The following is a 57,671-nucleotide window of genomic DNA, read 5'->3' on the forward strand; positions in this document are numbered from 1 at the left end:
GGTGCGGCCCAACTATGACGCTATCCTCATCGGCAATGAATCGGCGAATTATATTCAACCTGACGGGGGGAATGACCAATTGCGAGGATTGGGGGGGAGCGATGATTTGCGTGGTGAACTGGGGAATGACGTCTATGTCTATGGCCCCGCCGATAATGATCCCCTGGCTGTGGATAGCATTCTCGATGCAGCGGGCCGAGGTCAGGACCGTTTTGATTTTACGGCCTTTACCCAGGGAGTACACGCCGACCTGGCGACCAACACCATCCGTACCGCCGACCGGATGCGGATCATCGCCCAGGGCAAAGTGGAAAATGCCAAATCTGTTTGTGAAATAGAGGATCTGACCGGCAGCCGTTGGCAGGATTTTTTGCTGGGAAACAACTTGGCAAATGTTCTTCGGGGTGGCGGCGGGGATGATGTGTTCTGGGGGGGGACGGCGGGTAATGACAGCCTGCAAGGCGAAATAGGCGATGACTTGTATTACGTGACCGAGCGGGGGGCAAATTTGGGACAAGTGCGGTTAATTGAACAATCCGGACAAGGGCAGGATACGTTGGATTTTACCTATTTTGCGGCGCTCGGGATGCCTATTCGGAGTATGGGAAATCAGGTCTTTAGCCGCCAAACATCGCAATTGCTGGCCACACTGGAAGGGAACAGCGGGTATTTTGAGCAGTGGCACGGCGCCCTGTAGATGGTTGATCATGCTTGGAGACAATTCCGGCAAAAAAACTTTCCGTGACACCGTTCCCCCGGTGGCAGCCGGAATGCCGCGCCTACTGCGAAGTTTCTAGCCGTATGTTACACTAATCCTAGTGTCTAATAAGCGCGGTGTTTAATAGGCCAGGCTGTGGAATGGGTCACAGTCAACAGACATGGGCCAATCCCCCCGCCGGGGATGGTCCGGAACCACCAGATTTCATTGCGAGTAACTATGTTGGGCTACTTGGCGGTACCGCTATCGATCTTAACAACCGCACTTTCCTGGGGAATGTACGGTGTGGTGCTCAAATGGGGATCGGAGGAAATGGCCGGCAGCCGCCTGCGGTCGTTTATCTGCGTCGGACTGGCGTATTTTTTAATTGCGGTATTAGTGCCGGCGGTGATCTTGCGGATGCAAGGAGAAAAAGGAAGCTGGACGACCAGCGGCTTTTTGTGGAGCTTTATTGCCGGCGTGCTGGGGGCGTTGGGGGCGTTGGGGATTTTGTTGGCCCTGACGTTCAAGGGTAGCCCCATCTACGTGATGCCGTTGGTCTTTGGCGGCGCTCCCGTGATCAACACGTTTACCTCGATGTTTTTTGCCCGCAATTTCAAGGTCAATCCATTCTTTCTGGCGGGGATGATCCTGGTCATCGCGGGCGCGGCCCTGGTGCTGGTCTTTCAACCAAAGATCACCGGCGCTGTCAAAGGCCCCTTGCTGTTGGAAATGTGGGATTGGATCAAAATTATTGCTTCGATCACCCTGACGATTGTTTGCTGGGGCGCTTATGGGCCGACCTTGCATAAAGGTCAAATGGCCATGCAGGGAAGCCGGCTGCGCCCCTTGATTTGCGTCGGTCTGGCTTATTTTTTGGTCGCGGTGGTCATACCCTTTATGTTGATTCCCCTGGTCGACTCCACTCCCTCGGTCGCGGGGGGGTGGACCTTTGGCGGGTTCTTATGGAGCTTTGGGGCCGGGGCGGCGGGTGCTATTGGTGCTTTGGGCATTATTCTGGCATTTAATTACGGCGGTAAACCGAACTATGTCATGCCGCTGGTGTTTGGCGGCGCGCCCATCGTTAATACATTTTTTTCGCTAGCAACCGCTTCGGGCACGCTCGAGCCGGTTAATCCGATATTTTATTCGGGGTTGATCATGGCGATCATCGGCGCGGTTTGCGTGCTGGTTTTTGCTCCCAAAGGGGGAGGCCCGCACGGCCTGCCCGCGGCCGCGCCACCCCCGGAATTTTCGGCCGCGCCGGCCGCATCTCATGCGGTCAACCCGTCCGCGGCTAGCGGCGTGGTGGCAACCGCCAATCCCGCCAGCACGCTCGAATAAGCAAAGTTTCCGCCGCGTGGAGACATGCTAGCAAGCAGACGCGGCATGGGGGTGGCGGGGCGCTTCGGAATTGCCCAAATTTGCAAAACGATTTACAATTCCCAACCGCGCTGTTCGCGGGTCGCCGACCTGATTGTCGGTCAGCCGCGACGAATTGCCACTTGTTTTGCAAGGATGCATCCCATGTCCGCACCGGTACCCCGGATCTCGTCGCCACTTGCGCCGCACGAGCAATTGCTGGCGGCCCGCCACATTTTAGCGCGCGAAGCCGAAGCCCTCGAACTGCTCTCCGCGCGACTCGATACGGAATTTTGCCGCGCGGCCGACTTGCTTGCCATGTGCGAGGGTAATCTCTTGTTATGCGGGATTGGCAAGGCCGGGTTAATCGCCCAAAAATTAACCGCCACTTTTTCCTCCACGGGGACGCCCGCGCATTTTTTACATCCCGCCGAGGCGATCCACGGTGATTTAGGCCGGGTGCGCCGCTCGGATGTGGTCTTGATCCTGTCGCAAAGTGGCGAGACCGAGGAAATCACGCGGATTTTGCCCCCGCTGCGCGAACTGGGGCCTCCCCTCGTGGCCATGACCGCCCGCCGCACTAGCTCCCTGGGGAAGGCCGCGGCGATTACCCTGGAACTAGGCAAACTGCAAGAAGCCTGCCCGTTGGGGTTAGCCCCCAGCACCTCCACCACGGCGATGTTGGGCCTGGGGGACGCGCTGGCTCTGGTGGTCAGCCAAATGCGCGGATTTGACCAGCGGGACTTTGCCCGATTGCACCCCGGCGGGGCCTTGGGCCGTAAATTGGCCAAAGTCGAGGACGTCATGCGGCCGCTGGGTGAATGCCGCCTGAGCTCTTGCGGGTTGACGGTGCGGCAAGTCCTGGCGACGGCGCGCATGCCGCGGCGGCGCACGGGGGCCATTATGATTGTCGACCCCCACGGTGTCTTGCGCGGCATTTTTACCGATAGCGACCTGGCTCGGCTATTCGAAACGCATAACGACCGGCAACTGGATCTACCCATTCGGCAAGTTATGACCAAGCACCCCCGCCAAGTGACGCTGGGGATGCCGCTAAGCTCTGCCCTGGAAATCTTGGCCGAACGTAAAATCAGCGAACTCCCCGTGGTGGATGCCGAACAGCGCCCCGTGGGTCTGATTGACATTACCGATGTGCTGGGCATGTTTGAAGAACGCGGGCCGCTGCGCGCGGCGGTTGTGACCGGCAGCGCCGAGGCCGCGGGCGCTTCGACGATCACGAGCCCGATTCCCATTTCAGCGCCGTCGGACATTGGTCAAGGGAACGGCTTGCACACGGAGGAATGGATTATTTCGCAGGTGGAACCTGGCATGCCGGATATGCAGCGGCCACCAACGGGAACCTGGATTGCCGCGGGCTGGCCGGAGGACCAAAATGCGAGCGCCGGCATGATTTACCCTGTCGGTCAAGCTTTGGCAGATATCCCAGCCGGAGCATCCCCGCCAACCGTAACCTCCAACGCGATTCCCCGGCCTAATTCTTCCGCCTTTTTTGGTCCCGCGCGCACTCCCCCCCGGACGCACGCGTAGTTTTTTTGAGGGGGTGTTCCCGTTTGAGGAAGTCCGCATGTCCCTTGCCACGCGATGTCAGCGAGTCGAGTTGTTCTTATCGGATGTGGATGGCGTCCTGACCGATGGGGGCGTGATTTTTGACAACCAAGGATTGGAAATCAAGCGGTTTCATATTCGCGACGGCTTGGGGATCAAGCTTTGGCAGCAGGCGGGGTATCGGTTTGGCATTATCACCGGCCGTGCATCCCAAATCGTGCGCGTGCGGGCGACAGAATTGGGGATTGATCTGTTACGCCAGGGGGTCGAGGACAAATGGGCGATGGCGCGGCAGATGATTCAAGAATTGCAAATTCGACCGGAACAAGTGGCGTACATGGGGGATGATTTGCCCGATTTGCCCGTCATGCGGCAGGTGGGATTGGCGATCGCTCCGGCGGACGCCGCGCGCGAGGTGCGCAACGCCGCGCACCTGATCACCGAACTGCGCGGGGGACAGGGGGCGGTGCGCGAAGCGTTGGAGGCGGTGCTGCAGGCGCAGGGGCGCTGGGAATATCTGGTTCAAAAGTATCAACCCTAGCCGGTTGGCGGCTGGGTCGATCCGCGGCACTTTTATTAGGTTGTTATGCCTCGGTGGCGACGGACATTTTGGGGATTTTTACTCACGCTGGCGGCCTTTTGGCTGTATCAAGCGCTCGCCGCCCCCTGGCTAGAGCCCCAGGCGCAATGGCATACAAACGCCTCAACGGTCAGCGACCAACAATATGAGGCCGCACAAAAAGAGGCCGAACGCCTGGAACCCTATCAGTACTTGTTTCCCGAGGGATCATGGGAGCGGCAAAAGCCAATCTTACTGGAAAGCGCGGGAACCATGTTCCTGCTCGAAAGCTATGAGAATCTGCGTGACGGACGGATAAAACTCTCTCGCTGCTCGCTGGTGTTTTTACCCGATGGAGAAGTGGATTTTATCAATCCGCAAAAGCGCATCCTCATCCTGCAAGCACCTGAGGGCGCAATCTTAGAATTTGACCAGCCGATCGACTTGCAACGGGCCAAGGTGGGAAAGTTGATCGGCGGAGTGCTGGCGGGAAACGTGATCATTCGCGGTACGCCCAGCCGTCCGGGAGGGGACGACGCCCTGATCGCCCAGACTAGCAATGTCAGCATGAACGAAGAGCAAATGTGGACGGAAGCGCCGGTGCAGGCGAGTTTGGGTCCGCATCGGCTGGCGGGTCGGGGGATGATGTTGCGGTTCTTGCCAGCGCCGGCCGCCACGGGCAAGCAGCGCGGTCCGCGAGTCGGGGGGATCGAAAGTTTCTCCCTGGCCACCGAGGTACGGATGCTTTTACAACCGGGCCAGGGAGGATTTTTACCCGGCGACCGCGAGCGGAGCACTGCCGCCGCGGGGATTCAACCCCCCTCACACCTGGCCCCCGTGGAGCCGCCGCTGGAAATACGCTGTCAGGGGGAATTTTTGTTTCACATGGTGCAGCGGCTGGCCACATTTCAGGATCAAGTAACGGTGTTGAGGTTGTTTCCCAATCAACCCGCCGATCAACTTACTGCCGAATGGCTGCAGGTGGAGTTTCAGGCCCGGCAAAAATCCCCGGCCGCCGTGGCTCCAGCCAGTGCCACGGCCTCGAATGGTACCGCCAATCCCTCCACAGCGCTTGAGCCGCGCGCCATTCATGCGCGGGGACGTCCCGTGGCCATCCGCGCGCCTTCCAGTCAACTTAACTTAGATGCCGAAGCGATCCAGTATGATTTGCTAACCGGACGGGTCGCACTCGATGGTGAACGCGAAGTCCATGTGGTCCAGGGGCAAAATGAATATCATGGCCGCGGGGTCACCTATGAGCCGGGACCGACCGGCGGGTTGGGACGCCTGGCCGCCACGGGACCGGGCGTGTTTAAGGCGATCAATCCCGATCCCGCGCGGGGCAAGTTGGAGATAGAGTTTGCCCGTTCATTAAAAATGCGACCCCACGAAAGAAATCAAGTGATTTCGATACTGGGCAACGCGCGGGTGGCCTCCAGCACATTTGGCGAATTAACAGGAGCGGAAATCCACTTTTGGCTCTGGGAACAACCCGTCAATTCCCGGGCAAAAACAACGCAACTACCCCCCGTTGGCCAGGGAGGCGGAATTTCCGCGGGGTTATTAGGTAACGCGGGGACGGTCAATGCCCTGCCTGATCGGTTGCTGGCGACGGGCCACGTCAATTTTCGCACACCACAAATCACCGGACAGACAGAACGCCTGGAGGCTTGGTTTGATACGGTCTCCCCGGTTAAAAACAGACAACCCTCCTCCACGCCTGATTCGAGCTCTCCGCCGCGAATTGTTCCCATCCAAACCAACGCGGTCCCTCCGGGACCGGTTCGGCAAACCGTGGGCTATCCGCCAGACGCCGCCAGTCCCCTGGCGGGACTGCCGCACAATCCTCCCGCCCAGCCCCCCGAATCCCGCTATGATGTGCGCGGCGAGTTGATCCGCGTGCAATTTACCGCCGCCAGCGGTCAGCAGGCGTTGGAGGACATCACCATTGATAATGGGGTGCGGTTGCAAGAATTTTCCACTGACGGGCAGGCGACGCGGGGCTTGGCGATTATCGGTGACCACCTGGAAGTCTTGCGGGCCACGGCCCCCACCGCCGAAATGACCGTCACTGGCAAACCCGCCCTGGTCAGCGCGCGGGGCCTGGAGTCGCAGGGGGATATCATCAAACTGTTGCGCGGTGAAAATCGCGTGTGGATCGATGGAGTCGGGCGGGTGAAATTGCCACCGGGGGGGGGCCGCAATATTTTAGCGCCAGGTGTCGCGGGACAGCCCGTGACACCCGCAAACAACACTCCGCCCCTGCCAACCAACGCGGAACCGATTGTGATTGATTTTGCCCGTGGGCTAAATTTTGACGGTCAAGTGATTGCAATCACGGGAGATGTGCTAGTCACGATGAAAAGCCAGCGGACAAACGCTTCCCGCTCGCTCAATCGACCAACGAATCTACCCGCAACCAGCGCGGCGGTTTCCTCACCGCAAAATCAGCCACTCATTACCGAGACCCGCACCCTCCGCACCCAGCGAGTCGCGGTCAAATTAACGGAACGAATCAATTTTCAAGAGTTGAACAGTGGCAGCGCGTTGCTATCCCGCGAAATTGTTCCGTCCGGCGGCAATCAATCGAATCAGCCGGAGTTCCCCCTGGCTGAACAACCAGCCGAAGCCGCAACCACCCAGGTGGAGACCGTGACTTGTGACCAGGGGGTTGTGGTGGAAACTCGCGAGGACGATGCCGGGGGGAATGCCCTGAGTTGGCAGCAGCTACGGGCCGAGAGCGCCATCCTCAATCAAATAACGGGAGAAATCCAAGGGACCGGTCCCGGAGAACTAATTAGCCTACGCCAGGGCCGACCTGCTTTGCCAAATGCCGCCGGCACAAGAACCTCCCCGGCCGACGCTTCCACCGGATTGCAGTATTTGCATATCGATTACCGCCGGGGTTTTCAGGGGAATTTGTTGCGCCGCTTTGTGTCATTTGACAACCAAATCTTGGCTGTCACAGGTCCTGTGGCGGGGTGGACTGAAAAACTCGACCCCAACTATCCCGAACGCCTCGGTCCGCAGGGCATGGTGCTCAATTGTGATCGCTTGATCGTGGCCGAAGCGCCGACCTCCACCGCCGCTGGGGCCGCCACCGTCGAATTACAAGCCGTGGGTAACACCATTGTTGAGGGAGCCGCTTACACCGCCCGCGCGTATCGCCTTACTTATGCCCAAGCCAAGGATCAACTGGTTTTGGAGGGAGATGGGCGGACGGACGCAGAGGTAAATTACCAAGCCCAAGCGGGGGGCAAGCTGTCCCGCGCGGCGGCGGCCCGGCTGATGTTTTGGCCCGGCACCAACCGCGTGGATATATCAGAAGCAAGAATGGTTGATCTCAGTCAATTAGGCCAATAAGCAGCAATAAAGCTTAACATTAAATCGCCCGAAACGGCAAAATCTGTCTCACACGGGGGTCCCGCAGCCATAATCCCCCCCATAACATCACGCCCAAAAGAATCGGCATAAAGTATTCGCCGGGGCCATCGCCAATGCGGACATGGGTGGCCACCGCCCCCCCTAGATAACCGGTCAAGAGGATAGCCCCCAGTCCAGCGGTCTGGGGAATGATATACAAGGCGACACAGATAAGTTCGACCACGCCGACCCCGCGCATAAGGTCCATCGTCCAGCCAGACTTTGCCAGACCCTCGGCCATTTTCTCTCCCCCCGCGAACTTAAAGTATGCGCTCATCATCAGCATCAGCACCGGGAGCGTGCTAATAACATAACCTGCCCAGGTCATCATGTGGGGATTATGGGGATACGTGTCGTCGGGGGTTGTTGTCATTTTTTTCCCTGGAAAATATTGCTTGTCTGGGAAACATTTTATGGTGTTGCCTGCCTATTGGCAATCCCGCATCAGACATATTAGTAAGGGAATGATAGTAAAATAGACATTGTCCGTGACCACGGCCTGCAGCCGCAATATTAAGAATAGCGACAAAAAATCTTCAGCTGAAACAGAATGATGGCATTAGGCTTTTATTGACGAAACACGATTACGATAAAGGCCGGGATCGATGGCTGCTAACATTTTTTCAGAATCAACATGATTGGATAAGAAATGGCGAATGCGCGCCGCCTGAAAATGGGGCTCGGCCAAGAGCGTGTTATAGCTAACGGGCAATACCGCGAGGTGCGATTGTTCTTTTTCCAACCACGTGTGGAGTTTTTGCAGATGCAAGAGGTAGGCTTTTTGGATCGCATCACGCGGGGCAACGGGCTGACCCAGGCGCACGAGCATTTTTTCTTGCGAGGCAATAATTTCCTGTAAATTGCGCTCCATCAGGATGACGCGGTATCGTTCCGTCACGGGGAGGTCGTACAACAGTTGCGAGACCAGCTTGACCGCCTGGCCCCGAATCCCCGGCACCCAAGAGCTATCGTGCTTGAGCCGCTTGACCGCTTCAAATTCGCAATAGCCATGCGGGTTGTCGCTGTCCGCGGCGCGAATTTTGTCGGTAACGATGGGCATTCCCCCCGCGGCCAGCATTTGCATCATAAGGGATGTACCGGAACGGGGCAGACCGGAAACGACCACAATATCGGTCAACATTTCACCCGATGGGGAATTGGCGGGGGGCATAAAATAAGTCGTGAGAAAAAATCGAGGATGGAGGGGACGAAAAAACTATAAATTCACGCGCAGCGGTTTGCTCAGCAGCCACGCCGCGACCAGCGAAATCACAAACCAACTGATGAGCCAAGTGCGTGTGCCGCTGATCCAGGAGAGGCGGGGAGGGTAGTCGATGCTGATCCATTGCACGGGACTATCGGGGGAGAATGGTCCTTCCGCGGGATGCAGCAAGGCTGTTTGCCAATCCATCGCGGGGCGCAACAGGCTGACGCGCGGCGTCTCGTGGGAGTGCTGGCCGACGGCAATTTGCTTGGTAACGGTTGTTCCCCCCACATTCAGCCGTAATTCGTGCTGGCCGGGTATTGATGCCTGCAAGCGAAAGCAAACCTGGTTTTGGCTGGCGACGCGCACCGGACCCAGGTTCGCGCTGATCGCGGAATGCGGCTCCAGGCTGACGGTGGCGTCGGGGGGGACATCGGGCCGCATTTGCATGGTAAGTATTACTTCCTCTCCCGCGAGCAGCGGCCGCGCCTGGTACCAGAGCGACAATTGTCCCAATAGCAAAAGCGTGGGGACCAGCATGACCAGCATCGGCACGACGGCATACGCCACCGAGATCGTCGCCCCCCCCAACACCCGTAAAATGGCCAGCAGACAGACGCGCAGATCATCCTTAAAGAGCGACAAAGCCAGCAAATTGGCTTTGATCCGCGCGCGGGTCCGCTGGATTGCCGCTTGGGGCGAGGTGTACTTATACACCACCAGCATGATAACGCCCGTTACCACGGCGATTACCGCCAGTGAGAGCGCGGCGGGCCATCCCGTCAGCGGGCCTAGGACCATTTGTCCCAGCGCATTGGCCAGTTGGTTGCCGATGGTAATTAGTTGTGTCATGTGCGTGGTGGGTGATTAATTGTCGCGGCCTATTCGATATAGCCCAATCCCCGCAGTTGGTCGGTCACTAATTTTTCGGCATCATCCAGCTTTAACCGGCTGATTTCTTGTTCCAGGCAATGCGCGGCAAATTCTTGCACGCTGCTGTATCCGGCCAGGGTGGCCGCCTGGGTGGCGCGTTCAAAGAGGCCGTTATCAAGTTCGATCTTTGGCATGGGTGGGAGTAAGTGAGAATTGAGTGGTGAAGGGGGAAAATAGTGGGTAAATCTAGTCTAAAAAGCCGTTCTGCCCTGCATGGAGCTGGGTTTATCCAGGCCAAATTTTGCCAGGATGGAGGGAGCAATATCAATCAACGAGGGATTGTTAATTGTCAACGGCCGGTTGCAGCACAGCAGTCCGGGGACTTCATCGGCGTCGCAACAGTGGTCCGCGCTCCAGGCGGCGGTGTTATCCAACAGCACATCCTCGGTCAGGTCCCCCAGACAGGTTTCCCAGCTCGCGCGGTACCCCCGCGCGTAACCCACGATCAGGTCGGGCGCGAGCGCTGTGGCGGACCCATGGTAAATTTTTTCGGCGCGGTAAACCTGGCGAATCACCGGCTGATCGTCAAAGTCGCGCACGGCGAGCAGTTTTTCGCATAGTTCTTCCAGGAGAAGCGCGCGTTGTTCCCCGGGTTCGACAATGCCGTCCCGTTCACGTCCCTTAAGGTTTAGGTACAAGCCGTTGATCCCCAGGCCATAGGCGACGGTTTGAGACCAGTCAACATCATGCATGATGGATGTGCAGGTGGTCGGGCCTAGATAGCCATAATCCCGCAGCCAGGAATTCAGATTAAACTGCCGCCCAAAATTGGCAAAGCCATGATCGCTCATGACGATTAACGTCGCTCGGTCGCCGTAATTGTCATACAATTCGCCGATCACCTGATCCAGTCGCTGGTACAGTCGGCGAATGTACTGAAATTTTTGCCGCGCGGCGGCGGCGTCGCGAATGGGATGCGGATCATCGCTATCCCACCAGAACATATGCGACTGCAAATCGCTGCTGGAAAAATAAAAAAACAACAGCCCGTCGTCATAGTCTGCCACGGCCCGTTCCAATAGCGCCAACCGTTCCTCCAGGACCAGATTTGCCTGCCGCTGGTACTCATCATCGTCAAAAATGCCATTAGTGCGGGCCTTGTGGTCCTCTTGGAAGCCGGTCGTATAAAACAGGCCCAGATCGTTGGCCAAATCCCCCACAAATGACGCCGGTTCGGACAAAGTCACCGCGGGAGCCGTGGGATCGATATTAATAGGCGTGGCGTACAGTCGAAAATTGGGCGCGGCTTCTTGCAAATAAAACCGCACGATCCCGCTGACGGATTGCGCCGGTAGGGGAGCCGGGGCGCTCAGCAAAAACGGCACCCGCACCCACGCGCTCCATTCCCCGGGTTTAAGCAGGATTCGCTTTTCGCCAATTTCCAAGACAACCGCATTTGCCGCGCGATCGCGATGGATTTTTATGGGCGCGGTTACCGGCTGGGGTTTTAAGAGCATGCTGTTCGTCGGTCCGATCAACTGCACCAGCGCGGTCTCATTGTCAAATTCCACCCGCGCGCGGTTTCCTCCCCCCTCGGACACCCCCTCGGCGGGCGTGTCTTGGCTAAAATATTGGTACGTGCCATAACTCCCCTGCATGTCGGGCGTCCCCATGCCGCTAAGGCAACGATGATGCCCATAGACCGACGGGCTGGGGGGGTAATTTGACGGCAAATCATAAAACGTGCTAGGAATCCCCGCCGCGTCCAAAAAATCCCAAAATGGCGTCCCCTGCCGCCGCAGCACGGTGCTGGGGGGCTGATGCTGAAACGGCCAAAAATCCAACTGGAGTTGGTGGTCCCCGATGGTCCATCCCCCCTGCCCTGGCATGGTTTCCGCACCGGAGTAAAAGGTTTTACACTGCTCCTCGGGATGTCGATGGACAAAGTCGAATAACCCATGCGAGCCAGGCCCCGCGCCATTAATAAAGCTGGCCCAGGCGACCGGGCTTTGCGGGGGGATGCTAGTGGCGAGGGGAGAAAACCCCCCCGCTCGGGACATTTTTTGCAGGTTTGGCAGTTCCCCCGCGGACATCATTTGCCGACTCAAGCGGGGGTCCATGCCATCGATGCCGATGACGATTACTTTTTGACCGGCGCTTTTTGAGATGCGATTGATGCCGCCACCATAATACGCGGTGCCCGCCAGGGCGGTGAGTAACCCCGCCGTCGCGGTCCCGGTGAGTAATTGGCGTCGGGTTAACCCTCGTCTATTACGGTTCGGTGCGGGAGTTGGCCTGTGGCTTGGGCCATTTTCCTGCAATAGGGGTTTGTGGTTTGTCATGCGCGCACCGGCGAGTTGGGAACAGTCCCCTGGGACGGGGTGGATTGGGATTTTGTCACGGGGGAGGGCTTGCCCAAGGAGAGGATTTTGCCATCCATGTAGTCAGGCTGGGGAATGCCGAACAAATTGAGCACGGTGGGGGCGATATCTAGTAGCCGCGGATTTTCCGTCGTGATTGCCCGATTACAAAACAAGATTCCGGGGACCACGCTGGGATCGACACAATGGTCGCCGCTCCAAGCCTTGAGATTGTCATGAAAGAGACTGGTGGAGGTTTTTCCCACCGCCGCGTCCCAAGAGACCCGATACCCCCGCTCATAACCGACGATCAGGTCTGGCGCTTGTTCCTTATAGGGACCGCGATACGCCAGCGGCGACTGATAGACTTTCTTGATAGGTGGTTGGCCCGTTTGGGGATCGATCAGTTTGGCCAGCTTGGCGGCTATTTCCGCGCGCAACGCGGCGGCTGTTTCTCCCGCGGGAACGATTCCCTGGGCGAACTTTCCCGCCTCATTAATAAATATTCCCGTCAGGCCAATCGCAAACGCGCGGGTCCGCGACCAATCGACCCCACCTAGATATTGCTGGTTACGTTCCTCAGGCCGGACCACCAAATAGCCCTGTTCCTCTAGCCAGCGATTGAGGTCAATCCCCCGTCGAAACGTATTAAATCCATGATCCGACAGGACCATGAGCAAGGTTCCCGGATCGCGGCAACGCTCCATCGTCCGTCCCACAAGCGCGTCCATCCGCTGGTATAATTCGGTAATGGCCTGAGTGTGTTCGGGGGGAAATTCCGCCGGGCGCGCGGGATGATCGGGGTCTTGGTAACGCCAAAACATATGTTGCATCCTGTCGGTCCCGTCAAATACACAGACGCAAAAACCCCGGCGAACTTTATCCAACCCGTCAAAGAACATCGACTCTCGTTCTCGGTCGATATCCTGGCATTGACGGGCAAACTGGGCGTCATCCAACACTTCTTCGCTCAGTCCCCAGGTATCTTCCGCCAAGCCCAGCGTGGCGTACGGGCCTTGGTTTTTTGCCAGATAAATCGGATAGACCGCCGGATATCCCAGGGGGAGTACGGGGTTTTCGGGGTCGATGTTGATGGGCGTGGCATACAAATCAAATTCCGGGGTGGTATTTAACAGCATGAACCGGCAGATGCCCGTCACGCCCCTTCCCCAGCCCAACGAAAATCGGACTTGCACCCACGGGGTGTATTCGTTTGGTCGCAAATGATAAGTGGCACCGTTGATTTTGAGCGTGGCCGTGCCATCGCCGGGTAGAAACACCTCAAAAGGAGCGGTTAATGGTCCTCGGGTTGGCTGAGTGGGATGCGGCGGGCCGAGGAGCACATCACGGATTCGGATTTGGCCCCCTGGCAGTTCTTGACGGGTGACGACGCGCACGTCGCCGCCGGTTTTTTCCGCCACCCGCGCGGCGTTGGTTGTATAGTGCGAAAAAGTCCCCTGGGTCCCGCGTAAATCCGGAACGCACATGGCTGATAGCTGAATGCCATGCAGCTTTTCCGGCGGAAAAGTGATTGGTACGCGGATCACACAATTGAAGATGTTATATTCGCTCAGCAAACTCCAAAAAGGTTTGCTTTTGCGCAGCATCCTAATATCAGGCCGACCGCCAAATTTCCACGGGCCAATCCGCCAGGCGCGCTGCGCGGGGCGAATCTCGACCGAACTTAGCTTTGGCTGGTACGTTTGCAAATCCGGCGTCAGAAAGTCAAATATGTTATGCTTGCCCGGATTTACCCCGGTCTGAAATGTTGACCAGGCGACGGGGGAGATCGGGGGCAAGGTGGACCCCAGCGAACTAAAACTTCCCTGAGCGCGCAACTTGGCCAGATGAGGCAGCTTCCCCGCGTCCAGCAACTGGCAGGTAAGGCCATAATCCAGACCATCCAGGCCCAAGATCACCACGCGCTCCACCTGGGGCGGGAACGGGGGACTTTTTCGCCAAAAGATGCGCCACAACATGCGCACCGGCCAAACCAATAGCATCACCATTGCCGAGAAAATCGCAGCAAATACCGCCAAGAACGACCCCGCCAGGGCAAATCCCGCCCCGGGGCCTATATACGCCCAAGCGGGCTGGGGAAAAGCCAAACCGCAGGCGCAAATAATCGTGAATAAGATAAAAATTCGTCGCATGGCACAAAAACCGTGAGGCACTTTTTTTTGATTGATGAAGTCGTGGCTGGCTTTAATACAGATAGTGCAAATAACAGTGAAAAAAGTTTCCGCAGAGAATCGGCGGTCTTCTCTGCGGAATGGCCCTGCGCCTGATTGCTGGGTGCCAGGGTGGGATTGCCATTGCTGGCAAAATCGATGTGCAACAACTTGATGTGTGCTTTAGTGTGTTAATTCGATTTAGGGGATGGTTGCTCCGGTGTGGTTGTGTCGGCCGCCGGTTCTGTTTTTGGCGCTGGGGGAGATTGGGGCGGCTTTTCACGAGCCATGTCTTCCAACTTTTTGCCCGGTTGCAGGTCTTTGCCCGCAAAACCCGGAAAGGTGTCGGCATATCGAACAGCGCGAAATAGCGAACTTCCCGGACCGCTGCCAAATCCGCCGGGGCCTCCGGGTCCCCCGCGCCCCCGCGGTCCGCGTCGACCCTTGCCCGAGTTGTCGGCGGGATTAATGCCCGGGCCTGGCGGACCGTCAGGCCCCGGTTGTCCGTCTGGTCCGTCAAATCCCGGGGGACCGCCAAAGAATGGGGGTGGGCCACCGCCCCCCTCCGGAGGACCAAAACCAGGGGGGCCAAACCCCGGAGGCCCGCCTGGGCCGGGTCCGCCAGGTCCAGGCCCGCCCGGGCCAAAATTTTTCATTTCGCTCAGTTGCTCGTTTTGCTCGGCGGTCAAGATTTTGGCCAGTTGGGTATCGCTTGCGGTTTGCAATTTATCAATGGTCTGTTGTTGATCGGGCGATAGTTTGAGCTCTTCCCGTAGGTCGTCCGACAGTAGCTCTCCTGGCGCGGGGAGTCTCCGAAAGTCAAAACCGGCTGGCTCCGCCAACGATTTTTTTTGCTCATCGGTAAAGAGCTTTTCTAGTTGGGCGATGTTGGATTCATTCAGGTTTTTAATTTCTTCCCGTTGCTTATCGTCTAACTGCAATATATTGGCAAAGAAGTCGGGAAAGACGGTTCCTACTGGCGGAGGTCCAAAGCCTCCCGGTCCCCCGGGGGGACCAAAACCACCGGGACCCCCCGGTCCTCCGGGTCCGCCGCTCCCTTTAACAGGATTGACATATTTCCAGACGGTTTTGTTATCGGAGGTGACTTCAAAGACGATTCCCGACATCCCCGAACAAATCAGGGTATTTCCATTTGGGAGGCGCTGAGCGCCGGATATTAGCATTGAGAAAAATTCATTCTTAGTCGGCGCGATGTACGTCCATTCGGCTTTGCCGGGACCTTTGCCATAGGTGCCATCGGGCTTGAGTGGAGGAATAATTTCGTCCACGGTGGAGTAGCTGCCATCGCGACGGCCACCCCCATTATTAAAGATCAAAATGTGATCCTCACCAGGCAATCCCTTGGGAATCCAGTGCGCGTTGTGTTGGCCATAGAGGCGTTGTTCCACATTGCTGCCACTACGATAAGCGCGGGGGTTGCCCCAGCGATAAAGCAGGTCCCCTCCCCTGCCCCGTTTGCCCCCCGTGTGGCTGGCGGCTTCGGCGGTGGTGGTGCCGTGGTCGATAATCCAAATCTCGTGAAAAGAGTGCACGCTCACCACGATTTGGTCCAGTTCGGCGTTGTAGGCGACGGAATTAATATGGGTCCAATCGGTATTGGGGCCCATCATCCCCCCGCGTCTACCGGGACCACGCCCATCGGGAGCGCCATTGTCGGCAGAACCGGTTTGAAGGGGGATTTGTTTTCCGTCCCCGTCGACTTGTGGCGGTGCTTCCGGAGCATTTTTTTGATCGGGCGTGTCGGACTGACGATCGGCGGGTTGATTTGCGGCGGGTTGACTGTCGGCGGGTTGACTGTCGGCGGGAGTGCTGGGCCCACCCAAATAACCGATGGAGCGTAGCTTATCCGCGTCATCCTTGCGGGCGGTCATCCGGTTGAATTCCCGATCTCCGTAGTTGATGTCGATCAATTCGGGATGGGCCGCGACCCGGCCGTAACCTGGTTTGGCCTTATCAGTATCCTGGACCAAATGGTCCCAGACATTCCATTGCCACACAATTTCACCGGTGGTGGGACCGGTGGGTTTGATTTCGATGATTGAATCCGACATGAGCGCGTCCCCTAGTCCCTCGGGACGACGACCCGCGGCGATCGCCTCGGCCTTGGATTTTTTGTCCCAGACCACCAGCAGGACGTTGCCATTGGGCAAAGGGCAAATATCATGGTGTGGCAATTGCTTTTCGTTGGCCAGCTTAAAATCCCATACCAGGTTGCCTTGCCAGTCGTATTCTTGCACTTTGCCCCCCGCGCCGGGTCCACCCATGGTTTGTTCTTTTTGGGGTAAAGCGCCCGCCCGCAAGAGATGCCCGTTCTCTAGCAAATATGCGCTGAGCGCGGGGTTGCAACCGCACTCCCACTCATTAACGATGCGTCCCTCATTGTCGATGAGATACGTCTTGGTGGAGGTCATCGGCGCTAATAGCGTATAGCCGGGCTGGGCGGCGCTGGAGTTGAGCAAGAGTCCCGCCGCTTGTGGGGCGGATTTGGGTTGATCATTCGTGTTTTTTTTTATTTCCGCTGTATCCTGGGAGGGGGCGTCCGCGGTGGGTTTTTCCGGTTTATCATTTGCGGCGGTCGCGGTGGGGGTGTCGCTGGCGGGGGACGGTTCGGCGGCAAATCCAGGAATTTGTGACAGTGCTGTTAACTGTGCAATTCCCACCAAAAACACCAACGCCAGCGGAATGAATCTCACGCCCCCACTCCAGCAATGCATCCGCTGGCTCCGTGTGCCGCGCGATAAATAAATCGAATCGTGCATAAATCGAGTGTGTATTGAAAGAAAAAAGATAGGAGGGGAGAAAACTCGCCGCCTAAGGCGATCCCTAGCTGGTTCAGATGCGACGCATGGTCGAAAGAAGCGCGATCTTTTGATCAATCCGTGAATTATCTTGAAAAAAATACCGGACAGGGGATGTTCATTCCCAAACTGACGCCTACCAAGGGGGCTTTTTGCCTCTGGGGGGAACAAATGGCGGACCCATGTGTTCGATTTTTCCTCGAAATTCTGGTCCGGTAAGGGATTGCCACATTGTCAGTTGCCGCGGTTCAAGGACCGCTAAAATGCTGGCCATTAGTTTTTGATGTTGCTCCGCGTCGGGGGGGGGCGGAGGTCGCTGGTGATCGCGGGGGGCCTCGGCAAATCGCCTAAAAAAAGCTTCCTCATCGATCGTCCGGATTTCTTCCCGCTGGGCCGGACTGAGCTGAAGCGCGGCGACAACCTCGGGATCGCGAAATGCCCGTGGACCTTCGGCCTGCAGGGCAATTTGCGACAACCGCAACCGCTGGTCGGCGGTCAAAATGATGCGCAATTGAGTCTGGCCCTTCAGGACATGTTCCAGCAACCATTCGCGACGCTGGGCGTGGGATTTTTCAACTAATTCAAAAAAACCTGTTTGGATCTCGGCTTCAATTTGTTGGATGAGGGATAATATTTCCGCTTTTTGGGTGGCGGTAAGTCCCAAATCATTCTGAACGGTTTCTTGCCGGAGCAGCAATACCTGGCTCGCATCGCGCAAAATTCCCAATTCACGCAGCATTTTCTCGACGCGGGCTTTTGTCGCTTGTAGCTCCGCCTGCGCCTCCGGGTCATCGCGGCGTTGCTCGATAAACTCTTGATAGTAACCCAAGACCGAAAGCAGCAGCCGTTTGCGCAAGAGTTCCATTCCAGGCCGGTCGGAAAGTTCCTCCTCGCTGACTTGAAACAACTCGTTGACTGAACGTTGGGCCAGGGATAGGCGGGCTTCCGCCTCTTGCGCGCGTTGCTGCTCTCGCTGGAGGGCCGCCTTTGCGATGTTGCGCTCGATCAGGGTGTTATCTTTTTCATGATTGATCAGGGCCGCGGCGACCAAGGAACCTATCGCCAGCAGTAGCAGCAGCCAGCAACCCGCCAGCAACGCCGTCGGATGCCGCCGTATCCATTTTTTTGTCCAATCCAGGATGGTGGGGGGCTGGGCCAGAATAGGTTTATGATCCAGATAGCGCCTTAAATCTCCGGCAAAATCAGCCGCGCTGGAATAGCGCTCCTCCGGGTTTTTGCTGACGGACTTGAGGATGATCGTTTCCAATTCGACGGGTATGCGGGGGTCAAGCTGGCGTAAGGGACGCGGTTCGCTATTTAATATTTCCGCCAATAATAGCTGCATGTTTTGGGCGGAAAATATTGGCCGTAATGTTAACAGTTCGTAAAATGTGGCCCCCAGCGAATAGACATCCGTCCGCGGATCGAGCAAGGCCTGCCCTCCCGAGGCCTGCTCGGGACTCATGTAGCGCAACGTGCCCAAAATGTCCCCGGTGCGCGTCAATCCCATGTCGCTTTGAAACTGGGCCAAGCCAAAATCGGTAATCCACAAATTTCCCCGGGCATCCAGCAGCAAATTTGCCGGTTTGATATCGCGATGGATGATTCCCATGCCATGCGCGTAGTAGAGCGCTTCGGCGGCTTGCAGCATTAACCGTGTGACGGCGCGATGATATTCCCCCTTGGCCGTGGAATGTTGGGTTGACAACTGCTGTTGAAAGGACTGGGTGCTATCCGCGCGGTCCGGCTGGTTCGGGCGGGTTGGTGATTCAGCGGGTAGGGGCCGCGGTTTTTCCGCTTCGCCAGAGAACACAGCGGTAGAGGCGTTGGTAGCGGCTTGGGACGCACTGGGCGGACTTTGCAAGCCTGCTCGCTGCTGCATCTGCCGGATGAGAGTCCCCAGGGAGTCCCCTTCAATCAGTTGCATCGCATAAAAATGCACGCCCCGCTCGGTGCCGACCGCGTGTACCGGCACGATATTGGTATGGTGCAAGATGGCCGCCGCCTGGGCTTCATTTTTAAAACGCTGCAATTGTCTGGTGTCCAAGGTGGCGGCAAAAGGCAGCACCTTTAATGCCACCAGCCGCTGTAACGACAATTGTTCGGCTTCATACACCACACCCATCCCCCCCCGGCCAATCTCGCGCAAGAGGCGAAAATCCCCCAGTTGCCCCAATTCCGGGTCGGCGGATTCGCGCCACGGGGAACGCGGTTGGGCGGGAAGTGGATTTAAGTTGACCCGCGATCCCGACAAGTGCGGGGGATCCGCGGCAATTTGCCGCAAGGGGCTGGCGATGCGTTCGACATTTTCGTAATCGGCCAGGGCCGACGAGAGTTCCTCCCGCAGTTCCGGATACGCCGCCAACAGTTGGTCCCGGTCCGGGCTGCGTCCGGCCGCCAGATCATCCAGGTAATCCAGCAATATTTCATTGAGGCGGTCGTTGACATGCAAAGGTGAATTGGGCTGCTGATTCATTCCGGATCTCCCGTGGAGCCGCGTAAGGCTACCCGCAGTTTTTTTAGTCCCCGAAAAAGCAGCCCCACCACCGCGGGGCGGGAGCGATCTAGCAATTCGGCAACTTCGCTCACGGGCAATCCCTGCAGATGGTGCAACTCTATCACGCGGCGTTGATCCTCGGGTAGGGTGTTGATTGCCGTGGCTAGGGCCAGCAGTTCCTCGTTACGTAGGGCCTTGCCGCTGGGGGACGTCTGGTCCGCCGCCAAAAAACATTCCACCCGCGAGGAGGATTGCTCGATATCCCGCAACAAGTTCCGTTCCCGCGCTAGATCGCGAGCCTCGGTCGAAAAACGCCGCAGCGTCATTGCCAGCGTGTTTGCCAAGATTACCCGCAGCCACGCCAGCCATTCTTGTTCGGTATGGCCCCGAAACTGCCCCCGATTCTCGTGGGCTTGTAACATGGCTTGCTGCACAATGTCCGAGGCGTCCAATTTGGACTGCAAACGGGGGCTGATTTGCAATCGAACCAGCAACCGCAAATAATCACGGTATTGGGGCAAGGCCCAGTCACCCGTGGCTGTGGGCAAATTCATGGTCACACTCATCGGCCGCCGGGCCGTAAAATAGAGGATGTGCTCCCGGCCAAATTGAAGCGCGAAATATCAAAAAATCGTCCTCATGCCGCAGTTAAAATTGGCGGCGACAGTGACATAGCGATTGAGTTATCCTGGACAAACTGATTGATTGTGAAATTCCCTGAACTCGATGGATTCCCCCCATTTCTCCCCCTGGAAAGCGATCAAGTTGTATGCCCCAAAAACATCAATGTCATTCCTGGTTGCCGCTCCTGATAATGCTGATGCCGCTGGCGGGGCAGTTTTCCCAGGCTACGGGCGCAGACGTTACTCCCCTCCCCAATGCCCACGCCCACAATGATTATGAACACCGGCGGCCCCTTTTGGATGCGTTGGAGCAGGGATTTTGCAGCGTGGAGGCGGACATTTTTTTGGTCAATGGCGAATTGCTGGTGGCGCACACGTTTTTGGATCTAAAAGGAGGCCGCACCCTGCAAAAACTGTATCTTGACCCCTTGCGAGAGAGAATCCAAGCCCAGGCGGGATTGGTTTACCGCGATGGGCCGCATTTTTACCTGTTAATTGACATTAAGACCGATGCCAAAACGACTTACGCCGAATTAGCCAAGCTGCTGGCCAAGTATCCCGAGGTTTTTACAAAAACCGAAAAGGGGCAAACGACCCGGGGGCCGGTCACGGCGGTCATTAGCGGTAATTATGACCGGGAAACGATCTTGGCCAGCGAACCCCGCTTTGCCAGTGTGGATGGCCGTCCGGATGATTTGCGGGGAACGACCAAGCCCGCGGAAATTCCCTGGGTGAGTGATAGCTGGAAATCCCACTTTACCTGGGATGGAACAGGCCCCCAACCCGACGCGGAACGGCAAAAATTACGCGCATACACGGCCAAAGCCCACGAGCAAGGGAGACTTGTGCGATTCTGGGGAGCTCCTGATCGACAGGAAATCTGGCAGGCCCAATATGAGAATGGCGTGGATTTGATCAATACGGACAAGCTGCCGGAACTGCGAAAATTCCTGCTGTCGGTCGTCCCCCAGCCATAGAGCGGCAGCATGAGAAATTAGACAATAGTCCGTTCGTTGGCGGTATAAAAAAAGCCCCGGAAATGCGTACATTTCCGGGGCTTTATCGTTGGAGCTAAATTACCAATGACCCGCTTAGGCCGCGCGGCGACGCAAACCCAGCACACCCAGGCCGATGGCCGCCAGCGATCCCAACACCCAGGTGGAGGGTTCGGGGATGGCGGTGACAACAGGGTTGCTAAGCGGGTTGCCGACACCATTATTAAAGTTACTATCGATGGGCAGGTAATCCGCGGGTGTGACAACGCCGTCAAAGTCACCATCGCCCAGGGTCCAGCCACCGGATAGACCCGGTGTAATGGTCCCCAGATTGGAGTCCACAACCACGTAGTCCGCGCCATCGACTTGGCCATCCAGGTTGTAGTCGCCAGGATAGGTAAAGCGGATGATCACCTGGTTAAAGCCGGTCCCCAGATTGGCATCTCCCAGGGTCAGGTCGTAGAATGGATTGCCGACGTTGCCAAACTGGCTATTGGCGTTATCCACGGGGATGAGAATCCGCGTGCCGCCCGAATTATCCACCACGGTGCTGCCGATCATCGGCACGTTGCTTCCGGGAGCGGAACCAAAGCTGTAATAATTATCCACGTATTGGGTAATGGTGGCCAAGGGGTTGGGGTCCAGTCCCATGTCCGTGTAATAAACGACCATGTCATTGTCATTCAGGTCGATAAACGATTCATTACCCAGGACCAAGGCGGGAGTTCCAGCGGGGGTATTATTCAACACAACCAAGCCGTTGCTGGCGCCGTCCGTGGAGGCGACATTCAAGCGGGTAAAGGTTGAGGCGGAACCAGCGGTTAAGGTCAGCTTGCTTTGACGCAGGCCATCAACCGTGAGGGATTTTTCGGAGGCGATGGTGGTATTGCCCACCGCCGTGCCAAATCCAGCCCCCGTGCCGGTGACGCGCCCCACGACTTGATTGCCATTAACCACGCTTAGGGTGCTGGTGCCACTGGAAGTAACAATCTTGGCCTTGTTACCGCTGCTGCTACCCAGGGCGCTGACGTTTCCGCCCAGGGTCAGGGTGCTACCCGCGGCCAGCGTCGCGGTGACATTGGTACCGACCGTACTGGTTGTCCCGGTGGGCAGGCTAAAGTTCAGGCCAGTCCCATTGACATTGATCGCGGTATTGTTCCCCAAATTGAGCGAGGACGACAAGGTTTGCGTGCCGGTCCCGGCGGTGCTGATCACCGGTGCGGGGCCTGTCAAGCTAAGGACGTTCGCGCTAGGTCCGCTGATGGTGTAGCTGACCGAGCTATTAAAGGTCAGCGTATTGAGTGAGCGGCTCGAGTCCAAGTTAGCCGGAGATCCGCCCATCCCCAGGAAGCGGGCTTCAACAACCGGGGTAAATCCCGTGGACCAACTGCTAGCGGAGCTCCAGTTGGCTCCGCCGGCGCCGACCCATTCGGCGGTGCCGGGCGTGACATTGACCACGATGCGGGAGTTGGCCGCGTCATCCGCCAAGCTCAGGGCAAATCCGCCCAAGGAAGGCGAAGATAGGGCAAAGTTGCCCAGTCCCCCCACAAAACTGCCGTAATCAATCAGCGGATAGGTTCCCAAGCCAAAGCCAGGAAGATTGCTAAAGTTAAATGTGCTGATCCCCGCGGCGTTCAACACGCCCGAGTTCAATTGCAGCAGATCGCTGGAGGAACCCAATTCGAAACTGAGGGTGGAATTGAGCAAGCTCAAGCCTCCATCGAGGGTCAGCGTTCCCGCGCCCGTGGTTCCCGGGGCGATATTCCCGCCACTGGTTACCAGCCCCGAGATAATCCCCGTTCCCGCCAAGGTTCCGGTGGGGTTGACGCCGACCGCCCCGGTCCCCGTGCCGGAGCCAGTGGTGTTTGTCACGGAGAGTGTGCCTTCCGAGATCGTGGTTATACCTTGATAGGTGTTGGCGTTGGTCAAGGTCAGCGTGCCGGCCCCTTGCTTAATAAAGTTACCCGCGGTGTTATTGCTGGTAATCAGGGCGTCGATCGTGGCGTTATTGCCGTTGGTGTTAAACGGAATCGCGACGCTGCCGCCGGCTGTGGGGGCCAAAATGAACGAGCGAGTCGTGGGAATAGTGATATTGGGAGCGTCAAAACGGAACGCTCCGTTGCCATTCCAAGTATCATGAAAAATTGTTCCTACATTGCCCAGGGCGGCGTTGCTGGTGATGGCCAGGGTACCGCGATTCATCAGGATGTCGCCGGAGAGGGAGTTGTTGGGATTGTCCAAAATCACCACGTTGTTGTGGTTGCCGCCGGCGTTAGTGTCGAGCAGGTTATACAGTTGCCCGGCGGTACCACCGCTGAGGACGCCCGTCAGACGGACGCCGGTTTGCAGGATCGATGGAGCTCCGCCGGTTGCCGTGCGAATGACAAACTGTTGCGTGTCGCCGATCCCGGGAAGGGTGATGTCGTTGGCGACGGTCCGGACTTCGCCATTAGTCACGCGGAAGTTGATCTTGCCAGTGCCAGTGAGGACCAGCGGACCGGTTCCCAGAGGGGTGGCTCCCGGAGCATCAAGCAGCAATTCCAGGGTGCCTTCATTAAGGGTGGTTCCCCCGGCGTGGCTATTGGTGGGGTTGTTTAAGAAGACCGTGCCCGTGGTATTGATCACCAGGCCACCCGCACCGCTGAGCGGATTGGCAAGGGTCAGGTTGTTGGCTGCGGCGTTGATGGTGTTCGAACCGGTCAGGGAGATCCCCCGATTCGTATTAAAATTAAACGCCGTGTCAAGCTGCAAGTTACCGTTATTCAGCGTTAATTGATCGGCGACCAAAGCACCCGGAGCCGTTCCCAAAGGCGCCTCGGAAGAAAGCACCAGCGTGCCGCCGCCGCTAACCGTGGTCTTGCCCGAGTAAGTATTGGCGTTATTCAGGGTAACCGTGCCAGTGTTGGTGATCGCCACGCTTCCCGTGCCGCTAATGACGGAATTAACCGTGGTGGGACCGGCATTATTAATAACAAAGCTGCTATTATTGACCACGGGTCCGGTGATCGAGCCATCCGTCACCCCATCCCCAATTCGCAGGGTGCCCGCGTTGATAGTCGTGGTACCTGTGTAATTGCCCGCCACACCCAAAGTCAGGGTGCCGGTCCCGCTCTTGGTCAGCGAGCCGGTGCCATTTAGACTGCCACCGCCCGAAATGGTGTAGTTTTGGTTGTGATTAAAGGTCATCACGCCCGGAGTGATGGCAGTAGTCAGCGTGACCGGAACGGCCCCACCAACGCCCGCGTCTGTAAAGTTCACATTGTCCAAATTGAAAAAGACATTATCCACTCCGGACCAGTTGGGCGTGCTATTCACATCCCAAGCATTGTTGGCGGCATTTCCCACCCAGGTTTGGTTGGCGGCACTGCCGGAGACATTTAATTTGACCGATCCGGGAGTTGAAACGGTGTCAAAGGCCAGAGTTTGGCGGGTTTGACCGGAAGTGTTCAAGCTGAGGTTGGACGCGTCCCCCGTCAGCGTGCCCCCGTATGTAAAGAGGGTGTAGCTGCCACTAGCTAACCCGCCATTCAGGGTGGCGTTGATCGTGTTGGTGCCGCTGAGGGTCAGATTACCGTTGATGACCCCCAAGTCATTCACGCCGCCGCCGGTGGTGGTAACATTGTTGAGGTCCATTGCCACGGAAGCGCCGTTGAGGGTCAAGTTATTGGCAAAGGTCGCGGTGCGGTAATTGCCGCTCCCCCCCAGATTCAGATTGCCATTGATCGTGACCAAACCCAGGACGTCGGTTGCGGGAGCGCCCGTCCGACCAACGGTAAGTGTGCGGCCGGTGTCGATGGTGTATCCCGCGGCGGTGCCGGTGGTGTCGAACCTGCCGCCGCTGTTGACCGTGATGGGAAGCGTGGTGTTGGTCAGGGTGGCGCCATCGTTGATTTTGAACGTGCCGCCGTTATTGACAATGACGGCGGGTGTATCCAGCGATGCCCCAAATGCCAGTTCCAGGGTGCCGTTATTGACCGTGGTATTTCCCAGGAAAGTGCTCACGCCATTGAGGCTGGTGGTGCCGGAGCCAATCTGGACGATTCCACCAGCACCGCTGATTGGATTATTTACCGTTGAGGCGTCAGACCGGTTAAACGCCACCGTTGCGCCGCTAGAGATATCCACGGCGTTGGAGCCGAGCGTGCCGGTGGTGCCCCCCGCGCCAATTTGCAGCGTCCCGGCCACAACTTGGGTATCCAGATACGTGTTGGTGCCGCTGAGCACCAGGGTCCCCGTGCCGATTTTACGCAAAGTCGCGCCGGAAATGTTCCCCGCCACCGTGCCGGTAAATCCACGGCTATCGATTTTTTCATTACCGACCAGATTGATCGCGCGGGTCGCGTTCAGCGTGACGTTATCCACGTCAAATCGCAAACCGCCGTTGAAATTGCCTAAATCCATCTCGATGAGGTCTGCATTTCCCAGGGCGGCGTCGTTGACGATCCCCAGCGTGCCGCGCCACAGTTGGATCGTGCCGCTAAAGTTATTGGCGGGGTTGGTCAGCACAACGGAAAAGTTGTGGTTTCCCCCTTGGTCGGAATCGGCCAGACGATAATTCTGACCAGCGGCACCACCGCTGATTTGGCCGGAAAGGACAAGCGTGGTGCCCAATGTCGGGCTGCCATCGCCCGTGCGGATAAAGACGCTATTTGCCCCGGTGGCGGGAAAGACCATGTTATTTGCCACGGTCCAGGTTTGCCCGTCCGGGACCAGGGCGTGCAGCCGGTGCAATCCCGTAAATGTCAACGTCCCGGTTCCCAGCGAATCCGGACTGCCGATGGCAATCGTCCCGCCGCTATGGGTGATGCCGGTTGAATAGCCCCCATTTGCACCCCCCAGGGTCAATGTTCCACCGCTGATTTTGGTAATGGCCCCCGGGCCGCTGATGACGCCGTTGAGCAACCCGCTGGAGAGTTCCAGCACGCCCCCATTCAACGTAGTCGTGCCGGAATAATTGGCGGCTCCGGAAAGGGTAACCGTGTTAGTGCCTAGCTTGACCAGATTGCCGGTGCCGCTGATCGCTCCCGTCAGGGCAAAATTATCCGAGCGATTCAGATTCAAGGTGCCGTTATTTACAATCGCGCCGGCCAGCGTACCGGTTGTGCCCCCATTGCCAATGTTGACCGTGCCGGCGTTGATGTTGGTCGCGCCGGTGAATGTATTGTTATTGAGAATGGTGAGGGCGCCGGTGCCGTTTTTGATCAGTCCCGATGCACCGGTGATGGCCCCCGGCCCGCTAAAGGTGTAATCATTAGCCGTGTTATCGACCCGCACAACCGCCGGTTGAACGTTGGTGGGGATGTTGACGTTAAAATTGCCGGTGGCCGTGTCATCAAATGTCACTTCCGCGTTGTCCACATAAGTGGTGGCAAAATTGTTAGGGATGGTCCGCCAATTTTGGGTGGTATTGATATCCCAATTGGCGTTGACCGAACCACTCCACTTGACGTTGGCCACGCCGGCGATGTCCCCTTCCACTAGCAAATTATCCACCGCCCACCACCAGTCGTTACCGGCGTTGGTCATGCCAAACCGAAAGACCATTGAGCCGCTGTTGGGGTTGTTCACCGCCAACGAGACCGACTCATTAACCCGCACCAGCGAACTGCTGCCGCCGGGGGTATTTGCTGTGTTATAAGTCAAAATATTGGAGAAATTTGCCCCGCCGTCAAAGCTGACATCGACAAGCGCGGTCATGCCATCATACGGACGCCAGCTAGAATCAAACTTAAAGTCGATGGAATTCGCGGCTACGTTGCTCAGGTCGATCGGGGCGGTGGTAATAAAGACATTAAATTCCCCCGGTTCGATCGTCCCATTCGGCGAATCGTCATAGGCGTCCGGGTCAGCTACCATCACCGCGCCACTTCCCAGGGCGAATTGGTCGCGGGCCTGGTTCCCTTCGGTGGCGATCCAGGATTCCTTCCGCATAAAGGTAAAGCCGAAAAATTCGGGTAATGTAAAGTCGGGCGTGGTTGTGTTATCACGTGTCCAACCTGCTGGAAGCGTGTCCGTCCAGTCAGTCCCGTTGCCGCCGCTTTCCGTACCAGAGACAAAGGGCCCCAGCGTCAGCGAATCAAAATTTTCAGAATAAAGATTGGCAGCGTGGGCTTGATACAGATTCACGCCACTTAGCAACCCGACACAACCCGCAGCCAGGAGTTTGCCCCGTAATTTGCCGTTTGCAAGTGCTCCGGCGCTAGACCAGCCGGTTGGGATGGTTTGGGAGATCAGGTTGCTTAATCGACGGCGAAGAGTTGTACGGCGGTTGGTGTGTGACATCTAGTGAGTCCTTGTTTGGGCCTGGGGAAGTAGAAATTCTCAGTGTAAAGTCAGTAAAAATGCGGAATGGATCAGGTTCACAATGCGCGATTCATAGTTTAGAGGCAGATAATTATTATGGTGTTAAGTAACAATTAGGATTGTGTTAATATCCTTGCAGTTTCGCATGAGTATAAAGCATTTCCCACACAAGTGCAGGGATTGGTATTTAGAATTTGATGAAAATATTGTTAGGGATATGATTTGCCAGTGCAGTCGTATTTGATATGGCCAATATATGGTCTCAATGCTTTAACAAACACTTTATCCACGTGGGTGAAGTCGATTTTGCCCGATTTTATGGTAAAAACCAGCTTGTAACTTGTATTAAAATTATATTTTAATGAAATTCATCCTTGTTACATGGCTTTGTTTCGCCACAGTTGGTGGTCTCAAGGAATTATTGTTTCTTACTCCTTGAACTTGCCACTCTCCGCCCGCACCGGGTATCCTGACAATAACGTCGCTATCGAACGCGGATAAGCCATTGCCTCCACTCCGTTATCCATCACCGCCATCTGATTTGTGGTGTGAAATTTTGCATTTAATCCCCCCTACGCCTGTGCACAATTCCTTTTTGACGCAAATGGCGCGGTATTTCGCCCTGGCGTTATTGTTGGGTTTTTTCACTGGATTTTCTGGCTGTGGATTTGGCACGCCCCAGCCAGTTCAGGGGACGGTGTTGGTGGATGGTAAGCCCTTGGAAGGCATCATGGTCGGATTTTATTCCGATGATAAGGCCACCGCCCAAGACGCGCTGTGGGGAATTGGATATACTGATAAGGCTGGTAATTTTCAGGTGACGGAAACCAAAGCGGCGCTGGGGGGCAAGGGTCTTCCGGCGGGACGATACCGGGTTTATTTTCGGCGAAATGTCGATGCCAGCGGCAAACTCATGCCGGCGAATTTAAAGGTTGAAGACTCTCCCGGAGCCAAGTCCAGCATTGCCAGTAAATACACCAGCGTGCAGGAAACACCAGTGCGGGAAACTATCGGCACGCAAAACACATTTCGCTTTGAGATTCCCTCGCAATAATGTCGTCTCCGACGACTGGTCAAAGGTTGTCGTCCCTGCCTAGGACGCTAATCCATTTACGATTCATTTTTTCGGGTGTCGTATGCAGAAACTCCATCCGCGGCGCGGCTTTACCCTCGTGGAATTATTAGTCGTGATTGGAATAATTGGGATTTTAGTCGCTCTCTTGCTTCCCGCCGTGCAAATGGCGCGGGAAGCCGGTCGCCGGACCACCTGCCAAAATAATATTCGGCAGTTAGGCCAGGCGATGCATATTTTTTTGGATACCAAAAAGCATTTTCCCTGGGGGGCTGATCTGAAACTCGATCCCAACGGCAATCCCGCGAACAATTACAGCTACGGCTCGCACTGGAGCGCGCAAATTCTCCCGTATATCGAAGAGGGAAACCTGTATAAGCGACTGTTGCTCTTATCGGGGAACAAGCCGGAAGCCCCCGGCGACTGGAGCGGCTCCGGCAGTGGATTTGCCAATGCCAGCCTGGAAAGCTCTAACCCCACCGAACGCAACGTGGCGGCCCAAGAACGGGTGATTGCCTTGTTTCGCTGTCCATCCATGCCCTTGGCGACAAATTACTTTAATCTTTCCTGCTACGAGGCTGGGGGTTGGGTGGTACAGCGCCGGGTGCCAGCCTCATACTTGGCCAATTGCTCTGGGATTATCGACAACGACTACCCGCGGTTCAATGACCGCCGCTTTTGGCTAAAGACCGACGGGATCTTTTTTATTGGCAGCAACACCAAGGTCAAGGAAATCAGCGACGGCCTGTCCAAGACCGTGCTTTTAGGCGAGGCTTTGCCCGATCCGTTTGATAGCGCTCCGGGAAATACCGAGCGGCTGACCAACACTCCGCAAAAAGACCCGTTTGACCTGAGCGCCTCACAAAAAGACCATTGGGCGATTGGTGGCGACGACTGTGATGACAGCGACGACTATTCAGAGTGTTGGGGGACGACCGCGGTGCGGATTGGCCTCTCAAAAGGGCACACGCTGTGGTATCAACACGAGTTTGGTTATGGCAGCGCGCATGGGGGCGGGGATACCGCGCACATCCTGATGGCCGACACCTCTGTTCATTTACTAAATTCCGAATTGAACCCCGCTATTTTTTCCAATATGGGCTCGCGGGCGGATGGCAAGCCCGTGCCGGGGTTTGGCAAGTAAGTTCCAAGCAAGCTAATTGCCGTTTACTTTTGATTCAGCCGAATCAACGGATTTTTGCGGTTCTCGGCCGGTTGGCTGTTCCCCGCTCCCCCCAGGCTGGGATGTTTTTATTCCCCATTGTTCCCGCAGCTTTTCGGGCGAGGTGGCTAACCCCTGCCCACGCAAGATTTCATAAAATTCCGGCATTCCGCGTAACGCTGCCAAATCCGCGTCTTGGGACATCTCCGTGGGGTTGGCGTAGCCCGCCCTGACCGCCGCGGTTAACGCCGTTAGTGCTTGGCTTTTGAGTTCCGCCGCGTTCTTTTCTTGCCCGGCTGCAGAACTGGCCAAGGCCAACACACAGGCTGAATTGTACAGCGCTAATGCCGTATTTTCCGGCATGAGCGTGTTATGGGTCGTCTCGAGGGCGGCGGCGACTTGTCCCGCGCGCACTTTACTAATGGCATAGTAGCTGGCGGCTTGGACCCACTCGTCGGTATGGCGGGTGGCGTGTTTTCCCGCTTGGGCGAATGCCGCCGCGGCCTGTTTATACTGTTCTAGGGCGTTATACGCCAGACCCTGACCAACATACGCATGCCGGACCCCATTTTTTGCGTCGGTTCGCGAGGGAAACAGGGCGATTGCGGGACGCAGGTTGTCAATCGCTTGTTGATACCATGCCAAGCTTTCCATTGGTTGGCCCCCCTCCCGGGTCCGATCACCACAATGGTTGTACGCCCAACCGTGGCCGATGACATAATCCGGCTCGTTGGGCCGCGCGGCGGCCATTTGGCGGCGAATTTCCACAGCCTGGGTGAATTGCGGTTGGGCCTCGGCGGGCCGCCCGGTGTTTAAAAATAATCGGCCAAGTTCTTCCAGTTCGTCGGCTAATGCGGCATGGTAAAAGATGAGTTCCGGATCAGCGAGGGTTTCGCGGAGGCGTTGAATTCTTTGTTGATGGCGGGCGATGGCCGTGGGACCCGAACGCAATTCCGCCAGGGCGGCCTCGGCTTGGGGTTTAAAGACCAAATACAATAATTTATCGGTATAGTCGATCGGGTTGCCGGTCCGGGGATCCTCTTGATCGGCATAAACATGCCGCGCGGCCCACTCATTGGCTCTTTCTAGTTCCCGTTGGGCTGGGTCAAGTTCTCCCCGTTTTGCATGGGCAATTACCCGCACCAGGTGTTCATCGGCGGTTACTTGTTCAGGGTGTTGTGTCGCTAAGGACTGCAGATAGGCCAGCGCCCCCACATCATCACCGGCGTATAAACTGCATTGCGCGCGGAGGGAATGATAAGACTCCAACAACTGCGTTTCCGCCGGATGGATGTCGAGATCCCGCAGGTGGTTTTGTAGTTGTTCCTGGTCGATTCCGCCTGGTAGCAGCGTGGTCCAACGCAAGACCAAAAATAACGCGGGAGCTCCCGGGCGGGATTGATTGCCATCGGTAAGTTCCAGTAATTGCCGGCAGGCGGCTTGGTATTTGGGCAAATCTCCTGCCAAAGCGCGGCTGAATAAATAATACCGCCAGGCGTTTTCCACCATCCAGGGATTGAGGTCGGTTCCCTCGATTCGCGCTGCTTTTTCAAAGCGATCGCCAGCCACCGCGTACCGTCCCGCATAGAGCGCGAGTTTGCCATATTCCAGCCAGGCCGCAAGGTTATGCGGTTCTGCGGCGACCGTGGCCGCGGCCAGGTCCTCGGCCGGTTGGAGGCCAGCGGCTTTTTCCTTGGATTGCAGATGCCGCACCCTTTCCCAATCATACCCCCGTTCATGCAGCGGGATTTGGGAAAAATGAAAATCCGCCCCCAGCCAGTCCTCCGCAAAATAGGCGGCGTTACCCCGTGCCCTTTGCCAACGGGGCACGTCCAATTCCACGACGGGCTGGAACGATGGCAATGTTGCCAGCTTTTCCCAGGCGGATAAATATTCTTCGCGCGGCAGGGGAATCACCTGTCCCGCCGGGGAAATTCGCATCCCCGACAAGCCCTGGACTAGTTGGACAAGCTCCGCTGGAGTATGGGCCAGGGGTTGCAGCGGATAGCGGTGGATTTCCTCTAGTGATGCGGTGAACAACACGGATTTGCCATCAGCCGTCAGGTAGCCCGAACGGGAATATTCATGATGCAGCAAGGGCCAGGGGGGAGTTAGCGGCGCGGCGGTGGCGGTATGCCACAATGTTGCCGCGGCGTTCATAATTTGGTGCTTGGTTTGGCCCAAAAACGCGCGCCAAACCAGCAAATTACCCGCGGGTCGTTCATGGACTAAGGTCAACGCGCGGGAAGCGGTATCACTGAGTTGCCAGTTCACAATTTCCGCCCCGTGGTGGATAACGTTGCCCGTGGGGCGTCCCGTGGAATTTTCCAAGATATGCAAACTGTTTGTGAGGGTAAAATGACGCTCGCGCGTCCGGTTCCAAATAAGCGAGCCTTGGTTGGGCAGCTCCCAGGCGGGGCCTAGGGGATCGCCGGTGCGCGGATCGCGGGAACGGGCAAATTTCCGGCCTTGTTCCTCTTCGAGTGTCCAGAGGGTGTTCATCGCGGGATCATGCACTGGACGGCCCCGCAAAGCCTGCGGTAATTTCAGGTATTGTTGTTCAGCTAACAGCAAATGCAGCCAATTGCCATCGGCAAGTTGTACTTTGAGCGGCTCGCTTGATGTATCGGGCCGCGCGCCAGCGATAAAGATATTGGCCGGCGCGCCGGAAGAAACATCCCAAGCCAAAGCCGTCTGTTCATTGACCGCGACCAAATAGCGGCCCGCGTCGATAAAGCATGTTTGCAGGGAGGGACCCCCGGACACGACTTCCGGCGTGGTCCACACCCAGTCGCCGGTCTCGCTTTCTCTTAACTGTAAAATCGTTGATAGCTGGTTTCGTTCGGCTAGATAATTATCGGAGTGCACCAACAGCCATTTTCCCTCAGGTGAAAAACTGATCCGAGCTTCTCGCGGGACGGCAAACGGCTGGCCTAGCATGGTTCCAGAACGCGATTCGTGAATTTGGCAGTTGACGGTTACTCCATCCTGACTTTGGAGAAAGGCAAATTTACTAAAATCGTTGCTGACGATTAACTGCATGTGAGGTTGGGTGTGCCAACTTTCGGCAAGGACCGTGGCCTGATTGCCGGACCAATGGGTAAGCCGTGCCGGAGCCTGTGATACAGGACGGTTACCCACCGAAGGGAGTTGATGAAAAATCGTCGTTGTGAGCAAGGTTTGCCCATCGGCGGAGAGGGGCACGACGTCATTCACCAACGAACCCGGGGGGTGAACCAGCCGGGCCGCGGGAGTAAGGAATGTCGCGAGGGGCCATATGCGTACGACGCCATCCAGGGCGATGGTCAACACCTCGGAGCCATCCTGGCTCAGGTGGGCGCTCAACACGGCGGCCGGATGCGTCAAAACGGGGGTCAGCGGCTGACCGTTGGCGGCGTTCCAAACACGCGCATAATTTCCCCCGGATAACAGCGCCAAGGTGCCTCCCGCGCCCAAGCTCGCTCGTAGTTCCATATCCGTGGGCAATGACAGTTCCCGAGCCAAAGCTTGACCGCGCGCGGTGTCCGCCACATGCGCCTGGTTGTGTCCATCCAGGATAATCAGGCGTTCGCCACGGGGACTAAACTGATAGTTGCGCACTCCCTCGCGAATCGGTATCGGCGAACCAACCGGGGCGCCGGTCTCCCCATCCAGAATTAACGAAAAATCATTGCTCTGATAAGCAAAAATGCGCTCGCCTAATGGGTCGAATTCACCGATTCTGAATAATTGGGAATCACCCGGAGTGATTAACGAGTTAGTCTCCACGGGATGTAACGTGGTTGTATCGTACAACCGTGGAGGCGAAATCGACACCAGACCTTCTTGTGCGAGGGGATGTAAGGTCGCCGCGATCAGCCGCCTCCCCGCTTTGCCCAAGAGCGCTGATTGGCGATTTCCTGTCGAAAACCCAAATCTATCCCGGTTGGTGTTTTCAGAGTGGTGCGGGGGGCCTAAGGGTTGATTGGTGGAGAAATCCCAGATTTGCAGGGTGTTCGAGGAAGCATCGCTTTTCCCCTGCATCATGTTTACCAGGGCAAAGCGCCGATCAGGCGAAAATAATTGGATCCCCCCCGGTTGCTCCGGGCTTACGGGTTGGCCATCGTTGACTCGCCAGGCGCGCCAGGTTGCCCCGTCACGAATCAGAGTGCTGCCGACAAGCAGTTTCTGGTCGGTGGTCAAAAAAGCAAATCCGACGCCCGAAGATAAGCGGAGCGGCTGGTATTTTTGTGTTGCGGCGGATATTTCCCACACCAGGATTTCGCCCGCGGACGGGGACGCTTTTGTGTATTCACCGCCGTTGCGGGCCAAGTTTGAGTCGGGCAAAGGTTGTATCAAGGCCACCGCCGTTCCCTCGGCTGTAAAAAATGGGAGATCTTCGGCATGGTTGAGGATATGCCGCAACGGAGGGCTGATCGCGCGTCCGGTGGCGGTAGTCCAGATTTGGACTTCCTGGAAAGAGCCTTCTCCCCCTAAGGGGCGCATCGTCCAAAAAAATGTTCCCTGTGAATTAAAGCCGAGGCGCGTTTCGCTTTCCAAAAAAGGGTCCGCCGTGGAACGGGGGTCCGCCAGGCGAATCGGAGCGAACTGCGGCGCGCCGTTAGCCCGTTGCCAGCAGTCCACGATCAATTCCCCCTTCCCGCGGGTTACGGTAAAAATTTTGGTATGGGACGGATCAAATCCGGCTTGCACGATCTGCCCGGGTTGAGCCAGCCACGCTTGGCGCGGCCGGGGACACATGGCCGCGGTTGTTCCTAGCCGGATCCGGTGCTCCTCTTCCCGCCGGGGATCGGGCGCGTCCGCCTCCCGCGCCGCCGCAAACCAGGTCAGGGCTTCCTGGAAATTCGCTTGTTCCAGCAGCTTGGCGCCATTAGCCACGTATTGCCGGGCCAGACTACGGCGATTTGCCAGGTCCGCGGTTTTGGCTTTTTGCTCTTCGCTGGTCGCTTTTTGAAGAGCATCCTTGGTTTTTGATTGCTCGGTTGTCACCTGATTGTAGGCCGTTTGCAGGTTGCCGCGCGCCAACTCCGCCTCCAGTAGTCCCCACCCCGTTCCCGCCAGACCCAGGATAAGCGCTAACAGCAATAAACTGGCCGCCAAAACCGCCCCTTTGTGTTTCGCCAAAAACTTGCGTATCCGATATAGGGTGGTGGGGGGATGGGCCAGCACCGGCTCTCCCGCCAGGTATTTGCCAATATCCGCAGCAAAGCCCGTGGCCGATTCATACCGCCGCGAGCGGTCCTTTTCCAACGCCTTCATCACGATCCAATCGAGCTCATTCCGCAAGATTCCCGCCAGCGCCCGGGGTTCCGTCCGCCGCGTGGCGGCCAAACTGGACAATGTGGCCGAGGTGCTTACCTTGGTGCTGGGCCGGGGGGGGTCTTGCTCCCGCACGATCCGCAGCATCTCAATCAGACCCGCCTTTTGTATGTCTTCCTGCGTAAAGGGGGGGCTGCCGGTCAAGATTTCGTAGAGCAGCACGCCGAGGGAGTAAATGTCCGACCGGGTATCAATATCCAGGTTGTTAAATGTCGCTTGTTCCGGCGACATATATTGCGGCGTTCCCACCACCGTTCCAAAGCCTGTTTGCAGCGTGCGGTCGGTCAACGGCTGGCCGATCGCCTTGGCCACGCCAAAGTCGATCACCTTGGGCACGGGTTGATCGTCGTACAGCGCGATTAATACGTTACTGGGCTTGATATCGCGGTGAATGATCCCCTTTTGATGGGCGTGCTGGATGGCCTGGCACACGGGGATAAACAATTCCAGCCGTTCGCGGGGGTTCAACCGCCGTTCATCGCAATACTGCGTGATCGGTATGCCCCGGACTAGCTCCAACACAAAGTAGGGCCGCCCGTCGGGCGCGGTCCCTGCGTCCAGCACTCGGGCGATATTGGGGTGTTCCATCAGCGCGAGCGCCTGCCGCTCGGCCTCAAAGCGGGCCAGGACCAGTTTGCTATCCATCCCCGCTTTGATTAGCTTGATCGCCACCAAGCGCCGCACGGGATGATGTTGCTGCGCCATCCAGACGCTTCCCATCCCCCCTTCGCCTATCTGTTCCAGCAGTTGATAAGGCCCGATCGACATTCCCGGTTTGTCAATTCCGGGCAAATCCACCGTCGCCTGTAACTTTACCGCGGGTTGCTCCATAAATGCCGCGTTCTGCTCATGCAACTCAAGCAATTTTTCGATCCTGGTCTGCAGGGCGGAATTTTCTCCGCAAACCCGCCGCAAATACGCTGGCCGCTCTGCCGCGGGCAGTTCGATCGCCGCCGAAAAAATCGTAAGCTCATTCATCTGGATGACCCTGAATCCGCCGGGAACTTTCCTCATCCTAGCATGGCGGTTTTTTGACGGGGAACGCGCAGCAAAAAATTCTCCATTTACCCCGTTTAGCGCTATTTTTTCCACTTGACGGCAAAATCTTGCCCCGGCAATGGGGCTGGTCAGTGAAGTTGCTTAGGACTTTTGGGGCGTGTCGCGAATCTCCGCCGCCAGCCACGCGCGGGCATAAGCCCAGATTTGGTCGGCCTTGCGGGGTGAAATATCCAGTTCGCAGGCAATTTGCGGAATGGTTAGCCCTCCAAAATATCGCAATTTGACCAGATTTGCCGCGAGGGAGTGATGTCGCTGCAATTCCTCGAGGGCCGCGTGGACCTCCAGAATTTCCTGGTCGGGAAGCGGACTGTGCAACTGATCCAATTCGGTCGCTGCCCGCTGATACTCGCCTCCATGCTTTAGGGCCAATTTGCGGCGGGCGTTATCGACCAGAATTCGCCGCATGGTTTCGGCAATTGCCCCTAAAAAATGGGCTCGATTTTGCCAGGGCGCGCTTGAATTGGCCTTTGATAATCGCAGGTAGGCCTCGTGCACCAGGGCCGTGGCCTCCAGGGTTTGCCCCGGACGCTCGTGGGCCAGTTTGGATGCTGCCAACGCGCGCAATTCATCGTACAAAGACTCCAACAACCGTTGGGTTGCCTGGGGGTCCTGCGGATCAAAGTCCTCAAAAAGTTGCGTGCTTTGGGTCATGATGTCATATTAATCGGTAAACCGCCTCATGAAAACTACGTTCTCTTCGCGTGGTGTCGGGGGGGATGCAAGGGGAACTTTTTATACGAGGGAGTGAACACGATGGCCCGTATTCAACAATTTGCGATTTCGCGGCGGGGATTTCTGCGGTCAAGTAGTGCCATCGCGGCGGCCCTGGGCCTGCCCGCCTGGTACGCCCAGGAGGTGCTTTCCCGGGGGGAGGCCGCCGAAGTAAAATCGCCGAATGAAAAACTGAATATTTTGCTGGTGGGCTGCGGCGGCCAGGGTCGGGGGGATGCCAACGCCGCATTAAAGTTTGGCAATGTTGTCGCGGTATGTGATGTGGATGAACAACACGCCTCCGCCGCCGCAAAACAATTCCAGGCGACGCCGTATGGCGATTTTCGCAAGGCGATGGAACACCCCGGCGTCGATGTGGTGATTAACGGAACGCCGGACCATTGGCACACGCTGATCAACATCCACGCCATGCGCAGCGGTAAGGATGTCTACAGTGAAAAGCCGCTAACCTTGACCATTGGCGAGGGGCAAAAGCTGGTTCAGGTCGCGAATGAGACCAAACGCATTTTACAGACCGGTAGCCAACAACGCAGCGATGCGACATTTCGCCTGGCGTGCGAACTGGTGCGTAATGGCCGGATCGGCAAATTGACGCACATCCTGACCATGCTGCCATCGGGTCCGGTCCAAGGCCCGTTTAAAACCGCTCCCGTGCCAGAGGGTTTGGACTGGGATTTTTGGCAGGGACAAGCCCCGGCGACCGACTATGTGCCCGAACGGGGACATATCAAATTCCGCTTTTGGCATGATTATTCTGGTGGGACGATGACCGATTGGGGCGCGCATCATAATGACATCGCCCAATGGGCCAACGGGACCGAACGTTCGGGTCCGATGAGCGCCGCGGGAAAAATTTTGGCCGAACCGATCAAGGGTGGATTTACGACCATCGGCCGCTACGAAGTGGAATATGAATACGCTAACGGGGTAAAGCATACCTGCAAAAGCGTCGCCCGCGAAAATTTTTACGGCCAACCCACGGGCGAAACACCGATCCCCGGTGAGCGGAACGGCGTCAAGTTTACCGGCACGGATGGCTGGATCTTTGTCACGCGCGGATTTATTGAGGCGAGCGATCCGGATTTGTTAAAAACGGAACTCCCCGCCAGCGCCGAGCGGCTGTATACCAGCAACAACCACATGGGGAACTTTGTGGAATGTGTGCGAACTCGCAAACCCGCGATTTGCGAGCCGGAAATCGGCCACCGTAGCGTGTCGGTCTGCCACCTGGGCGTGATTTCCTTGCGTTTGGGCCGTAAGGTCAATTGGAACCCCGAACAGGAAACCTTTGGCGACGATGCCGAAGCCAATGCGTTTATTCACCGCGAAATGCGCAAACCTTGGAGTTATGACGCGGTATAACAAAGCCGCCGATGGCATCGGCGGGTATACCGGGGTCGGGAGTCGTGGGCGGTGCGGACTAACAATTCTGTTATGACCTGACTCGACCAGGAGTCCCGTCCCAATGCGCCATGTTTGAGGGGGACGGGAGTGCCTGGCGAGGGATGGTGAGTGGCGGTTGAAAGCTGTTAGCGCCAGCCACTCCCGACCCCGCGTTCGTAATCCGCGATTTCAAATTTTAGATTAGCATTCCCCTTTGCATTCAAGGAGATCCATCCTCATGCAATTTTGGCATTCATTTCTCATAACCGCGTTGCTCGTTCAAATTGGGATTGCGCCCTCTGACACCCGGGGCGGGGAACTAACTCCCTCCTCGGCAACGGCTCCCCCGCACCTGCACACGATCGCGCTCAACGGTCATAATTTCACCCTGCCCGCGGGGTTCACGATCGAGCAGGTCACGACAACGGACCTGGTGCCACGGCCGATTGTGGCGGACTTTGACGAACAAGGGCGACTGTATGTGGCGGATAGCTCCGGCTCGAATGACCCCGTGGAAACGCAACTAGAAAAAAAGCCACACCGCATTGTGCGGCTGGTGGACAGTGACGGCGATGGCAAGTTTGACAAGCAAACCGTCTTTGCCGACAAGCTGATGTTTCCAGCGGGCATACTGTACTATCGCGGGTCGGTGTACGTCACCGCTCCTCCGGCGATTTGGAAACTGACCGACACCAACGACGACGGCGTGGCGGACAAACGCGAGATTTGGTTCGATGCCAAGACGCTCACCGGCTGCGCCAACGACCTGCATGGGCCGTACCTGGGGCGCGACGGTTGGATTTATTGGTGTAAGGGGGCTTTCGCCGAGCAAACTTATGATTTGCCCCGGGGGCCAAATCGCCAAATCCAGCCCTGGAAAACTCGGGCGGCGCATATCTTTCGCGCGCGGCCCGACGACGGCAAAAATCAGGCGGGGGGTATCGAACCAGTCATGAACGGCGGGATGGATAATCCGGTCGATGTGGTCCAGCTTGCCAGTGGCGAGCGGATTTTTAGTTGCACGTTTTTACAGCATCCCGGCGGGGGGAACCGCGATGGCCTAATCCACGCGGTGTACGGCGGTGTGTGGGGCAAAGACCACGATGTGATTTATGAACATCCCTGGACCGGGCCGGAATTTATGCCCGTGATGACGCATTTAGGCCCCGCCGCCCCCAGTGGTCTAACTGAGTATGAAGCTAGTACTTTTGGCGCGGATTATACGGGCAACCTTTTTGCCGCGAATTTTAATTTGCACAAAGTCACCCGGCATAAGCTGATTCCCGACGGCGCGACCTACAGGACGGAGGACAGCGACTTTGTCGTCAGCGACCAATTTGACTTTCATCCCACCGATGTCTTGGCCGATGCCGACGGCAGTTTACTGATTATCGACACCGGCGGCTGGTACAAGCTCTGCTGCCCAACCTCGCAACTGCATAAGCCCGACGTTCTGGGGGCGATCTACCGCGTGCGCAAGATTAACGCGCCGCGCATCGACGACCCGCGCGGGTTAAAGATTGATTGGGAAAAGTCTACCCCACAGAAACTCGTGGAACTGCTGGCGGATTCCCGCCCCGCGGTTTGTGTCCGCGCAATCGAGGAACTTTCCCTGACCAATCTTGAGGTTATTCCGCTCCTTGCCGATACACTCAAAAACTCCCCTCCCCCGCCCGCTGGCATCAACGCTATCTGGGCCGCATGCCGCCGTGAGGACGGCCGAAAAATCCCCCTGTTAGCTCTGTGCATTCTCGATAAATCCGGCCAGGTTCACCAAGCCGCGCTCCACGCCATCAGTGTCTGGCGCGACCGCGATCCAGCGACCATCGCGCGTGTCAGTGAATTCCTCACCGATCCCAATCCCCAAGTCGCCCGGGCCGCTGCGGAATGCCTGGGCCGGGTCGGGACGGCCCAAAATTACCCCGCGATCCTGGAGGCACTGGAAAACACCAATGATCGAATCATCCGCCATTCGCTCACGTACGCGCTCATCGAGATCGGTGATGAGGAGGCTTTGCTAAAGCATTTAACGGATAAAGCCACTCCCGCGAAGTCGCGTTTGGCGGTGTGGGTGGCCCTCGACCAATTGCATAGTAATAAACCAAACTACGGAAATTTGGCGGTGGAGTTGGCAACCGCTGATCCAGCGAGTGTGCCGACGCTGTGGTGGCTGATGCGGCGACATTCCGCGGCGGCGGATGCCCTTGCTGGCCAAGTGCGCGAAATGCTTAATTCCGCACAAGAGTTCACGCCCCAGCAGGCAAATTTGCTCGCGCAAGCCGGGTGGTTGGTCGAACAGCCAGCGATACAAAACATCATTGGTCAGAAACTGGGGGACGCTAACATTTCCGAAAGCCAGCAAATCAAGGCTCTGCAGTTGGTGGAGCAAGCGCGGCTGCGCGATCTGCCGCAGGACTGGGTGCCGCTATTTGCCAAATTGTTGACGGGATCGGAAAAGATCCGCGCGGCGGCGATCCAGGCCCTGGCGGCGACATCCCTTTCCGCCGAGCAGCAATCGGAGCTAAAAAATCCGTTACTGGCGCTGGCCAACGATGCCCAGGTGCCAATACCGGTGCGGCTGGGGGCGATGAGCCTGTTTCCCCCCAACGAGGTCTCCGCCACGCCGGAGTTACTGCAAACGATCTGGCAAGCCTACGACGCCCGCGCGGGGCAACCGTTTGATTTTACCCCCCTTGCGCGGTTGAAAATGACCGCTGCGCAGTTACGGGACATCCTGCCTAGAATTGCCAGTTGCGGCCCGCTGGAGATTGAGCCGCTGGTTAGCCTGTATGCCCAGTCGCGGGACGACGCGCTGGCGGCAAAGTTGTTGGATGAACTGGAAAAATCTCCGGCGGCGGCCAACTTGCAGCCAGAAGTGTTGGCGGCGGCGTTACGCAATGTGAGTGAAGAGCTGCGCGCACGCGGGGCGGATATTTTGCGCGGCAAGGCCCAAACCACCGACGAGCAGCGCGCCCGGCTGGAAGAACTATTAGCGCGGCTGCCGAAGGGAAATATTCGCCGGGGGCAGGCGGTATTTGTGAGTTCCCGCGCGGCCTGTCAAGCGTGTCATGCCATTGGCTATGTTGGGGGTAACGTGGGACCGGACCTGAGCGCGATCGGCAAAATTCGCCAGCGGCGCGACCTGCTGGAATCGATATTGTATCCCAGCTCGAGCCTGGTCCGCAGCTACGAGCCGGTCGCCATCACCACCCGCGACGGCCGGACGCATAATGGCGTCATCCGCGGCGAAAACGACCACGAACTGCGCCTGGCAACCGGCCCCAATCAAGAGCTGCGCTTGCCGCGCGACCAAATCGAGGACCGGCAAGAGAGTAAAATCTCGGTCATGCCCGCCGGTCTGGACCAGCAACTGACCGAGCAAGAACTGGCGGACCTGGTGGAGTTTTTGTTGAGTAGGAATTGATACCCATCGCAAGTAATCATAGCGCGGTTTTTGCCTGAATTATCAAGAGTTTACGCAACTCCGTTGGATTAGGAGTTCAACGATTTTGCCCTTTATCCCAGGGTTGTTCGCTGCGCTCCAACCGCTGGGCTATGATGCATTACCGCGTTGCGGTATCCATCTACCACAACGCGGCTATGAAACTCAGCCCTGGGTTGCCGCGCAGCGGCTACCCAGGGGATACCGCAAGCCAAAAAAATCTACCGCAACGCGGTTGCGTCATCCAGAAAAACCGATCTATGCTTGGAGTCTTTACAAAATGCTAGCCATTTTATGAATAGCTAGAAACCGTAAAAAATGGGTGGCGAGAAGAGAAGAGCGGCAAATACCGTAGGCTAGTGCCCAGCGGTTGATCTGCCTAACTCGAATCTTATACTGTGACACAGCACTATGCCCTTACTGAAACAGCAGCGGCATAAACTCCGCCAGGTAATCCCGCCAGACCAGCCAGGTGTGCCCCCCGTCGGTTTCCTGGTACTGGACCTCAAAACCGTGCTTCTTAAAAAGCTCCACTGTTTCCCGCGTGGTTTGCAATAAAAAATCCTCTTTCCCCGTGGCAAACCAGAGCAGTTTGAGACCTTTTTTGCCCGTCTCGCTGGTCAAGGCCGCGTTGTGGGCCATTGCCCAATTTTTGCCCCGTTCGTTCCCTTGTCCTCCCCCGACGCCAAAAATCCCCGAACTAAACACGCCCACGTAGCCGAAATCGTCCAGATTGGCAAACGCGATATCCAGCGACTGCGCGCCCCCCATGGAAAGACCCGCGATGGCGCGGCTGTTGCGGTCCTTGAGCAGGCGATAGCGTTTTTCGGCGGCGGGACGGATTTCGGCCTGAAAATCCTCTAAAAAACCATCCAGTTGTTCATCAAACGAACTGCCGCCAAATTGGAACGGGCCGATATGGCCGTTGGGCATGATCACCACCATCGGTTTGGCCTTGCCCGCGGCGATCAGGTTATCCAGGATGATCCCAGCCCGGCCGACGCTGGACCACGATTGATCCGAATCGGTAGCTCCATGCAGCAGGTATAACACGGGATAAGAGTCGTTGCCCGCCTCGTATCCTGGCGGCGTATAGACATGCATGCGACGCGTGGTTTGCAATTTGCGCGAATGATACAGCACCTGCGCGACCGGGCCATGCGGGACATCGCGCGTGTCAAACAGTTCCTTCCCCGGCACCAGCACCAGACTGTTGGTGTTGCTATTGGACTGGCTGGTGAGGGTGTTGCGTTCGTCCAGGACCGTCATGCCATCCACGGCAAAGCTGTAACGGTAGGCTCCCGCGGGAACGGGGCCGACGGTGGTTTCCCATACGCCGTTCTCTAGCTTCTTCATGATTCCCGTCGTCATAATCTCGGGCAAGTCGCTACTCATGACCCGCACGGCGGAAGCGTTGTCAGCCCGCAGGCGAAACGTGATTTGCCGTTCGGCGGATACGACCGGCCCGGCAATCCGTTGCCGGGGGGCGCCGGGCTGTTGCCCATGTGCCAATCGCCCCTCACCCAGGCTGGACAGCATTGCCAGCATCCAAAAACCAACGGACAAAACGGGGCCAACGGTTGAAAATCGCATGGGCTAATTCGCTTACTTGTAAAAATTGTGGGTGTAAAGTCCGGCGTGGGATTAGTCGCGCGGTGGGGGATAGGAAAATTCTTTCCCCTTCTATTCCGCGGTGTCAGTATAGAATCCCCCCAAGATACTAACAAATACGCAGTGGATAGGATGATAAAAAATCAATTCCCGTATTCGGCACTTGCCGGAAGAACTTTACATCCGCTAAGTTATTAAAATGTTGACGACCGGGGATTGACGGTAAATTTCAGGGAAATTCGACAGTCGTAGGGGGATTATCTTTGATGGCTCAGGCCCAGGTGGGAACGTTTAGCATGCAAACGGCACTCGGCGGTGATGCCGCCGCGGCGACAGATCGCGTTGCTCCCGATTTTTTGCCGTTTCGCCAGCAAATTCAGGCGATTGGGCGGCAGTTTCACTCCCGGGGGTGGTCGCTGGCCACCAGCAGCAACTATAGCGCGGTGGTCGGCCGCGATCCGCTGCGGCTCTTGATCACCGCCAGCGGCAAGCATAAGGGAGAATTGACGCTCGAGGATTTTGTCCTGGTTAATGCGGTGGGCCAAAATGTGGCAGGAACCGCCCGTCCCTCCGCCGAGACGCTGTTACACTGCGTCCTGGCGGAAAAACTGCCCAACGTGGGGGCGGTTTTGCATACTCATTCCGTCTGGGGGACGCTGCTTTCGGATCGGCATTTTCCCGCGGGCCGGCTGGACATTTGCGGATATGAAATGCAAAAGGGATTAGAGGGGGTCACCACGCACGAGCAGCCCATCAGCATTCGCATTTTTGAAAATTCTCAGGATATCCCGGCTTTGGCGGCGCAGTTGGCCGTGGAATTGGCCGCGGGAGAGCCAAGTTTACAATACGGGTTTTTGCTGCGGCGGCATGGGCTGTATACTTGGGGAAAGGATCTGTCCGCCGCCCGCAGACATGTTGAGACACTGGAATTTTTATTTGAAGTCACCGCCCGCGCAGCGGGGATGACGTGTTAATTCAGCTTGGTTGACAGGATGGGTATTATCGGCAGTACTGTGAATTCACCCTACTTCCGGTTTACAGCCGAATGTTTTTGGTACAACGATTTGAATCGGGCCTTTGGCCCTACCAATATTAATTACATAAATTAACCTAGGGCGACGCTGCGATTGCCCTAGGCTGGGATAGGTTGGGCCGTTGGCCCACAAGCAGCACACCGTTGGCATTCAAGTCGATAAGTCAATCGAACAAGACCGTTCCTTGAATTGCACTATCCTCCATTCCTCCAAACTCCATTACTTCATCCTCCACCCATGGCCGCCATCACCATTCCCGCCGAGAACCGTCAGCTTACCGATCCCGCCGAGATGAACGCGTTTTTAGGCCAGTTTGGCATTTGCTATGAACGCTGGCCGCTAGAGGACCGCGTCAGCCCCGACGCCGCCAGCGAAGAGATTCTCGCAGCGTACGAACCAGAGATCCGACAACTGATGGAGCGCGGCGGGTATGTGACCGCCGATGTGGTCAATATCACGCCCGAGACGCCAAATCTGCAGGTTCTGTTGGACAAATTTAACAAGGAACATATCCATACCGAGGACGAAGTTCGGTTTATTCTCAAGGGAAAGGGACTGTTTCATATTCATCCGGCAAATGGGCCGGTGTTTGCCATTACCATTGCCGCGGGGGATATGATTAACGTGCCGCGGGGGACGCAACACTGGTTTGATCTGTGCGAAGAAAAAACGATCCGGGCTATTCGCCTGTTCCAGGATCAAACCGGTTGGACGCCGCACTATATCGAATCCGGCGTCCATGCCAGCTATGCCCCGCTCTGCTGGGGGCCAAATTACCTGCCCCCAGCGGGCATCCGGATGGACGCGATCAGAACAGACACTGTGCGCGTGTAGTGCCAACCCGATGGCGGGAGCAAGAATTCCTTTTGCCCCCTGACGGTGATTTCCTTAGCCGCTAAGTCAATTAGCCGAAGTGTCAGATCGCCACTGCGATACAAAGGACGCGGAGGAATTCCTTGAGAAGAGTAGTAAAGTTGCGCAGCTAACGCCGCAAATGAGATTTGAAATTTCCAGATTTGAAATTTGAAATCCAAAGATCTGAGATTTGAAAATTTGAGATTACCCAATCCGTGAAAATCCGTGCTCATTCGTGGCTAACTCCCTTGTTAGGCCACGGATTTTTTTTAAGCCACAGATTTTCACCGATAAACACGGATGGATTCTATGAGTGATGTCGCTTAAAACCGCGGTGGCATAATAATTCCCCCGTGGCATACTTCCGTGGGATTTTTTATAATCTCGGCATGCTCCCACTCACCCCCCGCTTTGCCGAATCCCTCTCCTATGCCGCGCAATTGCACGCGTCGCAGTATCGCAAGGGGACGCGTATCCCCTACGTTTCGCATTTGCTAGCCGTGACCGCCATTGTCCTGGAATATGGCGGGGACGAGGATCAGGCCATTGCCGCGATCCTGCACGATGCCGTTGAGGATCAGGGTGGGGCCAACACCGCCGCAGAAATCGGCCAAAAGTATGGGCCAGAGGTGCTTTCGCTGGTGCTGGCTTGCACGGACACTGATCAATCGCCCAAGCCCCCCTGGCAAGCGCGAAAGCAACACTACATCGACCATCTGGCCCAGGCTCCGGAGCGGGCGTTTCTGATCAGCGGGGCTGATAAATTGCACAATTTGCGTTCGATCCTGCGGGATTACTTGCGCGATGGCGAACAAATCTGGGCCCGGTTTGGCGGCGGAAAGGAAGGCTCGCTGTGGTATTATCGCGAGTTGACGCGGCTTTTTGTCAATCGCCTTCCCGAGACACTCTATGCCGAGTTGCAACAGACGCTGCATGATCTGGAAGAAGCGATCCGCATCGTCGAGACCACGGATTTTCCCAATCCCCAGCGACAACCCGCGCAACAGCAAAATACCGCACAGCGCTTACCCCTGGCCCAACAACAGGCCCAACAACAGTGAGGGATCTCTTCTCCGCGCTCATGTGTCGTTTTGATGACAGTCGCTCGCTTGCTGTTGCGGGTTTGTTATCTTGATAAGTAACAATGCCGTCCCTTTGACGGCGTCTTATTTCTGCTCGAATTATCATGCGGGTACAACTGTTAGGCACCGCGGGCTATCACCCCAACGAAACGCGACAAACATCCTGCCTGTTTTTGCCAGAGGTGGGGGTGGTGTTGGACGCGGGGACGGGCTTATTTCGGCTGCGGGAAAAGCTATCCACTGAGTCGCTGGATATCTTTTTGACACACGTCCATTTGGATCACGTGGTCGGCTTGACGTATTTGTTTGACGTGCTGGTGGAACGGCCTCTGGCCCGGGTAACGGTGCATGCCGCAGTGGAAAAGCTGGCGGCGATACAGTCGCACCTGCTGAGCGAGCATTTATTTCCCGTCGCGTTGCCGTGCGACTACGCCCCGCTCACGGGGCCGGTTACCTTAAAAGGGGATGGCATATTACGCGCGTTTCCGCTAATTCATCCGGGGGGCAGCTTGGGGTTTCGGCTGGATTGGCCGGGGCATAGTTTGGCGTATATCACCGACACCACGGCCGACCCGGCCGCGGATTATGTACGTGAAATTGACGGGGTCGATTTGCTATTACACGAATGCAACTTCGCGGATGGCTTTGAACAGCAGGCGCGGTTGACGGGCCATAGCACGCTTTCGTCAGTGGCACGGGTGGCGGCGGCGGCAAATGTCAGCCGTTGCGTGCTCGTGCATCTCAATCCGCTGGATCATCCAGCGGGAAGGCTGGATCTGGACGCGGCTCGGCGAATTTTTCCCGCGTTATCCATTGGCACTGATGGGCAGGAAGTGGAATTTTAGGGGGTGTGATTGGTGTTGGTATAGCTCTTTTGATGATTACGGGTCAAAGCCGTCTGATTCTTTGCCAGCCAAAGGTGTTGAACGCCTGTGGCCCAGGAATTATGAACTAACGAAAAATCTTTATACTCTGTAGAAGTTATCCGTATCCATCTGTGAAAATCAGTGGCTAAAAAATTCAATCTAACCACGGATGAACACGGATTTTCGTGATAAGGGCTTTGCCCGTAGCCCAAGGGACTGTATGGCCATGGGGGTCGGTAGTCTGACGCGGTGAGAGCGTGTTTGGCTAAGAAGTTTGTACGCGGAAGACTCTGGACCCCCTACGCTTTGTCATAAACATTCGCATTCTTGCTAGCAGACTAATCGGCACCGGTCTTGTGGCAAAATTGGTTACTGGCTACGCTTGCACGCCCGATTTTTGCGGCCCTACTGAGTTTCTGCGCACTTTACCAATCCGCGAATACCTTGCGCGACCGGTACACTCGCCTTGCCCAGGATGATTCATGCAAGCCCCACTTTGGCAGTTAATTCCGCGATTTGCCGACATGTTTGCGAACTTCTGCCCGCGACATTTTTGGACGTGGCTGGCGATTAGTCTCATCAGTGGGTGGCTGCCAATTTCTTCCCTGGCAGCGGAGGACCTGCCGCTGTGGATCTGGTCCCCCGCGCAGGACAACGAAATCCCGGCGGGAACGTGCTATTTTCGCAAGACTTTTGAGCTGGCTCAACCCGAAAGCGCGGATATTCAAATTACGGCGGATAATGCCTATGAACTGTTTGTCAACGGCCGCTCCGTGGGCAAAGGGGACAAATGGCAACTGCTGGATACGTATGACATTTCCAAATATTTGATCAAAGGGCGCAACTGCGTGGCGGTCAAAGTGGAGAACACCGACACGCCCTCGGCCGGACTGGTCGCGCAAGTGCTCGTGAAGGAAGTGGGTGGAACCTTTGTCGCGTATGCTAGCGATAAAACCTGGAAAACCTCGTTAAAGGAACAGGCCCAGTGGCAAAAAATTTTTACCGAGGATCGCGAATGGCTCCCCGCGCGCGAGCTAGGCCAGTTTGGCAAGACCAAGCCTTGGTTTGACGAGGTGCAACTGGCGGGTGGGGGCTTGGCCAGCCGCTTTCGCACACAACCGGACTTTGCTGTCGAACAAATCCTGGCGGCGGAGCAGACCGGCTCGGTCATCACGCTGGCGTTTAACGAATTTGGCGAAATCCTCGTTAGCCGCGAAGGGGGAGGCCTGTTGATCGTGCGGGATAATGACCAGGATGGACGCCCGGAAACCGCAAAGAGCTACTGCGATCAAGTGCAAAATTGCCAGGGGATCTTGCCGCTCAATGGCCAAGTTTATGTGATCGGCGGCGGGAGCGACGGGCCGGGCCTGTACCGTTTGACGGACGCCGACACCGATGGTCAGGCCGAAAAAGCCGACCTCTTACTCAAGTTCAAAGGGGAAATGGGGGAGCATGGGCCGCACGCCCTGACGCTGGGGCCGGATGGGCTGATTTATATCATGGTGGGGAATCATAGCTCGGCGGAAAAAGCGGTCGAACCAGGCAGCCCCTACCGACACTTCTATGAAGGGGACTTGCTACCCAAGTATGAGGACCCGCGCGGACATGGCGTGGGGATCAAGGCTCCTGGCGGTCATGTGCTGCGGACCGACACCGAGGCAAGTTTTTTAGAGATGTACGCCGGCGGTTTTCGCAATGCTTATGATCTCGCTTTTTTGCGCAATGGCGATCTGTTGACCTATGATAGCGACATGGAATGGGACACTGGCACTCCCTGGTATCGGCCCACGCGGGTGCTGCAGGTTGTCCCTGGCGGCGAATATGGCTGGCGGAGCGGTTGGTCGGTCTGGCCCGAATACCAGTATGACTCCTTGCCCGCCGTGGCGGAGACCGGTCGCGGGTCCCCCACGGGGATGACCGTGTATGAACACCACATGTATCCCCGCCGCTATCATAACGCGGTCTTTTTAGGGGATTGGGCGCGGGGGCGGATTGTCTGCCTGCGGCTCAAACCACACAACGGCAGTTATACAATTGAGGGAGAAACCTTTGTCGAAGGGCGCCCGCTAAACATCACCGACGTGGCTGTGGGACCGGACGGCTGGCTGTACTTTAGCACGGGGGGCCGCGCGACCGATGGGGGCGTCTATCGCGTGGTGTGGCAAGGTAAGGTCCCCCCCTCTGTTACCGACCTGGGAACCGGTCTGACCGCGGCCCTGCGCCAACCGCAACTCTCCAGTGCCTATGCCCGCCAGCAATGTGCGCTCATCCAACAACAGTTGGGCGAGGAATGGAACGCCAAACTGCCGGCGCTGGCGGGGAACGCCGCGGCTAAAGTGGATGATCGGCTGCGCGCGCTCGAGCTTATGCAACTGCTGGGGCCGTTTCCCACGCCCGATTTGCTAGCCAAATTAACGGATGATTCCAGTGAGCGGATACGGGCAAAAACCGCCTTTTTACTGGGGATTCACGCCGATGAAACGCTCTTGCCGCGCTTGTTAAAGCTGTTGCGCGATAGCGATCCCGTGGTGCAGCGCACCGCCTGCGAGGCGCTCCTGCGCAGCGAAGCCCGTGTGCCCGCCAAGGAACTGATTCCCCTGCTCAATTCATCCGTGCCGCAAGTTGCCTGGCAGGCGACGCGCCTGCTAGAGTCCCTGCCGCCGGAGCAATGGCGGGGAGCGATCATGGAACACGCCACGCCGCGCGTTTACCTGCAGGGGGCTTTGGCCCTGGTTCGTGGGCATGCCAACCCGGCAAATTGCCAGGCGATCCTAGAAAAGAACTTAACGCTATTGCAAGGCTACCTGAGCGACGCGGACTTTTTAGCCTTGCTGCGGTTGACAGAGTTGGCCTTGATTCATGGAAAATTATCCGGCGAAACTCTCCCCGGTTTGCGCATTAAACTGGCGGATGAGTATCCGACCAAGGACGCGCGCATGAACCGGGAACTGGTGCGGTTGCTGGCGTTTCTGCGCGAACCGCGGGCCACAGAACTCTTTTTAGATCAGCTTCGCGGAGCTGCCCCCGCCGAGGAGAAACTGCATTTGGCCCTACATGCCCGTTTTCTCACCGAATGGACCACCAGCCAAAAACTAGAACTGCTGGCTTATTTGGAATACGCCCGCACCCTCGAAGGGGGGCATAGTTATGCAGGATATATCGAAAATGTGTCGCGGGATTTCTTTTTGAATCTGACGGCCGCCGAAAGGACGATGCTTTTGCGGGATGGAACCAAGTGGCCCGCCAGCGCGCTGTCGGTCCTGGCAAAACTTCCCCCCCAGCCAACTCCGGAGACCATCGAGCAAATCATCGCCTTGGATCGCCGCCTCCCAAGCGTGACGGGTGAAGCAGCCAAAAAACTGGCCGTCGGCATCGTAGCGGTCCTGGGCCGTAGCGGTGACGCCGTTTCGCAAGAATACTTGCGGGAAGTTTACCAGCGGGACCCCGGCCGTCGCGGCTACATCGCCATGGCCCTGGCCCAACAACCCGCCGGCAAAAATTGGCCCATTTTGGTGCAATCCTTGACGGTCGTGGATGGTATCTTCGCCCAAGAGGTCTTGGCTAAACTGGCCACGGTCAGCCAACGGCCCGATCAGCCCGAGGCCCTGCGGCAAGTAATCCTCCGTGGACTAAAGCTGGGCGAGGCGGGGGGCCGTCCGGCGATTCTCCTTTTAGAAAAATGGACCGGCGAAAAACTTGGTTCAACCAGCGATAAAGTCCTGCCCACGCTAGCGTTATGGCAAGCCTGGTTTAGCAAAAAATACCCCTTGGAGCCACCCCCCACGCTTCCCGTGGTGGACGCGCATGCCCGGTGGACGGCGGAGGAACTGCTCGTGTTTCTCAATAGCGCCGAAGCGGCTGCGGCCGATCCCGCGATCGGCGCTCAGGTGTTCGTCACCGCCAAATGCGCGGCGTGTCATCGGTTTGGAACAGTGGGTGAGGGGATCGGCCCGGATTTGAGTGCGGTGAGCCGCCGCTTTCATAATAAGGAGATCTTGGAATCGATCTTGCATCCATCGCAAGTCATTTCGGACCAATATGCCAGTAAAACGCTGGAATTGACCGATGGGCGGACGGTGGCGGGACTGGTTGCTCCGCAGCCGGATGGTAGTGTCGTGGTGCTCACCAGCCAAGGTGAAAAAGTGACACTAGAAAAAACGCAAATTGCCGAGACCCTACCCAGCCGCGCTTCCGCCATGCCGGAAGGGCTGCTGAATGAATTGTCACTAGAGGAGATTGCGGCGCTCTTTGCCTATTTGCACCAGCCACAGGACCAACTGAGCAGCCGCCGGGGGGTGGCACCGGTAAAGTAGTTGGCGGATGCAAGAGACTGTGTAGCAGAATTCGCCAGAATTCCGACAAACCATGCAGCGGAATTCGCCAGAATTCCGGCCAAGTATCCTAGTAGCGGAATTCACCAGAATTCCGACATATATCCTTTCCAACTAAAATATCTTCGGCTTAGCGTTCTTGCAAAAGCTGTTACTTGGCAACGTTGGAAGTTGGTTGCGGTATCTCCACAATATCCCCGGCCCCTTGCTTAAAGAATAACACCTCGACACGTCGATCATCGGGCGTTTCTTCCTCACCGTACGTGGGATACGCAGCCAAATAGCCATGCTGGCGGGCGTACTCCTGCAGGGCGGGGAGCCGTACGAAAAAATTCTTACGGCGAATCTCGGGATAGTCAGTGGTGTCGATCCGGCGAATTTCGCCCGCGGATAATTTGAGAAATACCGCGCCAAATAGTGTCTGTTGATTCTTGTCCAGTCCTAAATGGTGGTTGGGGATGGCATAGCACGGTTCAGGTTGGCTAAGGCCCCACTTGAGCGCGCGGCGCAAGAACTCGCCGCTATCGTTAATTTCAGCGGTATCAAGTATCGGCGGAAGTTCTCCCAAAGGAATTTCACGAGCCACAGCCGCATCCGCGCGAAAGGCCAAGGCGGTAATGGATTGATCAGTGTCATCGAAGGCCAAATTATAGAGTGGTATGGCAATGGAATATCCTTGCGTTGGAGCCCAATCTGAAACATGTCGACAAAGGTTGGGGTAGTCGAGTTTGGGAAAATCCGTGCGCAACACTGGAGAAAGTTTGTTTAAGTACGGATCAGAAGGAGGCGGAGCCAGGGGAGTGCTGGATTCGCTGGCATGATCCGGTGATCCGATTATCTGTATCGAAGGATTAAGGTCAAACTCCGCAAATTTTTCATTTAATCTTTTAAGGTTTAGTAGGCGGATCGCATTTTCACCATTGAGTAAGATCGCCAATCCCTGGTTATGATTAAAAAAGTCAAGTTGAATTACACTTTTATTAACTGGCAATTTCCAAAGCAGCTCCAGACGATCCCCCGCCACACCAAAAAAGTGGATGAATTTGTCAATCGTTCCCACCGCGATCAGTTGGCCATTACTGGTGCAAGCCACGGATGTAATTTTATCACTGCTAATATCAAGATCGTGGAGAATCCGGCCATCGATCCCATCCACTAATAAAACATGCCCCTTTTGGGTTCCTGCCACCAAACGCCGGTAATCCGGCAACCAACAGAGGGGTTCGATCGTGTCCGCTGCAACAGCGATCGTCCGCTGATGTTGCAGGTTTTCTTTGTTAAATATATGGATCCTCGAGCCGTGGCTGGCCGCAAGTCGGCTTCCCCCAATGCACATTTCATAAATTTCGCCCAAGAACTTGGGCGTGGTTCCGGCAATTGCGGTGGACCATTCACAAATGACCCGGGGACCGTCGGCGGAAATTCTTTGAATCACGTCGGGACGATTGCCATTCTTCCCATCGCGCATCCAGGCCACATAACAACTACCGTCGCTGTCAGCCACAAAAGTGTTAAAATGATTGACGAGAAAATCCAGTGTCCAGGCATGATTTTGATTTGGAAAACGCGAGATGATGCCTTCGCCATACCAGATATCCTCCTGCTTTTGTGGCTGAAATACTCGAACTTTTGTCGCATGAAAACTTGCAGTGCAGAAAATTTCACGTGTTTTTCGCCCGGTTTGCCAATTCCAAGAGCTTAAGACGGAATTTCCGTTGGTTTCACGCGGCGTTCGCAAGGTAATCAATTCTTGGCTGTCCGCCGCAACCGCAAACCGGCAAAGGAATTCCGGTTGATGCGCGAGCGCGTTCCAAGTCAGGTTGTTTTCTATCTGATAGATTTTAGTTTGCCGCTCTTGCGCCAGGGCCAAGCGATTTCCCACCGGGTCAATCGCCGTTTGCAAATGGGCATCGCCGGATAAAAGTATTTGATTGACCATATCTTGGGCGGCCACGTCCCAAATTTTGCACCGCTGGTCACTTGACGAGGAAATGATGAAATTTGAGGAATTCAAATATTTCAGCGATTCAAAGATATGTTCATGTGGTTTTGATCCAGTCGTTAGGTTTCGATCAACGAATGTCCCCAACAGGCCGCGTGTATGCGAGTCATAAACAGGCAGACTCCCGCCGTATCCTAACCCAATAGAGTAAATTTCGCCATTTGGGGGAATCGCGGGATAACTAACGATACGATTTTGTGGAATATAGAGGGTTTCGACCGCCAAGGTGTCGGGATCAACCATATACGCCCCCCGTTCGGTCCCCGCGATCAATTTGCCCCACCCCGGATGCCAGGCCAGCGGCAAGGTTTTGCCTATTAATTCATGACGGGTCAGGGCCGACTGGGTATTGATATCCCAAATGGCCAGTTCCCCGGGTTCGGCACCGCTCAGCAGTCGATCCGAGGACGTTAAAAAAAGCGAGTTTACATTTTGACTATGCGCTAACCAACTTATCCTGGTCGCAGGATATACTGACAAATCCCATACATGAATCTGGCCGCTGCGTGCACCGGCAAATAACCGGTTTTTGACGGAATCAAATAACAGTGACCGAACGCCATCCGGCTTGCCGGAACGAGTTTGAAAATCAAAATCAATCGGAAAAGTGACGTCCCGCTTGGTCGGCGGTTGACTCGTCAGATCCCAAATTTGCACAGTAATTGCCAACCCCACATCCGTATGATTGGGCCCGATGGCCAGTTGATTGCCGTCAGCGCTAAACGCCAAGCTATACGCCACCACCCCCTGGCCCACGGTCGCAATCTCGCGCATATCCGGTCGCAGGGACATTTCCGCAATTATGCTGCGCAGTTCCGTCGCCTTGCGATTGGGTACGTCCAGGTTGGCCGCCGCGTGCAGTTCCTGTTCGACGGGCTGGCTCCAGCCAAAGCTGCGCTCCTGCATTTGTTCCCGCGCCCGGCTAAGGTGAGTGTAATACTCTCCCGCTTTACGGGCCGCCGTTGCGTCATCCAGCCGATCTCGATACCACAGCCAACCCACAGTCGCGACATTGAGCACCAAGAAGGTAATCATGAGCGAAGCGGCCAGGACGGAATTTGCCAGACACCACCGCACCGCTTTTTCCGTCCAAGAGACCGGCCGCGCGGTAATGGGCCGACCCGCCAGATAAGAGTTTAGATCGTCCGCCAGGGCCGCCGCCGTGGCGTACCGTCGCGTGGGCTCGTGTTCCAGGCATTTATGGCAAATCGTTTGCAAATCGCGCGAGACAGCGGGGTTTACCGTGCGCAGTGGTACAGGCTGCCCCTGCAACACCCGTCGGACCGTGTCAGGATCGTTCGCGCCTGCAAACGGGATCTCCCCCGCGCAAAGCTCGTATAACAGCACGCCCAGGGCATAGATATCGCTGGCAATGCCAATCTGGCGTATTTCACCGCGCATCTGTTCGGGTGACATATACGCGGGGGTCCCGAGGATGGTGCCGGTCCGGGTTTTTTGGTCGGCCTCGGTCAATTTGGCCAGGCCAAAGTCGGCCAGTTTGGGGACAAACTTCAAGTCCGTGGCGGGGATAGGGTCAGCCGAAAAACCGGCTGATTCACGATGCGGAGCCAGCAGCACATTGCTGGGTTTAATATCGCGGTGAATCACTCCGCGCACATGGGCGTGTTGGACGCCATCGGCCAGTTGGGCAATGATTTGCGCCGCGACCCGGGGCGAACGATGTCTTTGGGATTTTGACCAATTCACCAGCGATGGCCCGGCTACATATTCGGTAACGATAAAGCAAACCGGCAACGTCAAATCAACTTCGTAGACCGCGACGATGTTCGGGTGCGACAGGCTCCCCGCGGCCTGGGCCTCAAGTTCAAAGCGATTCCTCAGATTTTCATCCAAGAGGCTTTCTAGTCGCGGCACCTTAATTGCCACGTGCCGTTGGATTTGCCGATCTTGGGCCAAATAGACAATCCCATGTCCGCCACGGCCTAATTCTCGTTCTATGACAAATCGGCCTAGCGTGCGAGGTTGGAAACTTAACAAGTCAGGGAGAATGTTTTGCGCGCGGGGGGTGTTCAGAGTTGGCCAGTCAGTCTCTTCCTCTGCAAGATAAGGTTCAGGGGGCGGGGAATTTACTGTCGCGGGGTGCCGCGTGGCCGATTGCCCAGCAGAGAGAGAATTTAAAGCTCGCAAAAGGACCGCGGTATGGGCTAATCGTTGGGCCAGTTCGGGATCGCAAGAGCGAAAGATCTCCTCCTCCGCCTCGGTTTTACCCCGGTGCAGACATTCATCCAGTTCCGCTAGTTTCTGGATGTAAAGATCATCTTTTTCAGGGTTGGTGGGGGCCATGTAGTTTTGCCATCACCTGTTGCAATTTGTTGATTGCCCGCTCCCATAGTTTATGAACCGCATCGGGAGTTTTTTGCATTCTCCTGGCAATATCCGGAAATGGGAGATTTTCATGATAGCGTAAATTTAAGACAAGTTGATAGTCGGAAGGTAAGAGTTGTATGGCCGCGGTGATCGACTGATTCAGTTCGGTGGAAGATAAGATCGCGCTGGGTGACGGGTCGTTGTGAGCTGGTTCGATGCTTTTAACGGTAGAGTCTGGGGAAGTCTCGAGGGTTTGTTCTTGACTAGGATTGCGTTTATGGGTTTGAGTGTACCGCCGACGGGCATTCTGGGCATTGTGCAGGAGGATTTTTTTCAGCCAACTTAAAAGTTCGCCAGGCTCCGACCCTTGAAAGTCAGAAAAGTCAACGTGTGCTTCGATCAGCGTATCTTGCACTAAGTCGGAAGGGGCTACTTTCGCGTTGAGTTCAGGGGGTATTTCATGATTGGCAATCAACCACAAATAGTTTTTTATCTGGTCAAAAAGTTCGTTTTTGGCCCCGAGATCCCCCGCCTGAGCGGCTACAAGTAAAGAACCCAAAGCCGACGTTGAGATGAACCCTGAGTCCGCTTCGTTAGCCGACAAATCATCTCTGCCCATAGGAGATTCACATGGAGTTAAATTCAACTACCGCTTCCCACCCAGATGGGGGGTAGCTCGAATTTTAACTGCGAAATGCCGCGCCAGCTATAAGTTTAAGAAAAATTTGACGCCAGCGATAATACGAGTGTCGGGTGCCTGCCCCAGCACCCGCTCACTCGCGCAATAGATAAATTTACGTGGTAGACTGGCCAAATAACTGGCAAATGTTAGTCTTTGATGAGACAGGTCAAACAGGCTTATAAACTATTTCCTCCACTACTATTAAAGGCACCAAATTTTTCAAAAATGGACGGGAATTCTTTGAAAAAATCCTAAAATTCCCAATTAATTCAAAAACGCACGGTGATAGCTAACACAATCAAAATGTTTTTGCGGTTCTCTGACCGGTTTGTTTGGTAAAGGGCGAAACCTTACGATAAAACCGTAGTAATCTTACCTGATCAATCACTTTATTGATAAAAAACTTATGAAAAGCGCGGGTCTTGCTTGGGCACAAACCGAATCCCTAGCAGCGGAGAAGCTGATCGAACTGGCCTGGCAAGAGGATTTAGCGGGGTTGGCAGATTGCACGACATCCTCCCTCGTAGCGGATAGGACATTGGCCGCTGCCTCTTTTGTCCCGCGGAAGGCGGGAATTCTGGCGGGTTTACCTGTTTTGGCGCAGATTGCCGCCAAATTTGATCCTGCCATCGTTGTTGAGTATCTCGCCCAGGACGGGGAACACATCCCTGCGCAGCGGGCCGTCGCCCGGATGACGGGGCCCGCGCGAAGCTTATTGACCGCGGAACGGACGATGCTGAATTTTTTGTGCCGCCTTAGCGGTATTGCCACATTGACGGGGCAATTTGTCTTGGCGGTTGCCGGGACCCGTGCCCGAATATTAGACACGCGCAAGACGACACCCGGTTGGCGTGCCCTGGAAAAGTACGCTGTCCGTTGTGGCGGCGGACAAAATCACCGGTTCGGTCTGTACGATGCCATTTTAATTAAGGACAATCATCTGGCATTTGGCGCGGAAGCAGCAGCGGCGGAGAAATTTACACCCGCAATGGCGGTGCGTCATGCCAGGGAATATCAGCGGCAGCATCCAGCAAAGTTTGCCATGGAGCCGACTTTGACCATCGAAGTTGACAGTTTGACGCAATTATCAGAGGTCTTGACCGGCGACTTTCCAGCAAATGCAGTTACCGCAGAACGTCTGTTACCTGATAATGTCTTATTGGATAATATGTCTTGCGAGCAGTTACGCGAGGCGGTGCGAATGCGAGATCAGTTGGCACCAGGAGTGCTTTTGGAAGCAAGTGGCGGAGTCAACCTGT

Annotated in this window: 31 protein-coding genes (1 of these 31 running past the window's edge); 16 read left to right on the top strand and 15 right to left on the bottom strand. The window is 56.4% G+C overall.

Annotated features, from left to right (window positions below):
- The 5 genes from SFX18_03025 to SFX18_03045 form a co-directional block, all read left to right on the top strand.
- A partial coding sequence (locus SFX18_03025; protein MDX1962097.1) for a hypothetical protein occupies positions 1–697 on the top strand: 697 nt, incomplete at its 5' end.
- A 240-nt stretch (positions 698–937) separates the two neighbouring features.
- Complete coding sequence (locus tag SFX18_03030; GenBank protein MDX1962098.1) at positions 938–2,041, top strand: EamA family transporter; 1,104 nt, start codon at positions 938–940, stop codon at positions 2,039–2,041.
- Positions 2,042–2,224: 183 nt separating this feature from the next.
- Positions 2,225–3,607: a KpsF/GutQ family sugar-phosphate isomerase gene (locus tag SFX18_03035; protein MDX1962099.1), complete on the top strand. Its 1,383-nt coding sequence runs from the start codon at positions 2,225–2,227 to the stop codon at positions 3,605–3,607.
- 37 nt (positions 3,608–3,644) lie between these two features.
- Positions 3,645–4,166 carry an HAD hydrolase family protein gene (locus SFX18_03040; protein MDX1962100.1) on the top strand — a complete coding sequence of 174 codons (522 nt, stop codon included), beginning with the start codon at positions 3,645–3,647 and terminating at the stop codon, positions 4,164–4,166.
- A gap of 45 nt (positions 4,167–4,211) precedes the next feature.
- Positions 4,212–7,547 carry a hypothetical protein gene (locus tag SFX18_03045; protein MDX1962101.1) on the top strand — a complete coding sequence of 1,112 codons (3,336 nt, stop codon included), beginning with the start codon at positions 4,212–4,214 and terminating at the stop codon, positions 7,545–7,547.
- 19 nt (positions 7,548–7,566) lie between these two features.
- Here SFX18_03045 and SFX18_03050 read toward each other — a convergent pair whose 3' ends face one another.
- The 9 genes from SFX18_03050 to SFX18_03090 all read right to left on the bottom strand — a co-directional run bounded on the left by SFX18_03050 (position 7,567) and on the right by SFX18_03090 (position 20,085).
- Complete coding sequence (locus tag SFX18_03050; GenBank protein MDX1962102.1) at positions 7,567–7,980, bottom strand: DoxX family protein; 414 nt, start codon at positions 7,978–7,980, stop codon at positions 7,567–7,569.
- 186 nt (positions 7,981–8,166) lie between these two features.
- Positions 8,167–8,778, bottom strand: a complete 612-nt coding sequence (locus SFX18_03055; GenBank protein MDX1962103.1) for a sulfotransferase family protein — start codon at positions 8,776–8,778, stop codon at positions 8,167–8,169.
- Positions 8,779–8,823: 45 nt separating this feature from the next.
- Positions 8,824–9,663, bottom strand: a complete 840-nt coding sequence (locus SFX18_03060; GenBank protein MDX1962104.1) for a hypothetical protein — start codon at positions 9,661–9,663, stop codon at positions 8,824–8,826.
- 29 nt (positions 9,664–9,692) lie between these two features.
- Positions 9,693–9,878 carry a hypothetical protein gene (locus tag SFX18_03065; GenBank protein ID MDX1962105.1) on the bottom strand — a complete coding sequence of 62 codons (186 nt, stop codon included), beginning with the start codon at positions 9,876–9,878 and terminating at the stop codon, positions 9,693–9,695.
- 57 nt (positions 9,879–9,935) lie between these two features.
- The gene (locus SFX18_03070; GenBank protein MDX1962106.1) at positions 9,936–12,026 is read right to left on the bottom strand and encodes an alkaline phosphatase family protein; all 2,091 of its coding nucleotides are present in this window, start codon (positions 12,024–12,026) and stop codon (positions 9,936–9,938) included.
- Entirely contained in the window at positions 12,023–14,197 is a 2,175-nt protein-coding gene (locus SFX18_03075; GenBank protein MDX1962107.1) for an alkaline phosphatase family protein, read from the bottom strand. Before SFX18_03075 ends, SFX18_03070 begins: the two co-directional genes overlap by 4 nt.
- A gap of 209 nt (positions 14,198–14,406) precedes the next feature.
- Positions 14,407–16,995: an aryl-sulfate sulfotransferase gene (locus SFX18_03080; protein ID MDX1962108.1), complete on the bottom strand. Its 2,589-nt coding sequence runs from the start codon at positions 16,993–16,995 to the stop codon at positions 14,407–14,409.
- Between the two features lie 175 nt (positions 16,996–17,170).
- Positions 17,171–19,510, bottom strand: coding sequence for a protein kinase (locus tag SFX18_03085; protein ID MDX1962109.1), 2,340 nt, complete (start codon positions 19,508–19,510; stop codon positions 17,171–17,173).
- Positions 19,507–20,085 (bottom strand): sigma-70 family RNA polymerase sigma factor, encoded by a 579-nt coding sequence (locus SFX18_03090; GenBank protein ID MDX1962110.1) that lies wholly within the window; start codon positions 20,083–20,085, stop codon positions 19,507–19,509. The genes SFX18_03085 and SFX18_03090 overlap by 4 nt, the downstream gene beginning before the upstream one ends.
- A gap of 215 nt (positions 20,086–20,300) precedes the next feature.
- Here SFX18_03090 and SFX18_03095 point away from each other — a divergent pair, with 215 nt between their 5' ends.
- Entirely contained in the window at positions 20,301–21,131 is an 831-nt protein-coding gene (locus SFX18_03095; protein ID MDX1962111.1) for a phosphatidylinositol-specific phospholipase C/glycerophosphodiester phosphodiesterase family protein, read from the top strand.
- A gap of 114 nt (positions 21,132–21,245) precedes the next feature.
- Here the strand turns inward: SFX18_03095 and SFX18_03100 are convergent, their stop codons facing one another.
- A complete protein-coding gene (locus SFX18_03100; protein ID MDX1962112.1) occupies positions 21,246–27,431 on the bottom strand; it encodes an autotransporter-associated beta strand repeat-containing protein in 6,186 nt (2,061 codons plus the stop codon).
- Positions 27,432–28,032: 601 nt separating this feature from the next.
- On the opposite strand from SFX18_03100, the gene SFX18_03105 reads away from it, so the two are divergent.
- A complete protein-coding gene (locus tag SFX18_03105; protein ID MDX1962113.1) occupies positions 28,033–28,506 on the top strand; it encodes a hypothetical protein in 474 nt (157 codons plus the stop codon).
- Between the two features lie 82 nt (positions 28,507–28,588).
- On the top strand, positions 28,589–29,668 hold the full coding sequence (locus SFX18_03110) for a DUF1559 domain-containing protein (GenBank protein ID MDX1962114.1): 1,080 nt from the start codon (positions 28,589–28,591) through the stop codon (positions 29,666–29,668).
- A gap of 12 nt (positions 29,669–29,680) precedes the next feature.
- Here the strand turns inward: SFX18_03110 and SFX18_03115 are convergent, their stop codons facing one another.
- A complete protein-coding gene (locus tag SFX18_03115) occupies positions 29,681–35,983 on the bottom strand; it encodes a protein kinase (protein MDX1962115.1) in 6,303 nt (2,100 codons plus the stop codon).
- Positions 35,984–36,145: 162 nt separating this feature from the next.
- On the bottom strand, positions 36,146–36,715 hold the full coding sequence (locus SFX18_03120; protein ID MDX1962116.1) for an ECF-type sigma factor: 570 nt from the start codon (positions 36,713–36,715) through the stop codon (positions 36,146–36,148).
- 102 nt (positions 36,716–36,817) lie between these two features.
- Here SFX18_03120 and SFX18_03125 point away from each other — a divergent pair, with 102 nt between their 5' ends.
- A complete protein-coding gene (locus SFX18_03125) occupies positions 36,818–38,158 on the top strand; it encodes a Gfo/Idh/MocA family oxidoreductase (GenBank protein MDX1962117.1) in 1,341 nt (446 codons plus the stop codon).
- Between the two features lie 259 nt (positions 38,159–38,417).
- Positions 38,418–41,603 carry a HEAT repeat domain-containing protein gene (locus tag SFX18_03130; protein ID MDX1962118.1) on the top strand — a complete coding sequence of 1,062 codons (3,186 nt, stop codon included), beginning with the start codon at positions 38,418–38,420 and terminating at the stop codon, positions 41,601–41,603.
- A 435-nt stretch (positions 41,604–42,038) separates the two neighbouring features.
- Here SFX18_03130 and SFX18_03135 read toward each other — a convergent pair whose 3' ends face one another.
- Positions 42,039–43,214, bottom strand: a complete 1,176-nt coding sequence (locus SFX18_03135; protein ID MDX1962119.1) for an alpha/beta hydrolase-fold protein — start codon at positions 43,212–43,214, stop codon at positions 42,039–42,041.
- Positions 43,215–43,498: 284 nt separating this feature from the next.
- On the opposite strand from SFX18_03135, the gene mtnB reads away from it, so the two are divergent.
- The 5 genes from mtnB to SFX18_03160 all read left to right on the top strand — a co-directional run bounded on the left by mtnB (position 43,499) and on the right by SFX18_03160 (position 51,382).
- On the top strand, positions 43,499–44,206 hold the full coding sequence (gene mtnB, locus SFX18_03140; GenBank protein MDX1962120.1) for a methylthioribulose 1-phosphate dehydratase: 708 nt from the start codon (positions 43,499–43,501) through the stop codon (positions 44,204–44,206).
- Positions 44,207–44,503: 297 nt separating this feature from the next.
- Complete coding sequence (locus SFX18_03145; protein MDX1962121.1) at positions 44,504–45,100, top strand: cupin domain-containing protein; 597 nt, start codon at positions 44,504–44,506, stop codon at positions 45,098–45,100.
- 410 nt (positions 45,101–45,510) lie between these two features.
- Positions 45,511–46,182 (top strand): HD domain-containing protein, encoded by a 672-nt coding sequence (locus SFX18_03150; protein ID MDX1962122.1) that lies wholly within the window; start codon positions 45,511–45,513, stop codon positions 46,180–46,182.
- Between the two features lie 125 nt (positions 46,183–46,307).
- A complete protein-coding gene (locus tag SFX18_03155; protein MDX1962123.1) occupies positions 46,308–47,048 on the top strand; it encodes an MBL fold metallo-hydrolase in 741 nt (246 codons plus the stop codon).
- A 503-nt stretch (positions 47,049–47,551) separates the two neighbouring features.
- On the top strand, positions 47,552–51,382 hold the full coding sequence (locus SFX18_03160) for a HEAT repeat domain-containing protein (GenBank protein MDX1962124.1): 3,831 nt from the start codon (positions 47,552–47,554) through the stop codon (positions 51,380–51,382).
- Positions 51,383–51,551: 169 nt separating this feature from the next.
- On the opposite strand, the gene SFX18_03165 is transcribed toward SFX18_03160, so the two are convergent.
- Both SFX18_03165 and SFX18_03170 read right to left on the bottom strand, forming a co-directional pair.
- The gene (locus tag SFX18_03165; protein MDX1962125.1) at positions 51,552–55,706 is read right to left on the bottom strand and encodes a protein kinase; all 4,155 of its coding nucleotides are present in this window, start codon (positions 55,704–55,706) and stop codon (positions 51,552–51,554) included.
- Positions 55,687–56,349: a sigma-70 family RNA polymerase sigma factor gene (locus tag SFX18_03170; GenBank protein ID MDX1962126.1), complete on the bottom strand. Its 663-nt coding sequence runs from the start codon at positions 56,347–56,349 to the stop codon at positions 55,687–55,689. The genes SFX18_03165 and SFX18_03170 overlap by 20 nt, the downstream gene beginning before the upstream one ends.
- Positions 56,350–56,818: 469 nt before the next feature.
- Between SFX18_03170 and nadC the strand changes: the two genes are divergently transcribed.
- A protein-coding gene (nadC, locus tag SFX18_03175) for a carboxylating nicotinate-nucleotide diphosphorylase (protein MDX1962127.1) crosses the window boundary here: on the top strand, positions 56,819–57,671 show its 5' portion. Its footprint extends 101 nt past the window's final position; only the first 853 of its 954 coding nucleotides appear in the window; it begins with the start codon at positions 56,819–56,821; the stop codon falls past the right edge of the window.

This window comes from Pirellulales bacterium (genome assembly GCA_033762255.1).
In the GTDB taxonomy this organism is placed as follows: domain Bacteria; phylum Planctomycetota; class Planctomycetia; order Pirellulales; family JALHPA01; genus JANRLT01.

What these genes read in the sequence shown, in the direction of transcription:
- SFX18_03055 (MDX1962103.1), bottom strand. Translation starts at nt 8,778, where the DNA reads ATGCCCCCCGCCAATTCCCCATCGGGTGAAATGTTGACCGATATTGTG.
- SFX18_03075 (MDX1962107.1), bottom strand. Translation starts at nt 14,197, where the DNA reads ATGCGACGAATTTTTATCTTATTCACGATTATTTGCGCCTGCGGTTTG.
- SFX18_03070 (MDX1962106.1), bottom strand. Translation starts at nt 12,026, where the DNA reads ATGACAAACCACAAACCCCTATTGCAGGAAAATGGCCCAAGCCACAGG.
- SFX18_03160 (MDX1962124.1), top strand. Translation starts at nt 47,552, where the DNA reads ATGCAAGCCCCACTTTGGCAGTTAATTCCGCGATTTGCCGACATGTTT.
- SFX18_03170 (MDX1962126.1), bottom strand. Translation starts at nt 56,349, where the DNA reads ATGGGCAGAGATGATTTGTCGGCTAACGAAGCGGACTCAGGGTTCATC.
- SFX18_03050 (MDX1962102.1), bottom strand. Translation starts at nt 7,980, where the DNA reads ATGACAACAACCCCCGACGACACGTATCCCCATAATCCCCACATGATG.
- SFX18_03095 (MDX1962111.1), top strand. Translation starts at nt 20,301, where the DNA reads ATGCCCCAAAAACATCAATGTCATTCCTGGTTGCCGCTCCTGATAATG.
- SFX18_03035 (MDX1962099.1), top strand. Translation starts at nt 2,225, where the DNA reads ATGTCCGCACCGGTACCCCGGATCTCGTCGCCACTTGCGCCGCACGAG.
- SFX18_03165 (MDX1962125.1), bottom strand. Translation starts at nt 55,706, where the DNA reads ATGGCCCCCACCAACCCTGAAAAAGATGATCTTTACATCCAGAAACTA.
- SFX18_03145 (MDX1962121.1), top strand. Translation starts at nt 44,504, where the DNA reads ATGGCCGCCATCACCATTCCCGCCGAGAACCGTCAGCTTACCGATCCC.
- SFX18_03120 (MDX1962116.1), bottom strand. Translation starts at nt 36,715, where the DNA reads ATGACCCAAAGCACGCAACTTTTTGAGGACTTTGATCCGCAGGACCCC.
- SFX18_03150 (MDX1962122.1), top strand. Translation starts at nt 45,511, where the DNA reads ATGCTCCCACTCACCCCCCGCTTTGCCGAATCCCTCTCCTATGCCGCG.
- SFX18_03080 (MDX1962108.1), bottom strand. Translation starts at nt 16,995, where the DNA reads ATGCACGATTCGATTTATTTATCGCGCGGCACACGGAGCCAGCGGATG.
- SFX18_03135 (MDX1962119.1), bottom strand. Translation starts at nt 43,214, where the DNA reads ATGCGATTTTCAACCGTTGGCCCCGTTTTGTCCGTTGGTTTTTGGATG.
- SFX18_03155 (MDX1962123.1), top strand. Translation starts at nt 46,308, where the DNA reads ATGCGGGTACAACTGTTAGGCACCGCGGGCTATCACCCCAACGAAACG.
- SFX18_03125 (MDX1962117.1), top strand. Translation starts at nt 36,818, where the DNA reads ATGGCCCGTATTCAACAATTTGCGATTTCGCGGCGGGGATTTCTGCGG.
- SFX18_03040 (MDX1962100.1), top strand. Translation starts at nt 3,645, where the DNA reads ATGTCCCTTGCCACGCGATGTCAGCGAGTCGAGTTGTTCTTATCGGAT.
- SFX18_03085 (MDX1962109.1), bottom strand. Translation starts at nt 19,510, where the DNA reads ATGAATCAGCAGCCCAATTCACCTTTGCATGTCAACGACCGCCTCAAT.
- SFX18_03130 (MDX1962118.1), top strand. Translation starts at nt 38,418, where the DNA reads ATGCAATTTTGGCATTCATTTCTCATAACCGCGTTGCTCGTTCAAATT.
- SFX18_03090 (MDX1962110.1), bottom strand. Translation starts at nt 20,085, where the DNA reads ATGAATTTGCCCACAGCCACGGGTGACTGGGCCTTGCCCCAATACCGT.
- SFX18_03115 (MDX1962115.1), bottom strand. Translation starts at nt 35,983, where the DNA reads ATGAATGAGCTTACGATTTTTTCGGCGGCGATCGAACTGCCCGCGGCA.
- SFX18_03065 (MDX1962105.1), bottom strand. Translation starts at nt 9,878, where the DNA reads ATGCCAAAGATCGAACTTGATAACGGCCTCTTTGAACGCGCCACCCAG.
- SFX18_03110 (MDX1962114.1), top strand. Translation starts at nt 28,589, where the DNA reads ATGCAGAAACTCCATCCGCGGCGCGGCTTTACCCTCGTGGAATTATTA.
- SFX18_03100 (MDX1962112.1), bottom strand. Translation starts at nt 27,431, where the DNA reads ATGTCACACACCAACCGCCGTACAACTCTTCGCCGTCGATTAAGCAAC.
- SFX18_03045 (MDX1962101.1), top strand. Translation starts at nt 4,212, where the DNA reads ATGCCTCGGTGGCGACGGACATTTTGGGGATTTTTACTCACGCTGGCG.
- mtnB (MDX1962120.1), top strand. Translation starts at nt 43,499, where the DNA reads ATGGCTCAGGCCCAGGTGGGAACGTTTAGCATGCAAACGGCACTCGGC.
- SFX18_03030 (MDX1962098.1), top strand. Translation starts at nt 938, where the DNA reads ATGTTGGGCTACTTGGCGGTACCGCTATCGATCTTAACAACCGCACTT.
- SFX18_03060 (MDX1962104.1), bottom strand. Translation starts at nt 9,663, where the DNA reads ATGACACAACTAATTACCATCGGCAACCAACTGGCCAATGCGCTGGGA.